The sequence below is a fragment of the Dialister invisus DSM 15470 genome (assembly GCF_000160055.1).
Taxonomy (GTDB): Bacteria; Bacillota; Negativicutes; order Veillonellales; family Dialisteraceae; genus Dialister; species Dialister invisus.
Map to the genome: position 1 here is coordinate 1,591,795 of NZ_GG698602.1, position 57,671 is coordinate 1,649,465.

General features: G+C 49.1%; 52 protein-coding genes (1 of these 52 running past the window's edge). 43 read left to right on the top strand and 9 right to left on the bottom strand.

Annotated features, from left to right (window positions below; all coding sequences use genetic code 11):
* The first annotated feature begins 184 nt into the window (after nt 1–184).
* Complete coding sequence (locus GCWU000321_RS07825; RefSeq protein WP_040381554.1) at nt 185–496, top strand: hypothetical protein; 312 nt, start codon at nt 185–187, stop codon at nt 494–496.
* A gap of 637 nt (nt 497–1,133) precedes the next feature.
* Here GCWU000321_RS07825 and GCWU000321_RS07830 read toward each other — a convergent pair.
* Complete coding sequence (locus tag GCWU000321_RS07830; RefSeq protein WP_007070662.1) at nt 1,134–2,858, bottom strand: carbon starvation CstA family protein; 1,725 nt, start codon at nt 2,856–2,858, stop codon at nt 1,134–1,136.
* 1 nt (nt 2,859) lies between these two features.
* Complete coding sequence (locus GCWU000321_RS07835) at nt 2,860–3,456, bottom strand: DUF8052 family protein (RefSeq protein ID WP_007070663.1); 597 nt, start codon at nt 3,454–3,456, stop codon at nt 2,860–2,862.
* Nucleotides 3,457–3,813: 357 nt separating this feature from the next.
* On the opposite strand from GCWU000321_RS07835, the gene GCWU000321_RS07840 reads away from it, so the two are divergent.
* Nucleotides 3,814–4,548 carry a hypothetical protein gene (locus GCWU000321_RS07840; protein WP_007070665.1) on the top strand — a complete coding sequence of 245 codons (735 nt, stop codon included), beginning with the start codon at nt 3,814–3,816 and terminating at the stop codon, nt 4,546–4,548.
* A 24-nt stretch (nt 4,549–4,572) separates the two neighbouring features.
* On the top strand, nt 4,573–5,196 hold the full coding sequence (locus tag GCWU000321_RS07845) for a 3'-5' exonuclease (protein WP_007070666.1): 624 nt from the start codon (nt 4,573–4,575) through the stop codon (nt 5,194–5,196).
* A 46-nt stretch (nt 5,197–5,242) separates the two neighbouring features.
* Here the strand turns inward: GCWU000321_RS07845 and GCWU000321_RS07850 are convergent, their stop codons facing one another.
* The 3 genes from GCWU000321_RS07850 to GCWU000321_RS07860 form a co-directional block, all read right to left on the bottom strand.
* Nucleotides 5,243–6,055, bottom strand: a complete 813-nt coding sequence (locus tag GCWU000321_RS07850; RefSeq protein ID WP_007070667.1) for an MBL fold metallo-hydrolase — start codon at nt 6,053–6,055, stop codon at nt 5,243–5,245.
* A gap of 111 nt (nt 6,056–6,166) precedes the next feature.
* Nucleotides 6,167–6,823, bottom strand: a complete 657-nt coding sequence (locus GCWU000321_RS07855) for a TetR/AcrR family transcriptional regulator (protein ID WP_007070668.1) — start codon at nt 6,821–6,823, stop codon at nt 6,167–6,169.
* Nucleotides 6,820–11,115, bottom strand: coding sequence for an acyl-CoA dehydratase activase (locus GCWU000321_RS07860; RefSeq protein WP_007070669.1), 4,296 nt, complete (start codon nt 11,113–11,115; stop codon nt 6,820–6,822). The genes GCWU000321_RS07855 and GCWU000321_RS07860 overlap by 4 nt, the downstream gene beginning before the upstream one ends.
* A 282-nt stretch (nt 11,116–11,397) precedes the next feature.
* Between GCWU000321_RS07860 and GCWU000321_RS09870 the strand changes: the two genes are divergently transcribed.
* Nucleotides 11,398–11,523, top strand: coding sequence for a hypothetical protein (locus GCWU000321_RS09870; RefSeq protein ID WP_007070670.1), 126 nt, complete (start codon nt 11,398–11,400; stop codon nt 11,521–11,523).
* A 12-nt stretch (nt 11,524–11,535) separates the two neighbouring features.
* Here GCWU000321_RS09870 and GCWU000321_RS07865 read toward each other — a convergent pair whose 3' ends face one another.
* On the bottom strand, nt 11,536–12,087 hold the full coding sequence (locus GCWU000321_RS07865; protein ID WP_040382058.1) for an LOG family protein: 552 nt from the start codon (nt 12,085–12,087) through the stop codon (nt 11,536–11,538).
* 409 nt (nt 12,088–12,496) lie between these two features.
* Here GCWU000321_RS07865 and GCWU000321_RS07875 point away from each other — a divergent pair, with 409 nt between their 5' ends.
* From GCWU000321_RS07875 to GCWU000321_RS07910, 8 genes are all read left to right on the top strand, one after another.
* Nucleotides 12,497–12,748 (top strand): L7Ae/L30e/S12e/Gadd45 family ribosomal protein, encoded by a 252-nt coding sequence (locus tag GCWU000321_RS07875; RefSeq protein WP_040381560.1) that lies wholly within the window; start codon nt 12,497–12,499, stop codon nt 12,746–12,748.
* A 106-nt stretch (nt 12,749–12,854) separates the two neighbouring features.
* A complete protein-coding gene (gene rpsL / locus GCWU000321_RS07880; RefSeq protein WP_007070674.1) occupies nt 12,855–13,235 on the top strand; it encodes a 30S ribosomal protein S12 in 381 nt (126 codons plus the stop codon).
* Nucleotides 13,236–13,285: 50 nt separating this feature from the next.
* Entirely contained in the window at nt 13,286–13,756 is a 471-nt protein-coding gene (gene rpsG / locus GCWU000321_RS07885; RefSeq protein WP_007070675.1) for a 30S ribosomal protein S7, read from the top strand.
* Nucleotides 13,757–13,775: 19 nt separating this feature from the next.
* Nucleotides 13,776–15,857 (top strand): elongation factor G, encoded by a 2,082-nt coding sequence (gene fusA, locus GCWU000321_RS07890; protein ID WP_007070676.1) that lies wholly within the window; start codon nt 13,776–13,778, stop codon nt 15,855–15,857.
* Between the two features lie 20 nt (nt 15,858–15,877).
* Nucleotides 15,878–17,065: an elongation factor Tu gene (gene tuf / locus GCWU000321_RS07895; RefSeq protein WP_007070677.1), complete on the top strand. Its 1,188-nt coding sequence runs from the start codon at nt 15,878–15,880 to the stop codon at nt 17,063–17,065.
* A 200-nt stretch (nt 17,066–17,265) separates the two neighbouring features.
* Nucleotides 17,266–18,294, top strand: a complete 1,029-nt coding sequence (locus GCWU000321_RS07900; protein WP_007070679.1) for an ABC transporter substrate-binding protein — start codon at nt 17,266–17,268, stop codon at nt 18,292–18,294.
* Nucleotides 18,295–19,350 carry a FecCD family ABC transporter permease gene (locus tag GCWU000321_RS07905; protein ID WP_007070680.1) on the top strand — a complete coding sequence of 352 codons (1,056 nt, stop codon included), beginning with the start codon at nt 18,295–18,297 and terminating at the stop codon, nt 19,348–19,350.
* A complete protein-coding gene (locus GCWU000321_RS07910; RefSeq protein WP_007070681.1) occupies nt 19,350–20,147 on the top strand; it encodes an ABC transporter ATP-binding protein in 798 nt (265 codons plus the stop codon). Before GCWU000321_RS07905 ends, GCWU000321_RS07910 begins: the two co-directional genes overlap by 1 nt.
* Before the next feature lie 600 nt (nt 20,148–20,747).
* On the opposite strand, the gene GCWU000321_RS07915 is transcribed toward GCWU000321_RS07910, so the two are convergent.
* Nucleotides 20,748–21,233, bottom strand: coding sequence for a hypothetical protein (locus GCWU000321_RS07915; RefSeq protein WP_007070682.1), 486 nt, complete (start codon nt 21,231–21,233; stop codon nt 20,748–20,750).
* 199 nt (nt 21,234–21,432) lie between these two features.
* On the opposite strand from GCWU000321_RS07915, the gene GCWU000321_RS07920 reads away from it, so the two are divergent.
* From GCWU000321_RS07920 to GCWU000321_RS07975, 12 genes are all read left to right on the top strand, one after another.
* Nucleotides 21,433–23,094 (top strand): ribonuclease J, encoded by a 1,662-nt coding sequence (locus GCWU000321_RS07920; protein WP_007070683.1) that lies wholly within the window; start codon nt 21,433–21,435, stop codon nt 23,092–23,094.
* A 128-nt stretch (nt 23,095–23,222) separates the two neighbouring features.
* Entirely contained in the window at nt 23,223–24,179 is a 957-nt protein-coding gene (locus GCWU000321_RS07925; protein WP_040381562.1) for a YybS family protein, read from the top strand.
* Nucleotides 24,180–24,278: 99 nt separating this feature from the next.
* Nucleotides 24,279–26,261, top strand: a complete 1,983-nt coding sequence (locus GCWU000321_RS07930) for a DHH family phosphoesterase (protein WP_007070685.1) — start codon at nt 24,279–24,281, stop codon at nt 26,259–26,261.
* A complete protein-coding gene (rplI, locus tag GCWU000321_RS07935) occupies nt 26,258–26,704 on the top strand; it encodes a 50S ribosomal protein L9 (protein WP_007070686.1) in 447 nt (148 codons plus the stop codon). The genes GCWU000321_RS07930 and rplI overlap by 4 nt, the downstream gene beginning before the upstream one ends.
* Nucleotides 26,705–26,932: 228 nt before the next feature.
* Nucleotides 26,933–27,703, top strand: a complete 771-nt coding sequence (locus GCWU000321_RS07940) for a 6-carboxyhexanoate--CoA ligase (RefSeq protein WP_040382060.1) — start codon at nt 26,933–26,935, stop codon at nt 27,701–27,703.
* Nucleotides 27,700–28,863: an 8-amino-7-oxononanoate synthase gene (gene bioF / locus GCWU000321_RS07945; RefSeq protein ID WP_007070689.1), complete on the top strand. Its 1,164-nt coding sequence runs from the start codon at nt 27,700–27,702 to the stop codon at nt 28,861–28,863. Before GCWU000321_RS07940 ends, bioF begins: the two co-directional genes overlap by 4 nt.
* Nucleotides 28,860–29,381: a hypothetical protein gene (locus GCWU000321_RS07950; protein WP_007070690.1), complete on the top strand. Its 522-nt coding sequence runs from the start codon at nt 28,860–28,862 to the stop codon at nt 29,379–29,381. Before bioF ends, GCWU000321_RS07950 begins: the two co-directional genes overlap by 4 nt.
* A 790-nt stretch (nt 29,382–30,171) precedes the next feature.
* Complete coding sequence (lonC, locus tag GCWU000321_RS07955; RefSeq protein ID WP_007070692.1) at nt 30,172–32,088, top strand: Lon family ATP-dependent protease; 1,917 nt, start codon at nt 30,172–30,174, stop codon at nt 32,086–32,088.
* A 12-nt stretch (nt 32,089–32,100) separates the two neighbouring features.
* Nucleotides 32,101–33,528 (top strand): replicative DNA helicase, encoded by a 1,428-nt coding sequence (gene dnaB / locus GCWU000321_RS07960; protein WP_007070693.1) that lies wholly within the window; start codon nt 32,101–32,103, stop codon nt 33,526–33,528.
* Nucleotides 33,529–33,559: 31 nt separating this feature from the next.
* The gene (locus GCWU000321_RS07965; RefSeq protein ID WP_007070694.1) at nt 33,560–34,306 is read left to right on the top strand and encodes a uracil-DNA glycosylase; all 747 of its coding nucleotides are present in this window, start codon (nt 33,560–33,562) and stop codon (nt 34,304–34,306) included.
* Nucleotides 34,307–34,333: 27 nt separating this feature from the next.
* Nucleotides 34,334–34,744, top strand: a complete 411-nt coding sequence (locus GCWU000321_RS07970; RefSeq protein ID WP_022027597.1) for a VOC family protein — start codon at nt 34,334–34,336, stop codon at nt 34,742–34,744.
* Nucleotides 34,722–35,183 (top strand): hypothetical protein, encoded by a 462-nt coding sequence (locus tag GCWU000321_RS07975; RefSeq protein WP_007070696.1) that lies wholly within the window; start codon nt 34,722–34,724, stop codon nt 35,181–35,183. The genes GCWU000321_RS07970 and GCWU000321_RS07975 overlap by 23 nt, the downstream gene beginning before the upstream one ends.
* 87 nt (nt 35,184–35,270) lie before the next feature.
* Here the strand turns inward: GCWU000321_RS07975 and GCWU000321_RS07980 are convergent, their stop codons facing one another.
* Nucleotides 35,271–35,789 (bottom strand): nitroreductase family protein, encoded by a 519-nt coding sequence (locus GCWU000321_RS07980; protein ID WP_040382068.1) that lies wholly within the window; start codon nt 35,787–35,789, stop codon nt 35,271–35,273.
* 167 nt (nt 35,790–35,956) lie between these two features.
* The gene (locus GCWU000321_RS07985; RefSeq protein ID WP_007070698.1) at nt 35,957–37,258 is read right to left on the bottom strand and encodes an ArsB/NhaD family transporter; all 1,302 of its coding nucleotides are present in this window, start codon (nt 37,256–37,258) and stop codon (nt 35,957–35,959) included.
* A gap of 373 nt (nt 37,259–37,631) precedes the next feature.
* On the opposite strand from GCWU000321_RS07985, the gene GCWU000321_RS07990 reads away from it, so the two are divergent.
* The 19 genes from GCWU000321_RS07990 to GCWU000321_RS08085 all read left to right on the top strand — a co-directional run.
* On the top strand, nt 37,632–37,886 hold the full coding sequence (locus GCWU000321_RS07990) for a hypothetical protein (RefSeq protein ID WP_007070700.1): 255 nt from the start codon (nt 37,632–37,634) through the stop codon (nt 37,884–37,886).
* 59 nt (nt 37,887–37,945) lie between these two features.
* Nucleotides 37,946–38,620 (top strand): Pr6Pr family membrane protein, encoded by a 675-nt coding sequence (locus GCWU000321_RS07995; protein ID WP_007070701.1) that lies wholly within the window; start codon nt 37,946–37,948, stop codon nt 38,618–38,620.
* 167 nt (nt 38,621–38,787) lie between these two features.
* On the top strand, nt 38,788–39,492 hold the full coding sequence (locus GCWU000321_RS08000) for a hypothetical protein (protein WP_007070702.1): 705 nt from the start codon (nt 38,788–38,790) through the stop codon (nt 39,490–39,492).
* 804 nt (nt 39,493–40,296) lie between these two features.
* The gene (locus GCWU000321_RS08010) at nt 40,297–41,586 is read left to right on the top strand and encodes an SLC13 family permease (RefSeq protein WP_007070705.1); all 1,290 of its coding nucleotides are present in this window, start codon (nt 40,297–40,299) and stop codon (nt 41,584–41,586) included.
* Between the two features lie 148 nt (nt 41,587–41,734).
* Complete coding sequence (locus tag GCWU000321_RS09895; protein ID WP_040381564.1) at nt 41,735–41,860, top strand: OadG family protein; 126 nt, start codon at nt 41,735–41,737, stop codon at nt 41,858–41,860.
* Nucleotides 41,861–41,899: 39 nt separating this feature from the next.
* The gene (locus GCWU000321_RS08020; protein ID WP_007070707.1) at nt 41,900–43,024 is read left to right on the top strand and encodes a sodium ion-translocating decarboxylase subunit beta; all 1,125 of its coding nucleotides are present in this window, start codon (nt 41,900–41,902) and stop codon (nt 43,022–43,024) included.
* A gap of 879 nt (nt 43,025–43,903) precedes the next feature.
* Nucleotides 43,904–45,193 carry an SLC13 family permease gene (locus GCWU000321_RS08025; protein ID WP_040381566.1) on the top strand — a complete coding sequence of 430 codons (1,290 nt, stop codon included), beginning with the start codon at nt 43,904–43,906 and terminating at the stop codon, nt 45,191–45,193.
* A gap of 97 nt (nt 45,194–45,290) precedes the next feature.
* Nucleotides 45,291–45,416 carry an OadG family protein gene (locus tag GCWU000321_RS08030; protein WP_007070710.1) on the top strand — a complete coding sequence of 42 codons (126 nt, stop codon included), beginning with the start codon at nt 45,291–45,293 and terminating at the stop codon, nt 45,414–45,416.
* A gap of 46 nt (nt 45,417–45,462) precedes the next feature.
* Nucleotides 45,463–46,587 (top strand): sodium ion-translocating decarboxylase subunit beta, encoded by a 1,125-nt coding sequence (locus GCWU000321_RS08035; protein WP_007070711.1) that lies wholly within the window; start codon nt 45,463–45,465, stop codon nt 46,585–46,587.
* A 756-nt stretch (nt 46,588–47,343) separates the two neighbouring features.
* Nucleotides 47,344–48,645, top strand: coding sequence for an SLC13 family permease (locus tag GCWU000321_RS08040; protein ID WP_007070714.1), 1,302 nt, complete (start codon nt 47,344–47,346; stop codon nt 48,643–48,645).
* Nucleotides 48,646–48,744: 99 nt separating this feature from the next.
* Nucleotides 48,745–48,870 carry an OadG family protein gene (locus GCWU000321_RS08045; protein ID WP_040381569.1) on the top strand — a complete coding sequence of 42 codons (126 nt, stop codon included), beginning with the start codon at nt 48,745–48,747 and terminating at the stop codon, nt 48,868–48,870.
* Between the two features lie 39 nt (nt 48,871–48,909).
* Nucleotides 48,910–50,034 carry a sodium ion-translocating decarboxylase subunit beta gene (locus tag GCWU000321_RS08050; protein WP_007070716.1) on the top strand — a complete coding sequence of 375 codons (1,125 nt, stop codon included), beginning with the start codon at nt 48,910–48,912 and terminating at the stop codon, nt 50,032–50,034.
* A 1,065-nt stretch (nt 50,035–51,099) separates the two neighbouring features.
* Nucleotides 51,100–51,813: a thiol-disulfide oxidoreductase-associated membrane protein CcdA2 gene (ccdA2, locus tag GCWU000321_RS08055; RefSeq protein WP_007070719.1), complete on the top strand. Its 714-nt coding sequence runs from the start codon at nt 51,100–51,102 to the stop codon at nt 51,811–51,813.
* Between the two features lie 34 nt (nt 51,814–51,847).
* Nucleotides 51,848–52,435 carry a redoxin family protein gene (locus GCWU000321_RS08060; RefSeq protein WP_007070720.1) on the top strand — a complete coding sequence of 196 codons (588 nt, stop codon included), beginning with the start codon at nt 51,848–51,850 and terminating at the stop codon, nt 52,433–52,435.
* A gap of 9 nt (nt 52,436–52,444) precedes the next feature.
* Nucleotides 52,445–53,554 (top strand): peptide-methionine (R)-S-oxide reductase MsrB, encoded by a 1,110-nt coding sequence (gene msrB / locus GCWU000321_RS08065; RefSeq protein WP_007070721.1) that lies wholly within the window; start codon nt 52,445–52,447, stop codon nt 53,552–53,554.
* A gap of 88 nt (nt 53,555–53,642) precedes the next feature.
* Complete coding sequence (locus tag GCWU000321_RS08070; RefSeq protein ID WP_007070722.1) at nt 53,643–53,954, top strand: hypothetical protein; 312 nt, start codon at nt 53,643–53,645, stop codon at nt 53,952–53,954.
* Between the two features lie 124 nt (nt 53,955–54,078).
* Nucleotides 54,079–55,230, top strand: a complete 1,152-nt coding sequence (locus GCWU000321_RS08075; RefSeq protein WP_007070723.1) for a sodium ion-translocating decarboxylase subunit beta — start codon at nt 54,079–54,081, stop codon at nt 55,228–55,230.
* A 225-nt stretch (nt 55,231–55,455) separates the two neighbouring features.
* Nucleotides 55,456–56,829: an aminopeptidase gene (locus tag GCWU000321_RS08080; protein ID WP_007070725.1), complete on the top strand. Its 1,374-nt coding sequence runs from the start codon at nt 55,456–55,458 to the stop codon at nt 56,827–56,829.
* Between the two features lie 214 nt (nt 56,830–57,043).
* Nucleotides 57,044–57,671, top strand: the 5' end (the start) of a protein-coding gene (locus GCWU000321_RS08085; RefSeq protein ID WP_007070726.1) for a TRAP transporter permease. Its footprint extends 1,352 nt past the window's final position; only the first 628 of its 1,980 coding nucleotides appear in the window; it begins with the start codon at nt 57,044–57,046; the stop codon falls past the right edge of the window.

Sequence of the window (57,671 nt, forward strand, 5' to 3'; positions counted from 1 at the left end):
AAAAACGGAATAAATCAGAGGAAAAACAAGCAACATATAACAGATAGGAATAACTTGCAAAAAATAGTAGATATTTAAAGATATCCGCTCTATAATCAAAACAGAAGGAAGAAAATAATCCTTCGTGACCGGTCAATTACAAAGGAACAGAAGTGTATCGAAAGATACAGAAAGGAGAAAGGCCATGAATACCATGTATGATGCAGTTATGAAAATGGAACAGCTCTTGGGCGTGTATGAAAGACTGATTGACGATCTTGCCGGCTACATGAAGGAAAACGGCATTGATTACACCAATGATGATTCCGTACATCCGGCCATCATGCTCTACTCCGAGGCGGGACGCATTTATTCCAGGCTCCTGCGGACGAGAAAGATGGAAGATCTTCTCCGTATGGAAGGGGAATACAACCTGATGAACGGCATGGTAAATGAAATGAAAGCGGGCGCCTGGGCAAATCTCTCGGGTGAGGATGTTTCCCGCAAGGTTATGTAACATGAAACCTCAGAGGCGTATGTCTGAAAAAAGGACATACGCTTTTTGAGTGCCGGAAAAATAGAAATTCCATCAAAAAAGCGCTTTCCCTTACCGCCGCAGGGCGATGGGCGAAAGCACTTTTTGCTGTGTGCAGTTTTGGGTGATAGAACATAACACGTTTTATCCTTGTAAGTCCCATTCTTGCCTCTGTTCAGAATGACGGCGGACGGCAAGGCGCCATCAGCGTAATAGATTTTTTACTCTATCTTACCGTCCCGTTTCCCATTTTTGCCACTGCGTTTAATGATAGGGAACGGTAAAACGTCATCCTGAACGGATGTGAAGGATCTGCTGTTGTGGTGAGGAAATCGGTAAGATGTCATCAGCGTAATAGATTCTTCACTCCGTGTCACTGTCTCGTTTACCAAGTTTCCCACAAGGCATTCTTGCCTCTGTTCAGAATGACGGCGGACAGCAAGGCGTCATCTGGAAGCGAATGTGAAGGATCTGCACCCGTGATGAGGCAAGCCCTTTTTTCAAGAAGGCATTGTTGATTTCTGAAAACCGGAATCCGGCCTGCGCCGGCTGAAAACATCTTGGCAGCAAAAAAGAGTACCTGATGTCTGAACCCACAGGTACCCTTTTTTGATTAAATTCAATGGTTTATTTCCGTTTCTTTTCTCGGATGGGCGATAGTCCGGTAGCCTTCTACGGCAAGAATCAGGGCGAGGATGACGAGGAGCGAACCAATGATGACCTGTGCGTAGGGCCCCCAGCCGGCGGCGCCTGCCATGATGATGCCAATCTGGTTTTTCACGATAAGGGAAAGAGAGCAGATGGTGACGAGGAGCATGAAACTCATGGGGAAGAGGAACATTTTATTGTTCTTTCCTGCGTTGCCGAGCCATGCGGCAACAGCAAGGAGGCCGATGGCGGCAAGAAGCTGGTTGGCCGCGCCGAAGAGTCCCCAAATCTTGGCAAATCCGCCCATGCCGAGGGATATGCCGAGGATAACGGTGAGGATCGTTGCAAAATACGGATTTACCATGAGTTTGCGGAATCCGTCTTTGACATCTTTCGGATTTTCACCCGGTTCGAGCCAGAATTCCTGGAACATGAAGCGTGCCAGTCTGGTGGCGGTATCAAGAGAAGTTAAACAGAAAGCGGAGTAGGTGAGGACAAGAAGGGTGTACATGATGTTTTCCAGTCCTTCAAATCCCGGAATAGCGGCGACCATAGCAGCGATCCCGCCGGCAAAGATATCTGTCGCGCCGTTGGTATGGCCTGTGACGCGGGCATAGCCGATTGCGCAGAGGGTAATGATGGCGAGTACGCATTCCAGGAGCATGCCGCCATAAGCGATAGGCTTTGCATCCGATTCTTTATCAAGCTGTTTGGACGTCGTCCCCGAAGAAACAAGGGAATGGAAGCCGGAAATAGCGCCGCATGCAACGGTAGTGAACAAAATCGGGAAAAGGAACTGCGTTCCGTTTGCGTTGTTGATGGTGAAGCCCGCAAAAGCGGGGAAGACCTTTTCATCAATGGTCGGATGCGCGCCGACGATGCCGATGACGGCGACGATGAGCATCGCGTAGAGAAGGAACGAACTGAGGTAGTCACGAGGCTGGAGAAGGATCCAGACAGGGGTGACCGAAGCGATGGTGATATAAATGCCGACAAGGATCATCCATGTATTCATGGAGAAATAGAACGGATGGAAATTCATGCCGACGGCCATGCACAGGACGATCGCCCCGACGCCGAGGATGGAAGAAATGACTATCGGCGTGTGGCGGCGGTATACGGCAAAACCGAAAATGATAGCGATGAGGATAAACATGATGGAAACCATGGCGACAGATGCTTTTGTCGCGCTGGCAGCCATGTCGAGAACGCCGTCCTTATAAGTCGCGCCGAAGGTGGAAGCCACGATAGCAGCAAAAGCGGCCACTACAAGGATCAGTGTGAGGTATGAGAAGATGATGAAGAGCTGTTTTGCTCTTTTGGACATATTCAGGGAGATGATTTCACCGATGGATTTACCCTGATGGCGGATAGAAGCGAAAAGTGCGCCGAAGTCATGGACACCGCCGAAGAAAATACCGCCCACCAGTACCCAGAGGGTAACCGGCAGCCAGCCGAACATGGCAGCACCGATCGGCCCTGTGATTGGTCCCGCGCCGGCGATGGATGAGAAATGATGACCCATGAGGATGGGCGCTTTGGCAGGAACATAATCGACGCCGTCTTCCATGGTGTGGGCAGGTGTGGGACGGTTCCCTTCGTTTACCCCCCACTGTCTGGCGATCCAGCTGCCGTAAAAAACGTAGCCGCAGAACAGAACGGCGATACTGATCAGTAAAAGTACAAGTGTGTTCATGCTACTCCCCCTTTGTAATTAATTCCTGAAAAATGTTTTTTAGATTCTTTTCCATGCATCGTCCGCTTTTATTGAAATAGAGCGAACGTTTTTCCATATCCAGGCAGCCTGTGTGAAATTCCAGCCAGCCGTGAAGTGAGAAACGAAATGTTTTATAGATGCGGCAGCTTTCTACCGCTTTTCGCGCTGCATCGTCCACCTTGCCACAGATAAAGACAGGTGAGACATAGGTGTACATATGACCCGAACCGATATGGGCCATTTCCATGCCGGCATTGTAAGCGTAATCGCGGCACCTTTCAAAAAAATCCGCAGTCAGATGATCGGCGGTGAAAAGAAATATGAACTCTTCCTGATTGGCGGACCAGATTTCATTGGATTTGAGAAATAAGTGCTGGCCTGTTTTTTCATAATATTCGCAGACAGCGGCGAGACCGTTTCTTTCATCTTCCCGGAAAGGAGAGAGCTTTACCGCTTCTCTGAGATTCCGGCCTTCCTCCAATGGCGGTGAGATGCCTCCGTCAAAACGCGTAATATTATAAAAACGCCGGTAGCTTTTCAGCAGCCGTTCCACAGCATTTTCTTTTTTGTTTTCCATAGAACAGCCTCAAATGAATAATTCCTATGAAGTAAACATATACAATAATAATCAAAAAAGATATTAAATATATAGTAATACGTCTTGTAAAAGATTTCAACCATTATTGGACATTAAATTACTATAAAAATATTTTAAAGAACTGAACGGGTGAATAATAGTACCTTTATATTATATAGAGAAAGAATAATGGCTGTCTTTAAAAAGGAAAGGAGCTCTGTGGAAAGAGTGTCTTCCGGAAGGAAGATTTCTTTTATGGGAGAAATATTTCCGGGGCGCTGCCTGAGGAATACTATATTTGTCAATTCAGCTTTTTTGTAATACACTGGAATTCATAAAGAAAGAGAGGATATTCTAATGAAAATAAGAGTTGCGCCATCCTTATTTGACCGGATCCCCGGGCTTTGTATCGGAATCGTCGCTGTCCGCGCGGCAGATAACGCGGCAGCAAATATGGAAGCAGAAGCTTTTCGCCGCCGCTGCTGCACGGAAGCCAATTTGCTGCTGAAAATGGATCCCGCCCTGGCGGAAAAGGAACTGGAAGATTACAGGGAGATTCTTTCTGCTGCCGGTGTTAAAGAAGGCAGGACGGCTGTAGAAAAAGTATTTGCCGAGTACAGAAAACTTCTCGGTGTTTCTGCTGCGGAGGGCGTGCCCGAAGATCCGGAGATCCTTTTGCAGCCGAAGAAAGCGACCTTTGATGAGCTGGCGGGCTCCGACGCGCTCCCGCCGGTCAATCCGATTATGGATATCATTCGGGGCGGCATGCTGAAATTTCATGTAGAAATTCATGCTTATGATATGGGAAACAGGAAGACTCCTTTGGAGATACAGAAAGCAGGCCGTACGTTTTCCGTCAATTTGGGAGATAAAGTCTGCACGGCCGACTGGCTCTGCCGTGATGAAGAAGCAGGGGCGGTTACGGAAGATACGGAAAATATTCTTGTCCTCATCACAGGAATGAAAGGGAACCGCAGAAAAGTGGCGGCTGCGAGAAATGAACTGGCACGGCGCATGAAATCCGCTTTTGACAGGGCGGTGGAAGTGGGCTGGCTGGAAGGAAAGGAGACGGAATTTACTACGGAAATTTAAATTCGAGATATTCCGTGAAGAATTATGAAATACGCTGCTATCGATTTTGAAACGGCTTACTGGGGGCCGGGGAGCGCCTGCTCGCTCGGTATTTCCGTGAGCGACGGCAATGAAATTACGGAAGAATGGTATCGTCTGATCAGACCGTACCGCATGAATTTCGATCCCATCTGTATGCGGGTGAATGGAATTTATCCTGATGACGTGGAAAAGGAACCGGCTTTTCCGGCGTTTTGGAAAGAGGTGGCAGAGCGGCTGGAAGGAAGTATCGTTTTCGCCCACAATGCCCGTTTCGATATGGGCGTCCTTGCGTCAGTGCTGGATGTATATGATTTGCCGGATATTCATTTCCTGTATGGAGATACGGTGGCGGTTTCCAGAATGCTTTGGAAAGAACTGCCGAATCATAAATTGGATACCGTAGCCGGCAGTCTTGGCTATGATTTCAATCACCATCAGGCGCTGGATGATGCACGCGCCTGCGAAATGATCGTGCGGAAAGCAGTAGAAAAGACGGAGGCAGTGACAATAAAAGAAATGATGGCACGTCTGAAGCTGCCGCTGAAAAAGTTCGCAGTGAAGAGGACGCATGTGCCCGGCAGTACAGGGCTCACTGCACCGGTGCTGTGGCGCAGGAAGGCAAGATAAAAACCGATGCGTACGAAGGAAATAAGTACACATCGGTTTTTCTTTTTTAAAATTCTATGGAGAGCCCCACTTTGAGCTGTTCCGCCATGGATCCCAGTTTTCCTTTCAGGAGGGCGAAAGCGCGGTCACCTGTGCAGTGGCCTGTATAGACGGATTCTATGCCTGTTTCTCTGATTTGTTCTGCCAGCCTGAGGATTTCTTCATCAGTTTTGTTGAACAGGTGGAAGCCGCCGATCAGGGAGAAAACCTTTTTTCCGGGGAAGGTTTCTGAAACTTCCCGGATGATGTCCGCCGCGCCGGCGTGGGAACAGGAACTGAAGATGACGAGTCCTTTTTCCGTCTCAAAGACAAGACTTTGCTCATGGTCAAAGTTATCGGGAAGGAAGCCGCCGTTTTTCTTCTGATACATCTGCTCCCGCTCACCGATTTTTTCCCGGTTTTTCCGCTTATGGGCGACTGCATATACGCCGTCACACAGGGCGGCATCGCCGTCTGCATAAATCAGTCTGTCCTGATAGGCGGTAAGAAGATCTTTGGGGATGCCGATGTATCTGAAACGGCCCTCTTCATAGGCGTAGCAGTTTTCTGCGCATGATTTCTGCAGATAAAATTTGGCATGCCTGTTTCTTTTAAAGAAATATTCCATGCCGTTGGCGTGGTCATAGTGCGCATGGGAAAGAATGCCGAAGTCTATATTTTCCAACGGGATATCCATGGCTTTCGCGTTTTCCACAAAAAGAGCCGATGCACCGGTATCAAGTAAAATCTTTTTATTTTCATACTCAATATAGATTGACAGGCCCCATTCACCTGCCAGCGGACCTTCTCCGATATTGTCCGCGAGGACGGTGGCTTTCATAGCAGCTGCTCCTTTCGTATATGAATTTCTTTTCCCCGCCGAAAATCAATTATAAACAAACGATGGAATAGAAAAGATGCTGCACGAAGTGCAGCCGGATCTTATGGAAAATTATTTGGCGCCGTGCAGGATTTCTTTCAGGTATTCGTTATTTTTTTCCTGCGGACGGGATGCATTGTCCAGGAGGATGTCCACATACCGTTCCAGTGTGGCCGCATCGGTATAGCGGGTAATAAAAGAATTTTTACTGTTGCTTTCCAAAATGATAGGGAATTCCACAGCAGAGAAAATCTGCATACATTTCAATTCCAGATCGCGGCGGTCCGTATATCCTGTGATGGCCGCCATATTTTCGATGACTTTCTCCCAGCTCTGGTCGTGGAGAAGATTCAGATAAATGAAATAGGTTTCCCGCGCGTCAGTGCTGGAGGGACTGGAGATGGAACGGAAAAGAGCGGGATGCCTGCGGGCGAGGGCAAAGTATCCGAGGATGTACTTTTTCATCCGCTCTGTCGGCGAAAGCCGGGAATCATCAAGAACGGAAACGACATTTTCCAAGGCGCTCATCATATACTCTAAAGCGGCGCCGATGAGTTCTTCTTTAGAACCGAAGTAGTAACGCACAGCGGCGATATTTACATTTGCTTCTTTCGCGATGGTTCGCACGGTGGCTGCCTTGAATCCTTTTTCACGGAGGATGCGGGCGGTTATGGCGACCATCTTTTCTTTCATCTGCTCACCTTTGCCGGTGAGTTTTTTTTGAGTCATAATACTTTTCCTTTCCTGGCGCTGATTGTATTTCTGATAAAGGGAAGAGTTTTCTCATGAGTCTCTTTTTCTGTAAGGGAGTTCATCATCAGTTTCAGCCGGTTTTCCTGATTGGCTTCGCTGGCGCTGGCGTCGCAGTCCAGCGGAAGGAATACGGCTTCCGGATAAGCCATATGGAGCTTGTGGATCATGCCTTCTCCCGTGATGTGGTTCGGCAGGCAGCCGAAGGGCTGGAGGCAGATGATGCCGCGGCATCCATGATGGAGAAGATCCGTCATGTCAGCGGTGAGGAACCATCCTTCGCCGGCGCGGTTGCCGAGAGAGAGGAACCGGGCGGCTCGTTTGGCCAGCCGCGTGATATTGGTAATCTCGTGGAAACGTTTGGAAATTTTGACTGCTTTTTCCAGAGGGCGGCGGTACCATTCCAAAAGATAGCGGCCAAAGGTATCTTTCAAGTTGTCGCTGAATGTGCCGTCCAGGTGCTTCCATTGAAAATGGCTGTCTAAAAGCCCATAGAGGAAGAAATCCAGCATGCCGCTTGTTTCCGCTTCACCGCCGTTGGCTTCGATGGAGCGGACGATATCATTGGAAGCGATGGGGCTGAATTTGACGTATATTTCTCCCACGATGCCGATCCGGGGCCGCCGTTCCATTTTATTTAACGGGAGGCGGTCAAAGTCTTTGACAAGATGGGAAATGTTTTGTGCAAAGCGATGGAAGGAGCATCCTTTTATCAGTGATTTACAGCAGATATCCTGCCATTTCCGGTAGAGCGTTTCCGCGCTGCCCGGGGATTTTTCATAAGGCCGTGTCCGGTAAAGGCATTGCTGGAGGGCGTCTCCATAAATAGCGGCTTTGATGAGGCGGCGGATCAGCGTAAAGGTGAGCCTGAATCCGCTTTGCGGCTCCAGATTCCGGGTGTTGAGGGAAATGACGGGGATCCGGGAAAGTCCGGCGTCATCCAGTGCTTTATGGAGAAAGCCGATATAGTTGGATGCCCGGCACGCGCCGCCCGTCTGGGAAAGTATGACGGCTGTCCTGCTTAGGTCATATGTTCCGGAAAGCAGGGCGCGCATCAGGGAACCGATGGTGATGATGGCCGGATAGCAGGCGTCATTATTTACAAAAGAGAGTCCGGTGTCGATATCCGCCCTGACCGGCGGAAGCACTTCTACATTATACCCTGCGGAACGGACAGCGTCACGGATAAGCGGAAAGTGGATGGGGGACATTTCCGGCGCCAGAATAGTGAATGTGCCCCGCATTTCAGGGGTAAATTCCGCTTTCGGATACAGGATGGGCGCCACAGATCCTTTTTCCTGCATCCGTTCTCCGATGGCGGCCTTGAGCGAGCGCAGGCGGATGCGGACCGCACCGAGGTTCATGCTTTGATCGATTTTCAGGGAGGTGTAGAGCCGGTTTCTTTTAGACATGATCTCCTGCACCTGGTCGGTGACAACTGCATCGAGGCCGCAGCCGAAGGAATTGAGTTCCACCAGTTCCAGATCGGCATGGCGGGTGACATAGTCGGCGGAGCGGTAGAGACGGCTGTGCCAGGTCCATTGGTTCAGTACGCGGAGAGGGGGAAACTTGCTGCCCTGCATCATGGCAATGCCGTCTTCGGAAAGGACGGCCATTCCCAGCTGGTTGATCAGATCAGGGATGCTGTGGTTGATCGCAGGGTCTGCATGGTAGGGACGGCCGGCCAGCACGATCCCGATAAGTTTCTTCTCTTCGATTTCCTGCAGGATACGTTGCGTTTCCAGATACAGCTGCATCTTGTATTCTTCTCTCGCGGCTTCTGCTTTACGCTGGGCGGCGGCAATTTCACTGCCGGATATTTTGAAGGGTCTGAAAATCCGTTTCAATATTTTATACAGTTTTGCAGGATGATGGAGCGGCAGGAAGGGATGGAGAAAGCGGGTGCCGTATTTCGTGAAGATTTCATCCATATTGGCCTGGATGGTTTCCGGGTAGGATGTGACCATGGGGCAGTGGAAGGAGTTGGCTCCGCCTTCATCGGGGCCTTTGTCGACGCAGGGGTACCAGATGAAATCCGGTTTTCTCCCGGCCAGGTCATAGATGTGGGCATGGGACAATTTGACGGGGAAGCATTCGGAGTAGGAAGGGATGGTTTCCATGGCTTCGGTGGGGATGCCGCGGATCTGTCCGGAAGAAGTGATGACACGGTAGCCGAGACCGGTGAAAAAAGCATGCCAATAAGGGAAATCCTCGTACATATTCATCGTCCTGGGGATACCCACGGTTCCTCTTGCGGCTTCCTTGGGGGACAGGCTCTTCCGGTTGAAAATTTTGTCATATTTCCAGCGGTATATATTGGGCAGGGAGGAATGGGGCGCTGTCTTTCCGGTGAGCATGATGGAGGCGCCTCTTTCGCAGCGGTTGCCCGTGACAAATGACCGGCCATCATGGAAGCGGATGATCGTGACCATGCAGTGATTGCCACAGCCGGGGCAGCGTTTCGCCTCTTTTGAAAAAGAAAGGGAGGCAAGGCCATCCGGTGCGATAAGGGTCGTGGCGTGGCCGGCAGGGCAGCGGTCCCTTGTGATGAGAGCAATTCCGTAAGCGCCCATGAGTCCTGCCACTTCAGGGCGGACGACTGTGCAGCCAAGAAGTTTTTCCAGCGCGCGGAGAACGGCGTCATTATAAAAAGTGCCGCCCTGCACTACGATTTTTTTACCCAATTCGGAAGCATCGCGGAGACGGATGACCTTGTACAGCGCGTTTTTGATGACGGAGTAGGAAAGTCCGGCGGAAATGTCGGCGATAGAAACGCCGTTTTTCTGTGCTTCCCGTACACGGGAATTCATGAATACCGTACAGCGGGAGCCAAGATCGGCAGGGTGGCCGGCGGTAAGAGCCAGTTTTGAAAATTCCCTGATGTCCATCCCCAATGATTGTGCGAATGTATCGAGGAAAGATCCGCAGCCGGACGAACAGGCTTCATTCAGCAGAATTTCATCAACAGCGCCATCCTTGATGCGGCAGCATTTCATATCCTGCCCGCCGATATCCAAAATGGTGGTGACATCCGGAAGGAAGTGGCGGGCGCCGCGGTAGTGCGCCATGGTTTCTACTTCTCCTGTATCCGCCCGGATAGCTTGACGGATGAGTTCCTCTCCATAGCCGGTGACGCCGGCACCGCAGATATAAGCAGCGGGGGGAAGTTTATCATATAAGTCATGAAGAATCTTTTTGGCGCTGTCCAGAGGGGTGCCCTTGTTTCCTGCGTAATATTCATAAAGAATGCGGTTGTCTTCATCAAGAAGAATGGCTTTGATCGTTGTGGAACCGGCATCTATGCCGAGCCAGCAGGGTCCCTTCGCGTCCGCGATATTTCCCCTCGGCGCATGGAAACGGGCGTGGCGCTCCGTGAAGCGGCGGTACTCCTCTTCATCAGCAAAAAGGGGATCCATGGTTTTAGATGATCCCAGATCCACATCGGTTTTCTTTCGTACATCGGAAAGCCAGCGCTCCAGGTCCAGCGGACGGTCGTGCATGGCAGAAACAGCGGCGCCGATGGCGACATATAGTTCACCGTGTTCAGGGATGATCATATCTTCATCTGCGATGGACAGGGTCTCTTGGAAACGGTCACGGAGGGCGGAAATGAAAGTCAGAGGCCCGCCGAGAAAAGCGACTTTCCCGCGGATAGGCCGCCCGCAGGCGAGACTGGAAATCGTTTGGTTGACCACGGACTGGAAAACGGAAGCGGCGATATCTTCGCGGGCGGCACCTTCATTTAAAAGGGTCTGGATATCTGTTTTAGCAAAGACGCCGCAGCGGGAGGCGATGGGGTAGATCCGTCGGAAATTTTTTGCAAGTGCGCCCAAACCTGCCGCATCGACTGAAAGCAGGGATGCCATGCGGTCAATAAAAGCACCCGTGCCGCCGGCACAGGCGCCGTTCATCCGCTGATCTACACTGCCGCGGAGATATGTGATTTTTTCATCTTCTCCGCCGAGCTCGATGATGATATCCGTTTCGGGATGGAATGTGCGGATGGCTTTTGTTTCCGCCAGAATTTCCTGGCAGAAAGGAAGTCCCATCAGTTGGGACAGCCCCATGCCGCCGCTTCCGGAGACAGAGGCTGTGATGCGGTATCCGGGGAATGTCTGCTGAAGTTCGGAAAGCAGTGCCTCCGTAGCGTGCCGGATATCCGACATATGCCGTGCATATCGCCCGAAAACCAGCTTGAGGTATGGAGATAGGGCGGCTACTTTGACAGTAGTGGAGCCGATATCGATACCTACATGGAGAACAGGTTTCATAAATAGCCTCCCAAAGAATCCCGAAGTTGCGAAAAGAAGTAAAGGAATGGGCGGGAACAGGTCATAATACAATTTCCGCCGTATGTTTATAAATTCCGGCGCTCCCTGCAGGAATGGCAGAGACGGGAAACGCGTGACAATAACTTATGATAGATTCGCATATGCGAAACCGGTTAACTTAATTATAACAGAGCGGAAGGGTATATAGAACGCTATTATCCGTTTTTACAAGGTATTGTCTGAGAAAATATAAATAATAGTAAAAAGAAGCAGGCGTATAAAATGAAAAATAAGTCTCTGGAACAGAAAAATGTACAGAATGAAAACAAAATGAGAGGGAATGTTTGGAAATTCCTGTGGACACCGAAATTCGGACAAATAAAAATGCCTGCCGCAAGACAGGCGTAAGGATTTTCCTTTTCAGGGAAGAAGAGGAAGAAGCTCTTTGATGGAATTGATGAAATGGATATTTTCCCATTCATTGGCAGTGATAAATTCTGCAGATTTCCAGTTTTCAAAAAGTGCGCGGAGAGGATCATAAATTCCTTCAATATTCGCGATGATAATGGGCGGGCGATTTGTTTCTTCCGTGTAAATATGGTAATGGACAGCGGTGTCTGCAAATTCTTCCAGTGTCCCGAATCCTCCGGGAAGGATAAGGAAAGCATCGCCGGCTTCAATCATTTTCCGTTTTCTTGCCATCAGATCAGGCACCTCGATGAGTTCCGTAATGAGGCGGTGCGCCTGTTCAGCGGCAATGAATACTTCGGGGATGATTCCTACGACTTTTCCGCCGGCTGCCAGGGCGGCATCTGCAGCGATACCCATGAGGCCCACACTTCCTCCTCCGTAAATCATGGTATAACCATTTTTTGCCAAAAGCTCTCCTGCCATTCCGGCAAAGGCTGTGTGGGCAGGATTGATTCCGTAACGCGAACCGCAGTAGACGGATACGTTTTTTCCTTTTTCCATATAAAATCCTTTCTTTATCATTGAAATGCTTTCTTTCTATCCTACTGGAGTGAGATAAACTTTGCAACTTGCAGCGGATACGGAAAGAATACGAATATTTTGCAAAGCAATTTATATGCGTATATAAAAAATATCGATAATAAATTTTGATGCGGTCTTCTTTGTTTTTTAAAATTTTTTTACATTTACTTAAATACGGAAGACGTGGAGAAAAATCGGGAGGGACGGTTTCTATTACTCTTTTCAGGATAGAAAGGGATAAACACATAAATGATACGCCCGAGACCGTTGTAAAAGAGTTCGGCATGAATACAGGAGAAATGCACCGTCATTTTGTTGACACTGCATAATCGTGATGATATAATTCCAATGTTGCGTGAAATTTGAAAGCAACAGGAGAGGTAAGTTCATGACATTAGATGAATTAAAGGCATCCGCTTTCGTAGTGGGGCTGAAAGAAACAGAGCGGGCCATTGACAGAGGCGAGGCAGGCCATGTTTTCATCGCGTTGGACTGTGATGACCGTATTTCACTGCCCCTTCGCAATGTCTGCGCGAAAGCGGGAATTTCCGTGACAGATGATTTCACGAAAAAAGAAATCGGCAGAGCCTGCGGTATCAAGGTAAAAGCCGCATCCGCCGCCGTACTTGCATCCCGGTAACATCTGCGGAGAAAGGCAATCCTGTCAGAGGACGGATCCGTTTTCCAAGAGATAATATCTCGGCAGATCAATTATAAATATCCCTTTATGGAAAGGAGGTGCCCCATTGCCGACAATTAATCAGCTCGTTCGCAAAGGTCGCGAAGTTTTGGCAACCAAAGCGAAGACACCGGCTCTGAAACAGTCCCCGCAGAAACGCGGTGTCTGCACAAGAGTTTACACAGCTACACCGAAGAAGCCGAATTCCGCTCTTCGTAAAGTAGCCCGTGTGCGCCTGACCAACGGAATCGAAGTTTCCGCTTATATTCCGGGCGAAGGCCATAACCTGCAGGAACATAGCGTCGTCCTCATCAGAGGCGGCCGTGTTAAGGATCTTCCAGGTGTTCGTTATCACATCATCCGCGGCGCGCTTGATACAGTAGGTGTATCCGGCCGTCAGCAGGCCCGTTCCAAGTACGGAGCCAAACGTGAAAAAGCAAAGAAGTAATCTCTGCCATTTAATGTGATTAACAAACGATTATAAGGAGGAAATTAACAATGCCGAGAAAAGGTGCTGTTCCGAAGCGTGACGTACTGCCGGATCCAGTGTATGGAAATAAGACAGTTACACGTTTCATCAATAAAGTTATGCTTGACGGCAAAAAGGGCGTTGCAGAATCTATCGTATATGGAGCCCTTGATATTTGCCGCAGCAAATTAGACAAAGAACCGATCGAAATTTTCGAACAGGCTCTCAATAATGTAATGCCGGTATTGGAAGTACGTGCCCGCCGTGTCGGCGGTGCCAACTACCAGGTGCCGGTTGAAGTTCGCGCAGAACGCCGTCTGACCCTCGGTATCCGCTGGATGGTCAACTATTCCCGTCTGCGCAGCGAACGTACCATGGAGGAACGTCTGGCAGGAGAACTGATGGATGCTTTCAACAATACGGGCGCAGCAGTAAAGAAGAAAGAAGATACACATAAAATGGCTGAAGCCAATAAGGCTTTTGCCCATTATCGCTGGTAATTGATAAGGAGCAAATATCGTGGGCAGAGAATATCCGCTTGAAAAAACAAGAAATATCGGCATCATGGCTCATATTGATGCCGGCAAAACAACCACCACGGAACGTATCCTGTTTTATACCGGCGTAAACCATAAGATCGGCGAAGTTCATGACGGCGCGGCCACCATGGACTGGATGGAGCAGGAGCAGGAACGCGGCATCACGATCACTTCCGCTGCTACGACCTGCCATTGGAAAGGATATCGTGTCAATATCATCGATACCCCCGGGCACGTAGATTTCACAGTAGAAGTAGAACGTTCCCTCCGCGTACTTGACGGATCTGTCGCTGTATTCAGTGCGAAAGACGGTGTGCAGACCCAGTCTGAAACCGTTTGGAGACAGGCTGACCATTACCATGTACCGCGTATCGCGTTCATCAACAAGATGGATACGGTCGGCGCAGATTTCCTGCATGCGGTAAAGACCATGGAAGACCGTCTTCATGCCAATGCGCTGGCTATGCAGCTGCCGATCGGTAAACAGGATACTTTCACAGGTATTATCGATCTTCTCGAAAGAAAGGCTGAGGTCTACCTTTCCGACGACGGCACACAGTACGAAGTACGTGAGGTTCCGGAAGATATGAAAGACCTTGTGGAAGAATACCGTGACAAAATCATTGAAAAGGCTGCAGAAGGCGACGACGCCCTGATGGAAAAATACCTTGAAGGCGTTGAACCGAGTATTGAAGAAGTTAAAGCTTCTATCCGCAGGCAGACTCTTAACTGTGACCTGTTCCCCGTATTCTGCGGTTCCGCATACAAGAACAAAGGCATCCAGATGCTTTTGGATGCGGTATTGGATTACCTGCCGGCACCGACCGATGTTCCCGCTGTTAAAGGGACAGACCCGAAGACCGGTGAAGAAATAACCCGTGAATCCAGTGACGAGGCACCGATGGCGGCTCTCGCATTCAAAATCATGGCTGACCCGTTTGTCGGCAAACTGGCATTCTTCCGTGTATACTCCGGGATCATGAAGCAGGGAACTTACATCCTGAATTCCACAAAAGGAAAGAAGGAACGTGTAGGCCGTATCCTCCAGATGCATGCGAACAACCGCAAGGAAATCGAATGTGCCTACTCCGGTGATATCGCCGCTGCGGTAGGGTTTAAGGATGTTACCACAGGGGATTCCCTCTGCGATGAAAACCATCCGATTATTCTGGAAAAAATGGAATTTCCGGAACCGGTTATTTCTGTTGCCGTTGAACCGAAGACAAAAGCTGACCAGGAAAAGATGGGCACCGCCCTTCAACGTCTGGCGGAAGAAGATCCGACATTCAAAGTGCATACGGATCCGGAAACCAACCAGACCATTATTTCCGGTATGGGTGAACTTCATCTGGACATCATCGTTGACCGCATGAGACGTGAATTCAAAGTAGAATGTACTGTAGGCAAACCGCAGGTCGCTTACCGTGAAACCATCCGTAAAACGGTGGAAGCGGAAGGCAAGTTTATCCGCCAGACCGGCGGACACGGCCAGTACGGCCACTGCTGGCTCCGCCTTGAACCGATGGAAGCGGGCAAAGGATTTGAATTTGCCAATGAAGTCGTCGGCGGTGTCATTCCGAAAGAGTTTATCAACCCGATCCAGGCCGGCGTAGAAGCGGCTATGGAAGACGGTGTCGTTGCAGGCTATCCGATGGTCGATATCAAAGTTACCGTTTATGACGGTTCCTACCATGATGTCGACTCCTCTGAAATGGCATTTAAGGTGGCAGGCTCCATGGCGTTCAAGGAAGGCGCGAAGAAGGCGGATGCCGTTCTTCTCGAACCGTACATGAGCGTAGAAGTAGATGTTCCCGAAGAATACATGGGAGACGTTATCGGCGGCCTCAATTCCCGCCGCGGACGTATCGAAGGCATGGAATCTGAAAACGGTGAATCCAGAATCAAAGGGTTCGTTCCGCTTTCCGAAATGTTCGGTTATGCGACCGGACTCCGCAGCGCTACACAGGGGCGCGGCACCTTCACAATGACATTTGATCACTATGAAGAAGTTCCGAAGGCAATTTCTCAGCAGATTACTGAAGAACGTCTGGGTAAGAAATAATTTAAAAGGAGAATTTAAAAATGGCAAAAGCACATTATGAAAGAACCAAACCGCATGTAAACATCGGTACCATTGGACACGTCGATCACGGTAAAACCACCCTGACCGCGGCCATCACCAAAGTACTGTCTGAAGAAGGCAATGCAAACTTCCTGGACTACGCGTCCATCGATAAAGCGCCGGAAGAAAGAGCGCGCGGTATCACCATCAATACATCTACTGTAGAATATGAAACCGCAACCCGCCATTACGCACACGTAGACTGCCCCGGGCACGCCGACTATGTAAAGAACATGATCACCGGCGCGGCACAGATGGACGGCGCGATCCTGGTCGTATCCGCGGCAGACGGCCCGATGCCCCAGACCCGTGAACACATCCTCCTTGCCAAGCAGGTAGGCGTACCGGCCATCGTCGTATTCCTGAACAAAGCAGACCAGGTAGACGATCCGGAACTGATCGACCTCGTAGAAATGGAAATCCGCGACCTGCTGTCCTCCTATGACTTCCCCGGCGATGAAGTGCCGATCATCGTAGGATCCGCACTGGGAGCGCTGAACGGGAACGCGGAAGACGAACAGAAAATCCGTGACCTGATGAAAGCCGTAGACGAATACGTACCAACACCGCAGCGTGACACCGACAAACCGTTCCTGATGCCTGTAGAAGACGTATTCACCATCACCGGACGCGGCACCGTAGCGACAGGCAGAGTAGAACGCGGCACCGTCAAAGTAGGGGACGCTGCAGAAATCGTAGGACTGCAGGACGAACCGACCCAGACCGTAATCACCGGCGTAGAAATGTTCAGGAAGACCCTTGACCAGGCCATGGCAGGGGACAACATCGGAGCCCTGCTCCGCGGGATCGACCGTACGGACATTGAAAGAGGACAAGTACTGGCAAAACCGGGAACCGTACACCCGCATACAGAATTCACGGCGCAGGTATACGTCCTGACCAAAGACGAAGGCGGCCGCCATACGCCGTTCTTCAATGGATACCGTCCGCAGTTCTTCTTCAGAACGACAGACGTAACAGGCGACATCAACCTGCCGGAAGGAGTAGAGATGTGCATGCCTGGGGACAACATTGAAATGAGCGTAAAACTCATTACCCCGATAGCGATGGAAGAAGGGCAGCGTTTCGCAATCCGTGAAGGCGGCAGAACCGTGGGCGCAGGCGTTGTTGCCAAGATTACAAAATAATCTGCTTAATCAGCGCATAGCATAAATATGAAAAGAATCTCGCTTTGGAAACAGAGTGGGATTCTTTTTTTGCGTACCGTTTTATTTATTGGAGAATGAATATAATATATCACGGCTTATATTATGATATAATTAGCGAGGATAAAATGTTTTTGATTAAGATTGAAATATAAACAGTTTAAATAATATTGGAGAGAATAATGGTGAAATGGCTGCCGGTTATAGCGGCGGGTTTGATTTTTCTTTCAGGCTGCGCGCCGGTTGTGAAAGAAAATGGGAAAACAATGCCCCGTATCGACGGAGAAGCGAAAATAGAATGGAACAGGGAAAAATATCCTCTTGCTGTGGAGATACTGAACTCTCATGGGGAGAAGGAGCGGCAGGTGTTCTATTCTCCGCCAAAGAGAGTGGCGGCGGTCTGGCAGAACTCCATAGAAACACTGCTGGCTCTTGGGGTAGGGGATCGTATCATTGCAGGAATGGGCGTCCCTGACAGGAAGTATATCCGTGAGGAGTATCAGGCAGGTTATGAAGCGATTCCTTATAAAAGCCTGGAAAACCTTGATCCGGAAACAATCATGATGATGAGGCCTGACTTCATTGCAGGCTGGAGTTCCACCTTTACCGACAAGGTTCTCCGCAGTACGGAATTTTGGAATGAACGCGGCGTGCATACCTATATTTCCCAAAACTCCGATCCGGCAAACAGGAACCGCACCATTGAAAATGAGTATGCCGATATTTTAAATCTGGGGAAAATATTTGACAGGGAAGAAAAAGCGGAAAGCCTTGTCAAAGAAATGAAAGATGAAATCTCCCACACCGCCGGGCAGGCAACTCTTACAGGAAAACATCCCCGCGGACTTATTATCGAATTTATGGGATCGGATATCAGTGTCTACGGGGAGGAAACCCTTGCAGGCGATATCCTCAGAAGAATGAACGGCGAACTGCTTGCATCCGGACAGCAGCAAATCAGCAAGGAACAAATCATAGAAATGGATCCGGATGCCATATTCGTCATCCTTATCGAAGGGGATTATGATCATCCAAAGCAGAAACTGGATATGCTCTATCATGAACAAGCGCTCCGGGATGTATGCTGTATTCGTGAGAAACGGGTTTATCCGCTGCCCCTGTATTCTGTCTACTCATCGGGGATAAGGACTCTTGACGGCATACGATATATAGGAAAAGGTTTGTATCCCGATTTATATAAGGAGCAATAAATGAAATTTTTAAAAACACTGGGGTTTACCATGATTCTTATTGCGCTTGCTTTCCTCCTCGCGGCAGCGCTCTTTTGGGGGCTCAGCATCGGCACGGTTAAACTGCCGCTTGATCAGATCTACAATTCTGTTTTGGAGCAGCTTATGGGGGATCTGCCCATTGAGGCTGTGGGCCGTGGGCCGGTTCATGATATTGTATGGCTTCTCCGTCTGCCCCGCCTTGTCCTTGCAGCGCTTATTGGCTGCGGACTCGCTGTCTGCGGCGTCATTATGCAGGCTATCGTAAAAAACCCTCTGGCGGACCCCTACATTTTAGGCATATCCTCCGGCGCGTCCCTTGGAGCCACCTCTGCCATCCTTTTGGGGATCGGGGCGTCTCTGGGACCGAACTTCGTGGGAATCAGTGCATTTATCGGCGCTTTTGTTCTGTCGCTGGCAGTCCTCTTCATATCCAACCTTGGGGGGCGGTCAAATTCCATGAAACTCCTTCTGGCAGGCATGGCACTCTCGGCGGTATGCAGCGCTTTTTCCAGCTTCATCGTGTACTTTGCCAATAATAAGGAGGGCATGCAGAGCATTGCTTACTGGCTGATGGGAAGTCTGGCAGGGGCGAAATGGAACGAACTTGCCGTCATCGCGCCCGTAATCATCGTGTCTGTCCTTTTTTTCTGGACACAGAGCCGTGTGCTGAACCTTATGCTCCTCGGCGATGAAACGGCAATCACGATGGGGACGGATCTCCACCTTTACCGTCAGTGGTATCTTCTCATCAGCTCCCTCATTGTGGGATTCGCCGTTTACGCGGCGGGGATGATCGGTTTCGTCGGACTTATTATTCCCCACGTCATGCGTATGTTCCTGGGACCTGACCACAAGAAACTCATTCCTGCCAGCGCCCTTGTAGGGGCTATATTTCTTGTCATATGCGACGGCCTCTGCCGTATCATCATCCCCCATACGGAACTGCCCATCGGCATCCTGATTTCCATGATCGGCGCGCCGTGCTTTATTTATCTCATGATTAAACGAACCTATGGATTCGGAGGGAATGACTGATGGAAATACTTGCGGAAGCAGTCCGGTTTTTTGCCGGCGGCAGACAGATACTCCAGGGGATTGACCTGGAATTGCGGCCAAAGGAATTTTTAGGTATTATCGGTCCGAACGGCAGCGGGAAGAGCACCTTCCTGAAATGCGTCTACCGCGTACAGAAACCGACAACGGGAAAAATTTATTTCAATGGAAAAAAATTAGATGAATTTTCCTATCGTGAATCGGCGCTGAAACTGGCCGTCGTGGCGCAGCACAATTTTTACAATTTTGATTTCTCCGTCTTGGACGTGGTCCTCATGGGATGCTCACCCCATAAGAAAATGATGGAGCGGGACAATGCGGAAGACTATAAAATTGCGCGGGACGCCTTGCGTGTCGTAGGACTGGAAGAATTTGGCGAAAGAAACTTTTCCACTCTTTCCGGCGGAGAACAGCAGCGCGTCATACTTGCCAGAGCGCTCACGCAGCAGACGGAATGCCTTGTCCTTGATGAACCGACAAACCATCTGGATATCAAGTACCAGCTTGAAATCATGGATATCGTGAAAGGTTTGGGTGTGACAGTCATAGCCGCCGTTCACGATCTGAACATCGCCGCCATGTACTGTGACCGCCTCATTGCCATCAGCGGGGGAAAAGTAGCAGGTATCGGTACTCCCAGGGAACTTCTGACGGCAGAATTTATCAAAAAGCTGTATGGCGTGGACAGCCGTGTAGATATAGAAGAATCTACGGGCCGGATGAATATTGTATACCTTCCGCGCCATTGGAAAGAGAAAACGCCGCAGGTTTCAACTTAATAAATCCGGATAAAGCAAAACTCCGGCAATTACGTTTTCAGCAGCGTGTATTGCCGGAGTTTTTTTGCTGCGAGTTTGGATAGTGTGTTTTTGCCGGATGGTGAGCAACATGTTCATAAACCTTAATTTATGACAAGGAAACAAAAAGCTTTATCCTGCTGTTTATGGGGATAAAGCTTTTTTAGTTAAATCGAGATTATCCGGCTCATGCTGGTGATTTTTGCGGTGAAGTTTGAAAAGTGTGTCTTCTGTATTTTTCCTCTTCATCATGGCAGATCATTCACTGATGCTGCAGATGACACCTTACTGTATTCCTCACCACGGGTATAGATCCTTCACATTCGTTCAGGATGACGCCTTGCCGTCCCTCATCATTCTGAATGGGGACAAGAATACCTTGTAAGAAGGGCGGTAAATGAAACAATGACAATGAGTGAAGAATCTATTCCCCTGATGACATCTTACCGTTCTCCTCACAACGGCAGGAGATCCTTCGCTATGACGTCTGATGTTCCTCGTTATTCAGCTCAAGTTTATAATGCTGTTTTAAGGAGAAATAGAATATCTTTTACGATAGGACGGATCATACTGTTTTTGATGTTACAGTTCGAAGCCGTCAGAAGCGTCGCCGGGTTTGGAGAGGCGCCGTGCGATGTCTTCATAATTGTCTTTCAAATGGAAGATGATGAGGTTGAGAGAGGTGCGGATTACTTCCGGATCGAAACTTTCCGGCCTTGTGGTGACGCAGATATCCAGAAATGTGTTGTCGTCTTCGGCAATGCTGTACTTGAAAATGGAATGGGCGGCGTTCAGCTGCTCTAGGAAACGGATGAAAGTTTTACGGGCTGGGCCTGCAGGCGCGACGCCCAGATGGATGCGGAGCAGGGTATACATGCTGTTGTCCGTGATGACGGCAGCTACAAGGCGGTGGCTGCCCGCCGGAATGGCGGTGATGAAAGCTACGGAATCCTTTTCATCATGGGTATCTCTGCGCTGGAAGAAATTCAGGTCATTGTCCTTCATGTATTTTTCGAAGATGCCGGCTTTTACGTTTTTGCCGGGATTGAAATTAATTACTTTTGCCATGGCGCCTCCTGTGCGGGATTTCATATTTCATTCATTATACTATGGGTGCACATAAAAATGAAAAAATATATTATTTCTTTAATAAGGGAACAAATCCTTTCCGTCCCATGGTATAATAACAAAAGCGACTATGGTACGGCAATTTTTATATTTTTGTAATAAATGAAATGTACGGCTACAATTGAATAGGAGGTTAATCTTGGCAAAATCCAGATTACAGATCATTCCCCTGGGAGGCCTGGGGGAAGTCGGGAAGAACATGACTGTATTCCGTTACGGCGACGAAATTATCGTAATAGATGCAGGAATGGCTTTTCCTGATGAAACAATGCCGGGGGTGGATATCGTTATCCCCGACTTCAGTTACCTGATTGAAAACAGGGACAAGATCAAGGCCATTCTCATTACTCACGGACACGAAGACCATATCGGTTCGCTGGCTTATTTACTGCGTGATGTTTCCGCTCCGGTCTATGCGACGCGGCTGACCTGCGGCCTGATTGAAGGCAAGCTGAAGGAACAGAAAATCGGAAAGTACAATTTGAATGTAGTAAAGACAGGCGATGAATTCAGACGCGGTTCTTTCAGGTTCGGTTTCTTCCATGTATGTCATTCCATTCCGGATTCCTGCGGTGTTTATGTCCGTACGCCGGTAGGAACTGTGGTGCATACAGGTGATTTTAAATTTGATCATTCCCCTGTGGACGGAGAACAGACGGATATGCATAAGCTCGCCGAGCTTGGCCGCAACGGTGTGCTTGTCCTCTGCGCCGATTCCACGAATGCCCAGAATCCGGGATATACTTTGTCGGAAGCAGTGGTTTCCAAGTCGCTTAGAGATGCTTTCCACGAAGTCAGGGGACGTATCATTCTTGCCACATTCGCGTCCAATGTGTCCCGCGTACAGATGGCGATTGATGCGGCTGTTGAAAATAAAAGAAAAGTTTGTGTCTTCGGCCGTTCCATGGTCAATGTGGTGGGTATCGCGCTTGAAATGGGTTACCTTAAGGCTCCGGAAGGCACATTTATTGAACCGGAGGAGCTCAATCATTATCGCGATGACAGAATCTGCATCCTCACGACGGGGAGCCAGGGCGAACCTATGGCAGGACTGTCCCGTATGGCGGACGGAAGCCACCGGCAGGTGCAGATCCATGCCGGAGATACGGTCATTATTTCCGCATCGCCGATTCCGGGAAATGAAACGAGCGTCGGCAGGACGATTGATAATCTTATGCGTCTGGGAGCAAAGGTAATTACGTCCCGGACGAGCCGCGTCCATGTGTCGGGCCACGGTTCCCAGGAGGATTTGAAAACGATGCTCTCTCTTGTCCGTCCGAAGTTTTTTGTGCCGGTTCACGGAGAATACAGAATGCTCCGCTCTCATGCGGAATTGGCGGAAAGTTTGGGCGTGCCGAAGCAGAATATTCTTATCGGCGACAACGGGACCGTTTTCGAATTTACGAACCGCAGCGGGAAGATCAATGGCAAGGTGCAGTCCGGCGCTGTCTTTGTAGACGGCCTCGGGGTAGGCGATGTGGGAAATATCGTTATCCGCGACCGCCAGCAGCTGGCGCAGGACGGTGTGTTCATCGTGGTTATCGCTCTTGAAAAGGGGAGCAACCAGGTCGCGGCAGGTCCCGATATCGTATCACGGGGATTCGTTTATGTCCGTGACAGCGAGGAGCTTATGTCCGGCGCAAGAAGCCGTATCGAAAATGTGCTGGAACGGTGCAACACGGGGAATGTGACGGAATGGAACGCTATCAAGACGCAGATCCGCGATGCCCTGGGCAGGTATTTCTTTGAAAAGACGAAGCGCAGGCCGATGATTCTTCCTATTATCCAGGAAGTCAGATAAGCCTCGCGCGGACATAATGAACTGTGATTTCTTTTATGGGGTCGCAGTTTTTTATTGGCCGCGTTTATTGTTTCTGTATGGTAAAATATAGAATAATACTGAACATATTTGACAGGACAGGAGTAGTTATGGACGAATACAGAGCAGGAGAAACAAACGCCGTCGTTTTGGCGGGAATGTGTACCGCCCTGGCGGTGGTGCTTTCCGTCATCGGATTTTACATGCCCCTGATTTCCCTGGTGGTGTTTTTGCTGATCCCTCTTCCTATCGCGTACCTGGGAATGAAGGAGGGGACTTCGTGGTCGATTATTGTCACGGCAGGCATCATGATTTTGGATTCCGTCTTTTTCGGATTCATTTCCGCCGCTTTCCTTTGCGCCATCTTCGGCGTGCTTGGCGTGATACTGGGGATTTGTTACAGAAATAAGGTTTCTGCGACAGTGACGCTTGCCGCGGGAGCGGTCGTAGTGCTTGCCGCTTTGATCGGGCAGGCATTTGCGGCGATGTATATTTTGAATGTGCCGCCCATGATTTTTGGCGGTGAAGCGATGGATAGCATGGAGCAGCAGATGATGGGGCAGATGGCGCAACTTTATTCCGGCGAACTGCTCACGCAGGCGCAGGAGAATGTAAAGCAGATGATGGATTCTATAAGAAAATCCATCCCTGCCGCTACGTTGGGCGCCGCATTTTTCTATACCTGGGCGTCTATGACGCTGGGGAAAAAGATTTTTACCCGTCTCGGCATAAAGGATATCCCCGGAATGCCTTCTTTGGAACGATGGGAACTGCCCCGTTTCTTTCTGGGACTTTATGTTCTGGCATTTGCCATGCAGTACATCACGAATGGAAATGCAACGCTCGAAATGATCCAGTACAATTTGGGACTTGCCTGTGTTCTCGTTTTCTGGCTTCAGGGGCTGGCGGCGCTTTGGTGGATGCCCCGTAAATATCCCTTTGTGAGGCCGCTCCGCTGGATCATCGCAATTCTTTCCGTTATCATCGGAATGGTGCAGATGATCGTCGTTCTCCTGGGGTTGTCCGATATGGTGCTTCAATACAGGAAGAAGAGAAATTACGAATAGCAGCCTGTTTGCAATAAGAACTGCCATAGGGTACGATTACATATAAAGCATCGGTTTCCGGAACCGGGTTGCGTTGGATGAAAAAATGAAAGGAGCACTATGCTCAGCAATATTTGGGTATATAAGAAAACTTCAAAAGTCATGATAAGCCTCCTTTTGGCGGCGGTCCTGGTGCTTGCCACACAGAACTGGCTCCTCGGGCTTTTAATGTTTATCGTGACCGCGGCGGCTGTCGTCTGGGTGAAACGCTCCGACCTTATGCAGGAGCGGCTTCTCATGCGGTATCTTGATGATTTATCATCAGGTGTTTCGGTTGGTACGGTCTATGCGGTGCGGAATCTTCCGCTGGGAATTGCCGTTGTGGACGAGAAGAAAAAGCTCGTCTGGGCAAACGGCGTATTTCGTTCATGGATTGCCGGTACGGAAGAGGGAACGCCTCTCCGGGATATTATCCAGGGACAGAAAGTAGCCAAGCTCTGGGGGAAGGCGGGGTGGTTTGACTGCCATGCGGGAGGAACGTTTTTCCGTGTATTCCATAAATGGGTTCCTTCTGATGAGCCGGACGGAGCATCTTTCATGGTGCTTTACTTCATGGACAGGAGCGATGTGGAGAAATCTTTGAAAGAGTCGGAAGAGGCACGCCCTGTCTTTTGTCTGATCCGCATAGACAATATACAGGAAGTGACGGCGGAGATGAGTGATGTGGAGCGGTCCGCCCTGCTCTCTGATGTGACGGAGAAAGTGCTTGCTACGTTCAACAGCCATGATGGATTTATCAAGCAGTACAATGCGTCTGATTTTGTGGCCTGTATTTCGTCAAAGGCCCTGCAGGATATGATGGATTCTAATTTTGAAATACTTGACCGGGTGCGGGAAATCCATACGGTGAACCGTATTCCCGTGACCTTGTCCATCGGCATCGTAAAAAGTGACGAATCTTTTAACCGCCAGTATGAAGAAGCCCAGGTGGCGCTTGATCTGGCTCTTGGCCGCGGCGGGGATCAGGCCATCGTCCGTCTCGGGGAAGATGTAAAAGCCTTTGGCGGCAAAGCGCCTGCTTCGGTGAGCAGTACCCGTGTCCGCGTCCGTGTGGTGGCGCAGGCGCTCCGTGAGATCATTAACGAAGCGGATATGGTTCTCATTATGGGGCACGCCCATGAAGATTTTGACGCGCTTGGGGCCGCGGTAGGTGTTTCCCACCTGGCGAGAGTGTCCAAGGTGGAAGCGCACATCGTCATTTCCAAACAGGATGATACGTCCAGGAAAATGATCCAGGCTATACAATCCAGCGGCTTGGCGGAAGGGCTTCTTATTGATGAGGGCAAGGCGAAAAGCCTCGTGACGGATAAGACGGTGGCTATTGTCGTGGACACGCATATCCCCGAACTGGTGGCGGCGCCGGAACTGCTGAGGAAAGTGCAGAAGAAAGTCGTTATCGATCATCACCGCCGTGCGGCAAGCATTATCGACAGTCCGCTTCTGACGTACATGGAACCGTCGGCATCTTCCGCTTCGGAACTGGTGACGGAACTGATCCAGTACTATGGCAGCGAAGAAGAAATGAATGCACTGGAAGCATCCTGCCTTTATGCGGGGATGGTGGTGGACACGAAGAGCTTTACCGTCCAGACAAGTGTCCGTACGTTCGACGCGGCAAGTTATCTCAGGCGGTGCGGCGCAGACACCGCTTTGGTTAAAAGGCTCTTTTCGATGGACCTGGCGTCCATCAAGATTAAATCCATGATTTTGGCCGATATGAAACAGGTGGATGAATACATGGCCTTTGCCGTATGTCCGGAGGGCACGGCGGATTCCCAGATTATCGCAGGACAGGTGGCGGATTTCCTTGTCACCGTGCAGAAGATACGGTGCAGCTTCCTTTTCTACTATACGGAGAACGGACTCTGCCTTTCCGCGCGCTCCGACGGGTCTGTTAATGTGCAGATTGTCATGGAACAGCTTGGCGGCGGCGGCCATCAGACAGTGGCGGGAGCGCAGTTCGGCACTGACGGCAATATAGAAGATATAACAAAGGCGGTTGTTGCCAATGTTCGTAAACAAACGGAGGAGGAAAAAGAATGAAAGTAGTATTGCTTCAGGATGTAAAGAAATTGGGGAAAAGAGGCGATGTTGTCGAAGTAGCGGACAGCTATGGCCGTAATGTCCTCATTCGCCGCGGACTTGGCGCGGAAGGAACGAAAGCCAATCTGAATACGGCAGAACAGCGCCGTGAATCTAAAGAATTTAAATCCAAAGTGGCTGCGGACGAAGCGGTCATCATGGCATCCCAGCTGAAGAAAGTAAAAGCGGTCATCAAAGTGCAGTCCGGTGAGGACGGACGGGTTTTCGGCAGTGTCACGGCAAAAGATATTTGTGATGCCGTTAAAGAGCAGTATGGGTTTGAACTGGATAAGAAAAATATCAGGCTGAAAAATCCGATCAGGACCACAGGAGAATATGATGTGGAAGTCTGGGTACACCAGCAGGTCACCAGCGAAGTACATATTTCCGTAGTTGCGGAATAAAAATTTCTTGTTCCTGCGGGGGATTCTTTAGCAGCAGAAAATAAAAGCGGCAGTTAAAAAATAATCTTCTTCCCTTAACCGGGGGAGGAGATTTTTATTTTGAAAAAATTTCTTGCTCCTATTGTAAACTTTATTAAAAATTATAATTGACAAAAATAAAAACGGTTACTACACTTAGAAAAGATGTTGGCTGCCCGGAAACGGGCGGAAAATAAAGGGGGAAGTATTATGGGAGAAGAAAAGGTATTGTACAGCGTGAAAATGCGTTCCAGTCTTGGCGGTGCCCACGGCGTGGGCGGACAGCATATTTCCGGAGCGGAGAGGATTGTAACAAAGAACAGCGTGGAACAGGAGATGATTTCCATGCTGCACCGTGCCTGGGAACATGACCGCGGCGCGGCGGATTTTATCCAGTTCAAGGTGGAAGCGCTCAGGCATGAGGGAATCACCTGCTGCCCGCTTTTGCCTTTATACCAGATTGACACGGCAACAAAGGAGGAAGGACGGGCGGCGGCGAAAAAAGAACTGCTCCGTTCCGGAGTCAGTGAAACTGCTATGGGGAAAGGATTTGCCATTTTGGAATCGCTGACAGACAGTATGCGCGGCGCGGCAGTCGTTGATGCGGAAACAGGAGAGCGCCTGGACGGACTTGGTATGCGTGGCGTGCGGTGCAGCTGTATGGATTGCGAAGATACGTGCGCATACGAAGCACAGATGGGGGCGAAGGGCCTGGGCGGAGAACATCCGAGGGAAGCGCTCATTCTGGCATCGAAAGTGGCGGCGGCGCCGGGGACGGTGGCGGAGCTTTGCTGGTCGGATGATCCCTTTTATGTGACAGGCTATGTGGGTTCGCCGAAGTTTGGCTACGGACGGATTACGGTGATGAAAGAGAAAGGGGATCCTATCGGCGGCCGCGTATTTTTTGTAAAGCACGGTACGGATATGGACAGGTATGTGGAGTATATGCAGCATCAGACAGTGCTGGTGAGGGTCAAATGAAGCCGGAAAATATTTTCTCCGCTCTTTCCGCGCTGCGGCAGGAAGGGCGGCTCAGGCAGGTGCAGGATCTGCGCATGGAAACGGCGTCTCTCGGTGTAGATCGTGAAGGAAAGCGGTATATCGTTTTCAATTCCAATGATTACCTGGGCATGACCCATGCGAAGGAAGTACAGGAGGCGGCGGCGAAAGCGGTTCGTTTCGGTACGGGAAGCGGCGGGGCGCGTCTTACCTCGGGGGCGGCTTTTGAGTTATCCAATTTGGAAAAGGAAATAGCCGATTTCAAACATACCGAAGACGCAGTCATCTTCAATACAGGATACATGGCGAATCTGGGAGTGCTGTATGCGCTTGCCGGAAAGGGAGATGTCATTTTCAGTGATGAACTGAATCATGCGAGTATTGTCGACGGATGCCGTATATCAAAAGCCGAAACGACAGTCTACAGGCACAGCGATATGGCGGATCTGGAAAGACTGCTGCAGACCGTTCCCTGCGAAGGGCAGCGCTTCATTGTGACGGACGGCGTATTCAGCATGGATGGGGATATTTGTCCGCTGCCCGCTCTGGCGGCACTGAAGAAGGACTACAGGGCCTGTCTCATCGTGGATGACGCCCATGCATCGGGTGTCATTGGCAGAACCGGCCGGGGAACGGCGGAGTACTTCCGTATGGCAGGGATCGACGTGCAGGTGGGGACCTTGTCGAAAGCTTTCGGTGCGGAAGGGGGATACATCGCGGCAAGCCGGGAAATTTGCGACTATCTGCGGAATACATCGCGGCCTTTTATTTTCTCCACAGCCATTTCCGCGGTCACGGGAGCGGCGGCCTTAGCGGCTCTTCGCTTGTTAAAAGCGGCCCCGGAGAAATATCTGGGCCGTCTTCGTGAGAACACGGCTTATATGCGAAATCTCCTGACAGAAACAGGAGTGGGCATTGCTGCAGGGGATACGCCCATCATTCCGGTGGCGGTGGGAGATGAAAAAGAGGCGCTCGCAACGGCGGAAGCATGCAGGAAAGAAGGAATCCTGCTGTCCGCCATCCGTCCGCCATCCGTACCCGTGGGAACAAGCCGCATCCGATTGACGGTAACGGCGATGCATACAAAAGAAGAAATGAAAAAAGCAGCAGCTATTTTAATCAGACATTGGAGGTCAAAATGAACGGAGAATTGGAAACAGGAGCGTACAAGCCGGAAGCGGCAGGCAGCAGGGAAGTCATTGTCGATGTTTGCGAAACAGCGCTTTTGGCGGCGCTTATCGGAGTGAGCGGTTCTTTTAAGATCCCCGGATTAGTACCGGGGACGGAGTTTCAATTATCGGCGCCTATCGCCGTTGCCATTTGCGGCGTCTTTGGTTTTAAGAAATACATCATTGCAGGGGTGTTGGCGTCTCTATTGAGTCTGGCGCTGGGAACGCACACGATTTTGAATGTGACGATCTCCATGTCATTCCGGCTGGCTGTAGGTGCGGTATGGCTCCTGCTCGGTTCGTCCCGATTGTTTTATATCATTTCCGGACCGATAGGGACAACCGCGGCAAGGGGAGCAATGACGCTTCTTCTGGGAAAAGGATTTTATGCCATGGTGGCGGCGGCTCTGCCGGGCATGGCGTTCACGGCGGCTACGGCCTGGTTCGTTGCGGGGGTGTTGAAGCGTGTCCGGTCGATAAGGAAAAGATAGGCAGGAGGACAGAAGCCATTACCTATCGGTTGGCAGTCGCTTGCTGTAAGCAATCGGAGGTGAGACAGAATTCGGGAAGCGGGGACTGGAAGATGAGCTGTTGGCCGCTAAACGTCATCCGAGTAATAGATTCTTCGCTCCGTTTCATCGTTCCGTTTCCAGGTTTTCCCACAAGGCATTCTTGCATCCGTTCAGAATGACGGCGGACGGGAAATCGTCATCCAGGGCGTGATTAAAGGATCTGTTGCCGTGGTGAGAGGGGCGGTAAGACGTTATACGAAGCGGCAGCGAATGATCTGCTAATGTGTTGCGGAAAGCAGTAAGACGTCATCCAGAGCGGCAGCGAAGGGTCTATTATCGTGGTGAGGAAAGCGGTAAGATGTCATTCGAGTAATAGATTCTTCACTCCGTTTCATTGTTCTGTTTCCTGGTTTCCTTCAAAGCATTCTCGATTCCGTTCAGAATGATTGGGGACGGCAAGGCGTCATCCGGGACGTGAGTAAAGAATCTGCTATAGTGATGACGCGAAAGATTAGAATAAAAGTTTTTTCTGTCAGCAGGATTCTGTCGTCCGTAAGCTGACAGTTTTTGTTTGCTGATAAAAGCAGAATTGCCTGTTCTTTGTCATATGGCCGTTTCCTGTTATTTCTGCAAAGTATTTTTGCACTTATTCTGAATGGTGGGAGACAGCAAGACATTTTCCGTTGTCCTTATCATTTGCCGTTCTATGTTGTAAAATATAAATATGTCATTATCTTTTCAATGGAATGGTTGTGAATAAGGATCTTAGATGGAAGATATAAAGGATTTAATGGATCGTTTGAAGAAACGCATTATCAGCGGCGGCGCAGCGGATAAACCGGAACTGAAAAGGCGTCTGGATGTGATTTATGAAATCTATGCCGGCGCTGTTGGTCCGGAAGAACTGATTGTCCGCGCAAGCCGCTATGGCGCATTGAAATATATTCATCATGAAAATCTGAAGAAACGCCTTTTGGGGATTGAGCGGCTGGTTTTTGAGAGCAGGGAGTATACCGAAGAACCGCAGGAGGGAGAAATTCCTGCTATTCTTGACCGGCTGGAAGATCGTTTGGCGGAACTCCTGGCACGCCGGGCGGTGGAGGAGCGTCTGGAGAGGAAGATTTCTGAACGCCTGGAAGAAAAGCATAAAGAATATGTGGATGAAGTGAAGCGCGAACTTTTGGAAGAAGACGAAGACGATGTGGAAACAGCACAGAGCCGGCATAAAATGGAAAAGCTGGAAGCTTTGGATAAAATCAGTTTGACGAAAACGGTCATGAATGTGGTAAAGCCGGGCACCCTGTCGGAAATTGTCGGGCAAAATGACGCAGTGAAAGCATTGGCATCCAAAATCGCTTCTCCCTATCCCCAGCATTTAATTCTTTACGGACCGCCCGGTGTGGGGAAGACGACGGCCGCCCGTCTTGTCCTTGAGGAAGCAAAGAAAACGGCCTGGTCAGCATTCGGAGAGAATGCGCCTTTTGTGGAATGCGACGGTACGACGCTCCGCTGGGACAGCCGTGATATTACGAATCCTCTTATTGGTTCCGTCCATGATCCTATTTACCAAGGCGCGCAGAGGGAATTGGCAGATGACGGTATTCCCGAACCGAAGCCGGGGCTTGTGACGGATGCCCACGGGGGCATTCTGTTTATTGATGAAATAGGGGAATTGGATCCTATCCTTCTGAATAAGCTTCTTAAGGTGCTGGAAGATAAAAGGGTGCCTTTCGAATCGGCATACTATGATGAAGAAAATCCCTATGTGCCGGCGTATATCAAAAAATTATTCCGCGACGGCGCACCTGCTGATTTCATTCTCATTGGTGCGACTACACGGGAGCCGCAGGAAATCAATCCCGCTATCCGTTCGCGGTGCGCGGAAGTATTCTTTGAACCGCTTCGGCCGGAAGATGTAGAAACCATCGTAAAAAATGCGGCGGAGAAATTGAAAGTGTCTTTGGAAGACGGTGTGGCGGAAATGATCAGTGAATACACCATGGAAGGCAGAAAAGCGGTAAATCTTCTTGCCGATGCGTACAGTCTGGTAGTATATGAAGCGGGCGGGGCGGGGAAAAATTTTATTTCCCGAGAAATCATGCGCCGCACGGCAAGGGGAAGCCGCCTTACCGTATCGCATCATAAAATGGCATCGGACGTGCCGGAAGTGGGGCATGTTTTCGGACTGGGCGTTTCGGGATTTTCAGGAAGCACTATTGAGATTGAAGCGGCGGCATATCCTGCCAAAGAAGCGGGGAAGGGGACGCTCCATTTTAATAATACAGCAGGATCTATGGCAAAAGATTCCGTGGCAACGGCGGCATCGGTGGTACGCAGGCTTACCGATAAAAATCTGGGCGATTACGATCTCCATGTGAATGTGATCGGCGGAGGGAATGTTGACGGTCCTTCGGCAGGGTGCGCTGTCACGGCAGCCATTATTTCCGCGGTGGAACAAAAACCGCTTCGCCAGGATTGGGCTGTAACGGGGGAAATTTCTTTGTCCGGAGAAATCAAACCGGTAGGCGGCGTTTATGAAAAGGCGTTTGGCGCTCATCAGGCGGGGATGAAAGGACTTATTATTCCGGCGGAAAATAAGGAAGATATCGGGGAAACTCATTTCGGCATGGAAGTGGCGGCAGTACGGACAATTGATGATGTATTGGATAAAATACTTGTGAAATAACAGGAGAAGATTATGGCTGCAACAGAACGCGGAGGCAAAAACCGGGGCAAACAGAAAAATGATACCGAAACGCTCATATTGGGACGGATGCCTCCACAGAATATAGAAGCGGAAATGGCAGTTCTCGGCGCGATGCTTCTGGACAAAGATGCCATTGAAGTGGCGGAAAACATGCTGCATCCCGAGGATTTCTACCGTGAGCAGGATGCGATCATTTATCAGGCGGTTCTGAATTTGTCCCGCGCAGGGAAAAGCGCAGATATCCTGACGGTCACGGAAGAGCTGCGCCGCATGGGGCGCCTTGATGATGTGGGCGGCATTATGTATGTCAATGAGCTGCCGGAGCACGTAATTACCACGAAGGGGATTGAACGCCATGTGGATATCGTGTCGGGAAAAGCGAAGCTCCGCCGTCTGATCGATACGGCGGGGGATATTGCGGAAGCTGCGTATACCGAAGAGAATACGGTGGAAGAAATTGTAGATGATGCGGAACGCGCTATTCTCCAGGTTGCCAGGGAGCAAAATGTGAAGGGTTTTACTCCTGTGGGAGAAGCGGTTCAGCATACATTGGAAGATATTACAAGAAAGTACCAGAATCATGAGCTGATCACGGGACTGGCGACGGGATTTGCCAAATTGGACGCGTTTACAAACGGGTTCCAAAAAGGAAATTTGATTATCGTGGCAGCGCGCCCGTCCATGGGGAAGACGGCGATCGTTCTTAATATGGCAAAGAATATGAGCCTTTCTTCCGCGCGGAAAACAGTGGCGTTTTTCTCTCTTGAAATGGGGCGTGATGAACTGGTCCAGCGTCTTTTGAGTTCCACCGCGCTGATTGAGGGCCAGCGGCTCAAGACGGGCCGCATCAATACGGAGCAGGAATGGAAAAACCTTTCTTCCGCAGTGAGCGTATTTATGGAAGCGCCGCTGTACATAGATGATACTCCGGCCGTGACAGTGGCGCAGATCCGCGCCAGATGCCGGCGCCTGAAAGCGGAACATGGCTTGGATGCGGTCATGATTGACTATCTCCAGCTCATGACGAGCCGGAATGTAAGGAATAATGACAGCCGCCAGCAGGAAATTTCAGAGATTTCCCGCTCTTTAAAGAGCCTGGCAAGAGAACTGGAAGTGCCTGTTATCGCCTTGTCCCAGCTTTCCCGTGGACCTGACGCAAGACCGAACCACCGTCCCTTGCTCTCCGATCTGCGCGAATCCGGCTCTATCGAACAGGATGCGGATCTGGTCTGCTTTCTCTATCGCGAGGCTTACTATAACAAGGAAATTGAAGAAGGAGATCCCCGGCAGAATGAAACGGAACTCATTTTGGCTAAAAACAGAAACGGTCCTGTGGGAATTATCAAAATGTTTTTTGCCGGGCAGTATACACTTTTCTATGAGGCGACGAATCAGGAAGCGCCGCCGGATGTGGAATAAAGCGCCGGCATAGCCGGGAAAGGAGGGGGCAATGGATCTTTGGGGGAATGAAGACGAAGACGAATACAGAGCGCGGAAACGGGCGGAAATATTCAGTTCGTCTTATCATTTCGAGAATTACGGAATGTTGGAAAACGCCATCCACCGGTGCCGGCTCTGCCCTCTTTGCAATGAGGGCGGCCGCGGTCCCGTGCTGTCTACCGGTCCGGTTGACGCGCCTTTGATGATCGTTGGAGAAGGCCCCGGCGGTGTGGAAGATGAGTACGGCGGGCCGTTGGTCGGGCCGTCAGGACAGCTGCTGGATAAAGCTCTTTTGTCGGTAGGGATTACGCGTGACCATGTATATGTCACAAATATCGTAAAATGCCGCCCCAGGGGAAACCGCACGCCTACTATTGCAGAGGGAAATGAATGCGGCAGACGGTGGCTGGCGGAAGAAATACGCCTCCTGCAGCCGAAAGTTATCATCGCTCTCGGAAAAGTGGCGCTCCGTTTCTTTCTGGGGCATGATGCGGGTATTATCCGTTCCCGCGGCCATTGGATTGATTACAAGGGCATCCCCGTCATGCCGACTTTCCATCCGGCATACCTGCTCCGCCAGACGGGAGAGGGATTGAAAGAAGCGAAATGGCAGGTCTACTATGACCTGAAAGCGGCAAAAGACAGGGCTGCGGAAGCCGTGCCCGGCTGGGTGTGGAAAAGCGATACGCCTCCTGATCTGCTGGAAGAATTAAAAGAGGTCCGGGAGAAAAGGATGGGCATATCTTCTGCTTTTTGAAAAAGGAATTTGTAAAGGTGATGGATCATGCGTATTTCAAAGCTGGACCATCTGGTGCTGGTGACAAGCGATTTATCCCGGTGTGTTTCCTTTTATCGGGATCTGCTTCATATGGAAGTGGAAGAAAAAGACGGCCGGTTTGCTCTTCGGTTCGGCACATCAAAAATCAATATCCATACCTGTCCCGGAGAATTCCAGCCGGCGGCGGAAAGGCCTGTGCCGGGGAGTCTGGATATCTGTTTCGTGACGGAGGAACCATTGGAAAGGCTTCTGGATGAGCTGAAAGAAGAAAAGGCGCCGCTGGTGACGGATATCGTGGAAAGGCATGGCGCCCTGGGGAAAATGAGGAGCCTGTATCTGCGTGATCCGGATGGAAATCTGGTGGAAATTGCGGAATACAGAAAAGGAGGTCAGCATGCTTACCATCAATCAGGCTGATCTGTTTTATGCCGCGGAATATGCATTGGCGGCGCTCCTTTTGCTTCTCTGCACGTGGCAGCGGGGGACGCTTGATATCCGGCGGCAGATAGGACGAAAGGTTTTCTTCCGCCGTCTGCTGCTGGTGCTGTTTGTGTCCGTTCTGGGCATCGCGCTTATGACGGGAATATATTTTATCCGGCTTGAACCGGAGGTCCGTTTCGCTGCTGTTGGTGCAGTTCAATTCTTTATGACAGTATGCAACAGCGTCATTCTCGGGTCTTCCTTTTTCCAGCGGTACCGCGTCTATCCCCGCGGGTCAGCGCTGGCGGCGGTACTTATCCTCATGTATGGGGTATCGGATTTCTTTATGCCCCGCGAAGTGAAGTACGCTGTTCTGGCGGCGTCGGTGATCGGCGGATTCCTGCTTCCTGAAACTTGGGGAAATAAACAGGTATGAGCAAAATAAAAGGCAGGATTTCCTGCCGGGATTTTTATAACAAAACCTTCTGAACCGGAATGGAGCAGGAGGTCTTTTGCTGTCGTTTTATTTCTTGCGTGATCCGTAGAGGTCATTATAAATGATCCGTTCATTATAACGGTTCATGCGGACAGGTTTCCGCTCCGCGTAACCGATGGCGATGATACAGAACGGTTCCATTTCCGCGGGGATATCAAGAATATTTAAAAGATGTGCTTTGCGGTCAGCATAGGGATATACCTGGAGCCAGATTGATCCGAGACCCAGATGTTCCGCTTCGATGAGAATGTTTTCCGCGGCGGCGGCGCAGTCAAAGGACCATTCTTCGGGAAAAGAGATATTTTCCTTTTTGCCGACGATGACGATGGCGGCACTTGCTTTACGGGCAGGGCCCGCTACAAGGCTGTTGTGGGAAATCGCTTTTACCAGGTCATCTCTTGTGACGATGATGAATTCGCGGGCTTCCTGGTTGCCGCAGGCACGAGCCTGCATACCTGCTTTTACAAGGGTCAGCAGGTCTTCTTTAGCAACGGGAGTCAGTTCCTTGAAGTGGCGGCAGGTGCCTCTTTTGAAAATTTCATCCATATTCACTCCTCCTTCTGCAAACGGATGCGCCAAAAGAGGGGAATATCCCCTTGACGCGGTGCGGATCATTTCTTTTCCGCCTGTTATTATTTGTATCCATTATAGCATAGACGGCGGGCAGTACGGGAAATAAAAAAGACCCCGCCGTGAAGCGGAGCCTTTGCTGGTTACGGAGTGCCGAATAGGAAGTACCTGACATAAAGATAAATGGTGGATGTGAGAAGAGTTACGAGCATCATGGGGAAACATTTCAACATGAAGTGGCCGAAAGTAATATTGTACCCTTCTTTTGCCGCAAGAGCGGCGACGATGACGTTCGGGGAAGCGCCAATGATGGTGCCGTTGCCGCCGTAGCACGCGCCGATAGAAAGCGCCCACCACATATAGTCCGCGTGGGCCAAACCTAAAAGATCCTGCATATTGTGGATTAGGGGGATCATGGTAGCCGTGAAAGGGATATTATCGATGAATGCGGAAGCGATGCCGGAAAGCCAGAGAATGGTGAAAGTAAGGGCTTCCGGGTCACCGCCGACCGCACTGATGCCTGCCTGGGCGAGGGCGTTGATAACGCCTGTCGTTTCAAGGCCGCCTACGACAATGAAGAGACCGATAAAGAAGAAGAGAGAATCCCAGTCCACATCACGGAATATTTCATGAGGATCCACACTGCAGGCAAGGATGGCAAGCACACCGCCTGTGAGGGCGATCGTTGCCGATTCGATACCGATAAGATTGTGGACGATGAAGCCGAAAATGGTCAAAGCCAGAATGGTGACGGATTTCTTGAGAATGGAATAGTCCGTAATGACGGAAGAAATACTGATCTTCCCCAGTTCTTCCGCGGTCATTTCTGTTTTCGGGAGCTCCTTGCCGTAAATGATTTCCAGATAAATAATGCATGCTGCTACGTTAAGCAGGGCGATGGGACCGGTATTCATGGCAAAATCATTAAATACGAGATGTGTCGCGGAACCGATCATGACATTTGGCGGATCGCCGACCATCGTGCCGGAACCGCCAATATTGGAAAGAAGGATTTCTGCGATCAAAGTGGGGATCGGGGTGACATGGATACGGCGGCAGAGGGAAATCGTCATGGGAGTGATGAGGAGTACAGCAGTGACGGCATCCATGAAAGAGGCGCAGAAGCCGGTAATCAAGCCGAGGATAATCAGGAGTTCTTTCGGGCGGCCTTTCGAAATCTTTACGGACCAAAGCGCCATCGCCTCAAAGAAGCCTGATTTCTTTACGACGCCGATTAAGATCATCATGCCTGCCAGGAGACCGATGGTGTTGAAATCGATGAAATGCCGGAGCGCCATCTCCTGTGTGACCAATCCGCTGTATACGACCAGCCCCGCACCGAGAAGAGCGCAGAGAGAACGGGGAATCCTTTCGGACATGATCCCCGCATAGGTCAATAGAAAAATAAAAATGGAAAAATAAAAACTGCTGTTAAACTCCATCATCCCATCTCCCCATTATAGACAACCAAAGAACGATGTATTTATTTTCAAATCCATAGATTACAATTTATGAATAAAACAATTATTATCTACAAGTATATACGATGAAAATGAAACGTTCAATAACTTTAAGGAATTTAATTTATATACCATGGCATAATTTTTTTTTATAGGGGAGATTATTTAAACGGCAATGGAAAGTATATTTCATGGAGGCAGAAAAAATTTTTATAAGTTTTCTGTTTCCATAATAAAAGAAATGAAATACATAGCCGGAAAGAAGGGGCAGGGGCAATTTATTGATTGCTATTGGATAGGTTTCAGTATAAAATAGCAGTGATGTACTTTTATTTTACAGGATAAAGGAGGCACAGCAATGTCCCGTGCACAAAGCCTTTTATTTGGTGTTGCCGTCGTTTTTACCGGCTGGAATATTTTGAACAATGGACTCAGCGTGCGGTCGGGAGCGATTGCGCTGCTGATCATAATCTGCCTGGTCATCAATATTTACAATAATAATCAGAAAAAGGCGCAGCAGGAAGAAGCCATGGCGAAAATCAGGGAAAAAGAAGAGATTCGCCGTATCCGTGCGGAAGCCCGGCGGAAGCAGGGGAAAAAACATAAAAAATAACGGGTAAGGCGGACAGGATGAGTTCCTTTTGAAAGTCCCTGCCGCTTTGGGAGATTTTGATGGAAATAGCGCTGATTTACCGGTGGGCCGTTTTTATCCTGCTGGTGTTAGGACTTATATTGCTCATGAAGCACGGGGTGCTTACGCCTTTCGTGTTTTGGTCGCGGATACAGTATTATACGTTTTCCACGTTCACGCTTTTCTTTATTTGGCTGGGCGCCACGCTTTTCAAAGCTGACATCCCGTTTCTTTACACGGCGGACTGCCGCTATATCGTGGCTGCCGGACTGGTGACATTGTCGGTCATGTATCACATCATCGTCCGCCCCGGTGCGATACGTACCCATAGGCTGAATGACATAAGCTATGAGCATTTTTCTTTCTATAACTATATATTTCACTATTTCATTCCCGTGCTGATGACGGCAGACTACTTATTCTTTGTGGATAAGACGGAACTTCACTGGCATATTATGATTTCCTGGATGATATATCCCGCGCTTTATGTGGTATTCGTTTACTGGCGGGCATGGATGACCATCGTGACACACGGGACGTCCCATTTATATCCTTATACATTTATGGATCCCCGTATGAATGATGTTTTTTCCATTACGAAGGGATGCCTGAAAGTGGGATTCCAGTTTTTCCTTATCGGCATCTGTGTTTATGCAGCGGGGAAAGGCCTTTATCTCCTGGATATACCGCCGGCTGCATGGACTTATAACGGATAAATATTTATTTAGCAAGGAGTTTTTTCTTTTATGGCACAGACAAAAAAACGAAGGCCGGTGAAAAGGATTTTTCAGCATCTTCCACACCGAGTAGGAAATATCTGATCGCGGCATACATAGGCGGTTTAGCACTTGCAGGGTATGCTGTCCGCCTGGCATGGGTCTACATGACGTACCATGTACTTCCTCTCCAGGGGATTATTCTTTTTATCATCGCGGCCTGTTTCCTTTTAAATGTAGTCACGGCGAAATGCACCTATACTTTGGGAGAGGAAGGCCTTACACTCCAAAAAAAGAGTCTATTCCAAAACAGAACGATCTATGTGGCATATAAAGATATCTTCGGTGTTCACCATTTTAAGAACCAGCTCATGAAACCGGCGACTTACCGTTATACCCGCCATATGTACAGCCAGCTGGATAACAGGGAAATATGGTCGCTTCTTTATGATATCGGTGAAGTGGAGAAAATCGGCCGCATTATGATGACCGGGTCTGCCGCTTTTTGGCATGAATTTTCGCTCCGCCTTCCTGATCGGGTGGCAATTCCGCAGGAAGAGGTAATTGCTTATGTATACCAGGGGATGAGAGAAAAACTGATCGCTTCAGGGAAAGTGCCTCCGGAGCTGTTGCAGAAGCTGAAAGAAGCGGAGGCGGCTGATGCAGAAGATGACATGACTTTTGAAGAAGGGATCGAACAGCTCCGTCAGGAAGGAACCGATATGGGCGGCAGCGATTACGAAGTGACATTGGAAGACATCAAAGAAAAAGAAGGCTTCAACGAAGAAGAGTATAATGCGGCAAAGCATGACCGCGCGGAAACGGAAGCGGCAGAGAAAAAGACTGAAGCTGAAACGAATACGAAAAAATAGTAAAAGACAGGATCTCCGCTTATGGATGAATATTCATGGGCGGAGATTTTATATTGTCTGTTTTTGAATTTTTCAGTTTTTATAGAAAAAGATCTCGTACTTACAAGCAGAGAAAATTCTAATGAACTTTTTAACAACTAAATAATTCCATTATGGAATACTTGATGGTTGATAAAAAGCAAGCTGCAGATTCTTACGGCTTATTGAAAATGGAAATCAATGAATGGATTTCTACTTGAGGAAAAGAGAGAAAATTATAAGTCGGAAAAGGAGAATGGCAGAGGAGGTAAAGCCTATATATAAGCGTTTTACAGATAGATATATAAAATACTATGTATTCAAGCAATATACATTGATTGCAATTTATGCATATCCGCGGGTTTTTATGATGAGGAGGATGATATCGTTGATTTCAGAATCATAAATTATATCTTGAAGATAAAAATAATAAACAAAGAAGTTTATATATATTAAGAAGGAAGATAAAATACATAGTATTCTGTTTGTATATTTACAGCACGGTAAGTACAATATGTAAGGGTGTTAATGCAAATAGTATGCAATTGCGTATATATTGCATGCGATGTATTTCTTGAAGGTCCGCTCCCGGGGCTGTTTTGGAAGGAGGTCGTGGAAGTAAGAGGGAGTTGTTATTTGTTCCCGTTTAGATAATTTCATAAAGCAGACTGCAATATTCTTTTTTTATTAAATGCAAATTGTCTTCCGGGGAAGTTCTGCGATCCGATTTGAATAGGCACCTGACTCAAATCAGACCGTGGAAGATTTATAAGGAAGGTGAAACTTATGGATCCAGCCATTATTACGCTGTGCGTCCTTGCTGTTGCGGCATTTCTGTTTATTACAGAATTGATCCCGCTGGCAGTCACAGCCATGGCAGCTTGTACTGCCTTAGGTATTTTGGGCGTCCTGCCGTCAAAGCAGGTTTATGCCGGTTTGTCCAATTCTACCGTAGTTCTCTTCGGCGGTATGTTCGTTATCGGCGCCGCTATGTTTAAAACAGGTCTTGCGGAAGCGATCGGCATCGCCGTAGTCAAGAAAGCGGGCACCAACCAGGTTCCGCTCATGGCGGCAATCATGCTCGTTACCATTGCCCTTTCTGCCGTATCTTCCAATACGGGAACGGTAGCCTGCCTCATGCCAGTTATTATCGGTATCTGCCAGGCGGCGAATATTTCTCCGTCGAAAGAGCTGATGCCTCTGGCAATCGCTGCCAACGTAGGCGGCACCATCACCATGATCGGTACCCCGCCAAACGTTATCGTTACAGGCGCTCTGACCGCAGCAGGCCTGCCGACTTTTGGATTCTTCGAATTTGCTTATATCGGCATTCCGCTGTCTATCATCATTGTGCTCTACACACTGTTCATCGGCCGTCATTTTGTGCCTGATAAGCAGGCCGGCGCAATGGATGAAGAAGCGGTAAAGGCTGCAGCCGAAGAAGCAGGTGCTTCCGGCGACAGTGCTCCGAAGAGCAAAACAAAGATGTGGATTTCCGGGATCATCCTTCTGGGCGTAGTAGCCTGCATGGCCCTCGGTCTGAAGACGCTGCCGCTGCACACCGCGGCGGTAACCGGTGCCATTCTCTGTGTAGTTACAGGCTGCCTGAAAGAAAAAGAAGCCTATGCGGGGATTGACTGGGTAACCATTTTCCTCTTCGCCGGCATGCTTTCCGTAGCAAGCGCTATGGAAAAGACAGGCGCAGGCAAGATGATCGCGGATACTGTTGTAAATATGATGGGGGAAAATCCGAACCCCTATGTATTGACAGCAGTACTGTTCCTTATCTCTAACGTACTGACCCAGTTCATGTCCAACACGGCGTCGGCAGCGCTCCTGGCACCGATTGGTATTTCCATTGCCCAGTCTATCGGCGCAGATCCGAAACCGGTTCTGATGGCACTTGGTATCGCGGCTTCCATGGCATTTGCCACACCGATGGCAACGCCTCCGAACACCCTCGTACTGGGACCGGGCGGATTCTCCTTCAATGACTATGTCAAGGTCGGCGTTCCGATGTGCCTGATTTCCCTGGTGGCTTCTGTAATCATTATTCCGATTTTCTGGCCATTCTAAGATTTGGCAATCATGGTTCGGCAGCTCGGGTGTTCTGTCCGTCCCCGTACTTTTGTTGGGGATAGCAGAACCGATTGTGTATTGCGGAACGGTTCTGTTCCGCGCTGTGTCTGAAGGACACTTATATTCAGAAAGGTGGATTTTATTCATGGATACTCCAGGCCCACTTTCCATTTGTCTTACTAACATGGTTATCGTATTTGGTGTTTTGATCTTTTTGGCTTTTGTCATCGAGCTGATTCATATCGTTGACCCGACAAAAAAGAAAAAATAAGCATAAGTTAAATATGATTAACCTATAGGAGGTACAATAATGGATGGTTTTATGAGAGCACTTGTTTCCGTATGGACAGATTCCGGATTTTCCAATCTGACATGGGAAAACTGTGTCATGATTTTAGTAGGACTTGTTTTACTTTATTTATCAATTGCGAAGGAATATGAACCTTTGCTGCTGCTCCCAATCGCGTTCGGCTGCATCATGGCCAACTTCCCGAATACCGGGTTCAATGATGAAATGGGCGTCATGATGGCCATTGGATTTGGGATCAAGTATGAAATTTTCCCGCCCCTTATTTTCATGGGGGTAGGTGCGATGACCGACTTCGGTCCGCTGTTGGCCAACCCAAAGACCATGCTTCTCGGCGCAGCTGCCCAGATCGGCGTATTCGTTGCGCTGGCAGGCGCTATGATGCTCGGCTTCAATGTGCAGCAGGCTTCTGCTATCGGCATCATCGGCGGTGCTGACGGTCCGACCGCGATTTATCTGGCGTCCAAGCTGGCACCTGATCTCTTAGGTGCTATTGCCGTGGCGGCATACAGCTATATGTCCCTGGTTCCGCTCATCCAGCCCCCGATTATGAAGCTGATGACGACCAAGGAACAGAGAAAGATCAAGATGGTCAACCTTCGTCCGGTAAGCCACTTTGAAAAGGTATTATTTCCGATCGTCGTAGCCATCGTCGTATCCCTGCTTCTGCCTCCGGTAGCGGCACTGATGGGCTGCCTGTGCATGGGGAACCTGTTCGAAGTATCCGGCGTAACGGCAAGACTGTCCGACACCGCGCAGAATGCGTTGATCAATATCGTCACTATCTTCCTGGCGACAGGCACAGGCTTGACGATGTCCGGTGACAAATTCCTCAGAATCCAGACGATTGAAATCATCTGCCTTGGTCTGATTGCCTTTGCGACAGGCACGGCAGGCGGCGTCCTCTTTGGACAGATCATGAGAATTGCATCAGGGAACAAGATCAACCCGCTCATCGGTTCGGCAGGCGTATCAGCTGTACCGATGGCAGCACGTGTATCCCAGGTGGTAGGATTGAAAGACAACCCGTCGAACTACTTGCTGATGCAGGCGATGGGTCCGAACGTAGCAGGGGTTATCGGCACTGCCGTAGCGGCAGGCACCATGCTGGCACAGTTCGGAGGCTGATTAGTAGCTGATTAGTCTGATTGAATCAAAATGAAAACGCTCCTTTGCGGGGCGTTTTTCTATTGAATCTTAATTAAATGCTGGGTATAAGAAAGGAGAGACATCCCCGATTTGTATTTTCACAAAGCAGGCAGGTAAAGCGGGCAAGAAATGTTTGCTTTCGTATAAAGATTTATTTTCTAACTAAACTTTTATAAAAGAAATAAATGGATAAGACAGACGATGTATATCTAATCTGTTAAATATGAAGATTGGAAGAAACGGATAGTAATGATATGCAGTCACATAATTTAAGTATTTGGACATGACTGGACGGAAAGAAAAAACAGTAAAATTATTTACATAGTGTACTATTGTAAATAATATGCATTTGCCGCAGCCGGGAATAGATAAAGTACTATGTATTATCAGATATATTCATTGTATGCTATGCAATAAAAATGCAGAAAGTGAAAATTAAATTTGTATGGTTTATCAGACGATAAATTCCCTTTGTAATAAACTAAAAATAAAATATATAAAGTAAAAATGTCTAAGATATAAATAATGCAAAATATTTCCATCTCCTAAATCGTTGAAAGTTAAGAGGATAAAAGATACAATACAGGCAAGGTGTTGATGCAAACAGTATGCAATGGCATATACATTGTATACTATGCATTTTGTGTAAGTCCTGTCCCGGGGCTGTTTTGAAAGGAGGCCTGTGGAGTAAAAGGGAGGCTGTTATTTATTTTTTCGTAAGGCAAATTCATAAAGTAAACAGCATTCATTTTTTTAACAATTAAATATGAATTGTCTTCCGGAAAATATTCATGATTTGATTTGAATATACACCTGTTTCAAATCAGATTATGGGAGGTTTATAAGGAAGGTGAAATTATGGATCCAGCCGTTATCACGCTGTGTGTTCTCGCTGTTGCGGCATTTCTGTTCGTTACCGAACTGATCCCGCTGGCAGTTACAGCTATGGCAGCTTGTACTGCATTAGGTATTTTGGGTGTCCTGCCGTCAAAGCAGGTTTATGCCGGTTTGTCCAACTCCACCGTAGTTCTCTTCGGCGGTATGTTTGTCATCGGCGCTGCCATGTTTAAAACAGGCCTTGCGGAAGCGATCGGTGTTGCCGTAGTTAAGAAAGCGGGCACCAACCAGGTTCCGCTCATGGCGGCAATCATGCTTGTTACCATCGTTCTTTCTTCTGTATCGTCCAATACGGGTACAGTAGCCTGCCTCATGCCGGTTATTATCGGTATCTGCCAGGCAGCTAAAATTTCTCCATCGAAAGAACTCATGCCTCTGGCAATCGCTGCCAACGTAGGCGGCACCATCACCATGATCGGTACCCCGCCAAACGTTATTGTCACAGGTGCTCTGTCCGCAGCAGGTCTGCCGACTTTCGGATTCTTCGAATTTGCTTATATCGGCATTCCGCTGTCTATTATCATTCTTGTATACACACTGTTTATCGGCCGTCATTTCATTCCTGATAAGCAGGCCGGTGAAATGGATGAAGAAGCGGTAAAGGCTGCAGCTGAAGAAGCAGGTGCTTCCGGCGACAGTGCTCCGAAGAGCAAAACAAAGATGTGGATTTCCGGCATCATCCTTCTGGGCGTAGTAGCCTGCATGGCTCTGGGGCTGAAGAATCTGCCGCTGCACACCGCGGCGGTAACCGGCGCTATCCTCTGCGTCATTACAGGCTGCCTGAAAGAAAAAGAAGCCTATGCGGGGATTGACTGGGTAACCATTTTCCTCTTCGCCGGCATGCTCTCCGTAGCTACTGCTATGGAAAAGACAGGCGCAGGGAAAATGATTGCTGACGCTGTTGTAAGTATGATGGGTGACAATCCGAACCCCTATGTGCTGACAGCGGTGCTGTTCCTCATTTCCAACGTACTGACCCAGTTCATGTCCAACACAGCATCGGCAGCGCTCCTGGCACCGATCGGTATTTCCATCGCCCAGTCTGTAGGCGCTGATCCGAAACCGGTTCTGATGGCGCTTGGTATCGCGGCTTCCATGGCATTTGCCACACCGATGGCAACGCCTCCGAACACCCTCGTACTGGGACCGGGCGGATTCTCCTTCAATGACTATGTCAAGGTCGGCGTTCCGATGTGCCTGATTTCCTTGGTAGCCTGCGTTATCATTATTCCGATTTTCTGGCCGTTCTAAAATTACGGTCACAAATCAATAGGTTTTACAGGGGAGTGTTCTCTTCGGGTGAACCGGGGAGGACACATCTTCCTATTTAGAAAGGTGGATTTTATTCATGGATACTCCAGGCCCACTTTCCATTTGTATCACTAACATGGTTATCGTATTTGGTGTTCTTATTTTTCTGGCTTTTGTCATCGAACTGATCCACGTGGTGGATCCGACCAAGAAAAAGAAATAAGAAGTAAGAGCTTAGTGAATACAAATACCGTATAGGAGGTACAATAATGGATGGTTTTATGAGAGCACTTGTTTCCGTATGGACAGATTCCGGCTTTGCCGCACTGACCTGGGAAAACTGTGTCATGATTTTAGTAGGACTTGTTTTACTTTATTTATCAATTGCGAAGGAATATGAACCTTTGCTGCTTCTCCCGATTGCGTTCGGCTGCATCATGGCCAACTTCCCGAATACCGGGTTTGAAGATGAAATGGGTGTCATGATGGCCATCGGATTTGGGATCAAGTATGAAATTTTCCCGCCCCTTATTTTCATGGGGGTAGGCGCGATGACCGACTTCGGTCCCCTTATCGCAAACCCGAAGACCATGCTTCTCGGCGCAGCTGCCCAGATCGGCGTATTCGTTGCGCTGGCAGGCGCTATGATGCTCGGCTTCAATGTGCAGGAAGCGGCATCCATCGGCATCATCGGCGGTGCTGACGGCCCGACCGCGATTTACCTGACATCCAAGCTGGCACCGCATCTCTTAGGCGCTATTGCCGTGGCGGCATACAGTTACATGTCCCTGGTTCCGCTCATCCAGCCCCCGATTATGAAGCTGATGACGACCAAGGAACAGAGAAAGATCAAGATGGTCAACCTTCGTCCGGTAAGCCACTTTGAAAAGGTGGTATTCCCGATTGTCGTAGCCATCGTCGTATCCCTGCTTCTGCCTCCGGTAGCGGCACTGATGGGCTGCCTGTGCATGGGGAACCTGTTCGAAGTATCCGGAGTAACGGCAAGACTTTCCGACACTGCGCAGAATGCGCTGATCAATATCGTCACCATCTTCCTGGCGACAGGCACAGGCTTGACGATGTCCGGCGACAAATTCCTCCGTCTGGAAACGATTGAAATCATCTGCCTCGGGTTGGTTGCCTTTGCGGCAGGCACAGCAGGCGGCGTGGTTTTTGGCCAGATCATGAGAATTGCATCGGGGAACAAGATTAACCCGCTCATCGGATCGGCAGGCGTATCGGCCGTACCGATGGCAGCGCGTGTATCCCAGGTGGTAGGATTGAAAGACAATCCGTCCAACTACTTGCTGATGCAGGCCATGGGCCCGAACGTAGCAGGCGTAATCGGCACTGCCGTAGCAGCAGGCACCATGCTGGCACAGTTCGGAGGCTGATCAGTATAACTGATTCGTCTGGTTGAATTAAAACGAAAACGCTCCTTTATGGGGCGTTTTTCTATTGCGGGGTATTTTCTTCCGATAAGAAACGGAAAGTATCTTCCGAAGCATGAAGTTTTATTTCTAATCAAAATTTTATAAAAGAAATATTTGCAGTAAAGAGGCAGAAGTATATTTAAAAAGATAAATATAAAAGGTGGCAAACTTAAATGGGAATGCTAAGCAATACTACTGGACATAATTTATGTTCCACTTACATTAAAATACATAGATGACTATATATTATGGGAGGGATAACCGTAGTACATATTGTGCATTTCCGGAAAAAATATAATTCCTGTTTAAAAGCGGAATGACAGATATTCCAAGATACTCTATGTAAAATATAAATAAAATATATAAATCAAATATATTGAGATGATAAACATTGCGAAACGATTCCAACTGTAGACTCATTGAAAATTTATATTTGACTGATTACAATAGTCACAGGTGCTTTTACATAGAATGCGATGTATTTGCGGCTATGTATGAATGCGAGTCCTGCCCCGGGACTGTCCAGAAAGGAGGTCATGAGAAGTAGGAGGGGATACAGTTCGTTTTCCGGCAGAAGGAATTCATGGAGAAAACCGCATTAATTTTATTTACAATCATTATGAATTCCGAGGTTTCCGGGAAATGCCCATACTCTGATTTGTGTCAGGCACCTGAATCCGATCAGGCTGTGGGATATTTTTAAGGAAGGTGAATTTTATGGATCCAGCCGTTGTCACACTGTGCGTCCTAGCAGTAGCGTGCTTCTTGTTCGTAACCGAACTGATTCCCTTAGCAGTCACAGCCATGGCAGCTTGTACTGCATTAGGTATTTTGGGCGTCCTGCCGTCAAAACAGGTTTATGCCGGTTTGTCCAACTCCACCGTGGTACTCTTTGGCGGTATGTTTGTTATCGGCGCTGCTATGTTCAGAACTGGTCTTGCTCAGGCGATTGGTCTTGGTGTAGTCAAAAAAGCGGGTACTAAAGAAGTGCCACTCATGGGCGCAGTTATGCTCGTTACCATCATTTTGTCTTCTGTATCTTCCAATACGGGTACAGTAGCCTGTCTTATGCCCGTAGTTATTGGTATCTGCCAGGCAGCCAAAATTTCTCAGTCTCGTCAGCTGATGCCTCTGGCGATTGCTGCCAACGTAGGCGGTACCATCACCATGATCGGTACCCCGCCAAACGTTATCGTCACAGGCGCTCTGTCTGCGGCAGGCCTGCCGACCTTCGGATTCTTTGAATTTGCTTATATCGGCATTCCGCTGTCTATTATTGTCTTCTTCTTTACCCTGTTTATCGGCCGTCACCTGCTTCCTGCAAATGCTGCCGGAGAAATGGATGAAGAAGCTATCAGGGCTGCTGCTGAAGAAGCGGGCGCTTCTGGCGAAGACAGCGAACCGAAGAGCACCACAAAGATGTGGATTTCAGGACTGATCATGATTGGTGTAGTTATTTGCATGGCTCTGGATTTGAAGACTTTGCCACTGCAGACCGCGGCGGTAACCGGGGCTATCCTCTGCGTTATCACAGGCTGCCTGAAAGAAAAAGAAGCCTATGCGGGCATTGACTGGGTAACGATCTTTCTGTTTGCTGGTATGCTCTCCGTAGCCACTGCTATGGAAAAAACTGGAGCAGGAAAATTGATTGCCGATACGGTTGTTGGTTCAATGGGTGAACATCCGAATGCGGTCGTTTTGTGCGCAGTGTTGTACCTAATTTCCAATGTGTTGACCCAGTTCATGTCCAACACAGCTGCGGCAGCTCTTTTGGCACCGATCGGTATTTCCATTGCCCAGTCCATCGGTGCTGACCCAAAACCGGTTCTGATGGCTATCGGTATCGCAGCGTCTATGGCATTTGCCACACCGATGGCAACGCCTCCGAATACTCTTGTACTGGGACCGGGCGGTTTTACGTTTAATGACTATGTGAAGGTCGGTCTTCCGCTCTGCATTGTTACTTTCATTGCGTCGGTTATCATTATTCCAATCTTCTGGCCGTTTTTCCCAGAATAATCTTATTGTCCGTCTACATACTGAAAGTAGAAATTTGATTAATTTTATCTATTTGTATTCGTATAAACGGATATGAGAAGAGAAAGGTGGATTTTATTCATGGATACTCCAGGCCCACTTTCCATTTGTATCACTAACATGGTTATCGTATTTGCCGTTCTTATTTTTCTGGCTTTCGTTATTGAATTGATCCATGTCGTTGACCCGACAAAAAAGAAAAAATAAGAATAAATTAAATATGATTAACCTAATAGGAGGTATAAAATGGATGGTTTTATGAGAGCACTTGTTTCCGTATGGACAGATTCCGGCTTTGCCGCGCTGACCTGGGAAAACTGTGTCATGATTTTAGTAGGACTTGTTTTACTTTATTTATCAATTGCGAAGGAATATGAACCTTTGCTGCTGCTTCCAATCGCGTTCGGCTGCATCATGGCCAACTTCCCGAATACCGGGTTCAATGATGAAATGGGCGTCATGATGGCCATTGGATTTGGGATCAAGTATGAAATTTTCCCGCCCCTTATTTTCATGGGGGTAGGTGCGATGACCGACTTTGGTCCCCTTATCGCAAACCCAAAGACCATGCTTCTCGGCGCAGCTGCCCAGATCGGCGTATTCGTTGCACTGGCAGGCGCTATGCTCCTCGGCTTCAATGTGCAGGAAGCAGCATCCATCGGCATCATCGGCGGTGCTGACGGCCCGACCGCGATTTATCTGACATCCAAACTGGCACCGCATCTTTTAGGCGCTATTGCCGTGGCGGCATACAGCTACATGTCCCTGGTTCCGCTCATCCAGCCGCCAATCATGAAAATGTGCACGACCAAGGAACAGAGAAAGATCAAGATGGTCAACCTTCGTCCGGTAAGCCACTTTGAAAAGGTGGTATTCCCGATTGTCGTAGCCATCGTCGTATCCCTGCTTCTGCCTCCGGTAGCGGCGCTGATGGGATGTCTGTGTCTCGGTAATCTTTTCGAAGTGTCCGGTGTAACGGCAAGATTGTCCGATACCGCGCAGAATGCGCTGATCAATATCGTCACCATCTTCCTGGCGACAGGCACAGGCTTGACAATGTCCGGCGACAAATTCCTCCGTCTGGAAACGATTGAAATCATCGTGCTCGGTCTGATTGCCTTTGCGGCAGGCACGGCAGGCGGCGTACTTTTTGGCCAGATCATGAGAATTGCATCGGGCAACAAGATCAACCCGCTCATCGGATCGGCAGGCGTATCGGCTGTACCGATGGCAGCGCGTGTATCCCAGATAGTCGGTCTGAAAGACAACCCGTCCAACTACCTGCTGATGCAGGCCATGGGGCCGAACGTAGCAGGGGTTATCGGCACTGCCGTAGCAGCAGGCACCATGCTGGCACAGTTCGGAGGCTGATTAGTATAGCTGATGAGTCTGATTGAATTAAAACGAAAACGCTCCTTTACGGGGGCGTTTTTTGCTGTGTAAATTGTGTAAATTTTGAAAAGGAATTGGGGGAATGGGACGGTTGGAGTGACGGGGCGCCGATCCTTTCGTCCTCAAAGCTTTAGCGTGATAGCTCCTTTGCTGACGCTTTGGATGATTGGCGGAAGCCGGAAATCAGCTAATAAAAAAACAGAAAAGATTCACTTTTCCGTAAAATGTCATTTAGGGTGGAGGTAAGAATGCTGTGTGGGAAAGACGGGAAACGGGACAGTGGCACGAAGCGAAGAATCTATGCCTCTGATGATATTTTACTGGCTTTCCTCACCACGGTAACAGATCCTTCACATTCGTTCAGGATGACGCCTTACCAATTTTCCTCACCACAGGTATAGATCCTTAGCATTCGCTTTGGATGACGCCTTTCGTTCTCCGTCATCATGACGTTTTCCGTTCCCCATCGTTAGTGACGTGCTTTCCCAAAATCGTCATTCAGAACGGAGGTAAGAATGCTGTGTGGGAAAGATGGGAAACGGGACAGTGGCACGAAGTGAAGAATCTATGCCTCTGGTGACAAGCTTACGGCTTCCCTCACCACGGTAACAGATCCTTCGCTGCCACTCTTAGCTTCTAGCTGCTAGCTGCTAATTGCTAGCTGCTAATAGCGATTGACTATCTGAATTCGATAAATCGACTGCCTATACGGAACAGTTATTCCTGCTTTGCTTTTGCAAGGATGACAGGCAAGGCGAGGGTCATAAATACAGATCTGTCTTCTGCATAGCCCTGATGACACTAAGCGGTATACCCGTCGGGAACGATATTCAAGGCGGTCGGTGATTAACCGATATTTTGCCGGGGATTCCGTTTTTGATTATTAAATCGATTTTTATTCATATAAAAATATCATATAAGTGTCATGAAGGCGTATAGATAAAATATTGCAATTTGAAGAAAGATAAAATATCATATAGATAAAAGTAAATATGATATAGATTCTCATATTTACTTTTATCTATTAATGAAAGGATGTGCTTTATGCAGGAAGGAATCAATAATTTATTTGCAGGGGCTGTTTTTCTGGCCGGTGTGCTGTCCTTCTTTTCGCCCTGTGTATTTCCCCTTCTGCCGGTTTACTTGGGAAAGCTGGCGGAGGATCCCGGGACGAGGTCGTTTTCTTTTTTCGGACTGAAGGTATATGTATCTCCGCTGGTAAAAACTGTTTTCTTTATCACGGGACTGTCGACGGTATTTTTCAGTCTCGGGTTTGGGACCGGTTTTTTCAGCCACATTTTTTATTATCCCTATACGCCGTATGTCATGGGTGGTATTGTCATACTTCTCGGGCTGCATCAGATGGAGCTGATTAATATTAATTTTCTCCAGCGGCAGAAGAAGATCGAGCTGGACGGGAAGCGTCAAGGCGGTATTCTCGGCGCGTTTCTTCTGGGGCTGACTTTCAGCTTCGGCTGGACGCCCTGTGTGGGACCTGTGCTGGGGGCGGTGCTTGCTGTGGTGGCTTCTGAAAATGGAAGCGCTCTGTATGGCGGTCTTTTGATGGCGGTGTACGCTGCGGGGATGGCGGTCCCTTTCCTGATTCTGGCAGTGGCATCTTCCTGGCTTTTGAAGTACAGCAGTCACGTGAAGCGCCATATGGTCTTGCTGAAAAAGATTGGCGGCGTGTTGATCATTCTTATGGGGATCCTGCTTATGCTTGGCAAGCTGGATATGCTGGCGGCAGTTATTTCTTGAAATATTTCACAGATTTGTAAACAGGAGGTTTATCATGATGAAAATTTCTTATAAAAAGTTTGGAGCGTTTGCGGCAACAGCCGTTTTGGCAGGGATTCTGGCGGGATGCGGATCCGGTATGAATGCGGATGCAAATGACATGGCCCGCCCCGCGGCGATGCAGCAGGAAAAGGCAGCCGGCCGCACACAGAATTTTATGGATGCAAAGGATGCGGATTTCATGCTGACCGATGTAAATGGAAAGGAACACAGACTTTCCGATTACAGGGGGAAAAAGGTGTATATCAAGTTCTGGGCTTCCTGGTGTTCTGTATGTATGGCTACGCTGGCTGATACGGATATGCTGGCGGGAAGTGACGATAAGGATTTTGTCGTTCTTTCCGTTGTGGCGCCCGGATTTGGCGGTGAAATGAAAAAAGAGGATTTCGTAAAATGGTATAAAGGTCTCGGCTATAATAATCTCCCCGTGCTTCTTGACGAAGGCGGCGCGGTGACGAAGAAATACGGTATTCGTTTCTATCCGTCGGCGGTTCTGATTGATACAGAAGGAAATGTGAAGATGCTCCGTCCGGGGCATATGAGCAAAGAATCGCTTGCTATGGAGATGAAGGGGATTTCGTAAAGGAGGATTATGATGAGAACGGCAGGAATTTTAGGAAGTCTTGCGATCATTGCGGCAGCCGGTTTCGGCTGGTATTCGATGGCAATGACTCCATCTTCAGGCAGCGGGGAAAAAGCGCCTGTGGGGGTAAGCCTTGAAGAAAGTATGAAGAAAGAAATGGCGGTGAAAACAGTGAATAAGGAAAATTTACGGGATATGTACCTGGCGGGAGGCTGTTTCTGGGGACTGGAGGAATATTTTTCCCGTGTGGACGGCGTAGTGGACGTGGTTTCCGGTTATGCCAACGGGAAAACGGACAAGACGGATTACGAACATATAGGGCAGACAGATCACGCGGAAACGGTTCATATTTCTTATGATGCTTCCAAAGTTTCCTACAGGGATCTGCTGCTTTACTACCTCCGGGTGGTGGATCCTACAAGTGTGAACCGTCAGGGAAATGACCGCGGGCGCCAGTATCGGACGGGCATTTATTACACCACTGATGAAGAAGGGGCGGTGGCTCGGGAAGTACTTGATGAAAAGCAGAAATCCCTTTCCGGTAAAATCGCTATCGAGGTGGAACCGCTCCGTCATTTTGTGCCGGCGGAAGAGTACCATCAGGATTATTTAAAGAAGAACCCCGGCGGTTACTGCCATATCGATGTAAGCAGGGCGGCGGATCCCGTGATTGACGGCTCCCTGTATCCGAAGCCTGACGAGGAAACCCTCCGCAGCCTTTTAACGGCAGATCAATATGCTGTCACGCAGGAAGGCATGACGGAAAGAGCTTTTTCCAATGAATATTTCGATAAATTTGACCGCGGCATTTATGTAGATGTGGCGACGGGAGAGCCGCTCTTTTCCTCCCGTGACAAGTTCGAGTCGGGCTGCGGCTGGCCGAGTTTCACGAAACCGATTTCTGCCGATGTGGTGAATTACAAAGAAGACCTGAGCTATAATATGCGGCGTACAGAAGTGCGGAGCCGTATGGGAGAATCCCATTTGGGGCATGTGTTTGATGACGGTCCCCGGGACAGAGGCGGTCTCCGGTACTGCATCAACAGCTTGGCGATCCGGTTCATTCCCGAAGCGGATATGGAAAAAGAAGGCTACGGTTATTTGTCCGGCGTTTTATAATTTTAAGAAATATTTTTGACTAAACCGTGCCTTGCGGTATAATATATAAATTGGTAAAGCAGTTATACTTAAAAGGCAGGGTAAAAATATGCAGATGATTGATTTGTCCGGCGTCAAGGACTTCAATGCCGCTCGTTTCCTCATTTATTGGCTGGTAGCAACAGTCATTGCCATTCTCGTGGCATACAATATCGACCCTCAGAAAAAGCTGGTCTGGTTCAGACAGCGCAGTGACAACGGGTTCATGGTCCGCCGCGGCTGGTTTGGGAATTTCAGCCTGCTCGGCGTCCCCCGTTCCAAGATGGGCTTTGCCATTACGGCAGGTATTTTCATCGGGGCGGGTATTGTGTGGGCGCTGCTTATCTTTATGATTCTTCCGGTACTCGGCTATCATGTGTAAGCCTTGTTTTTCCTTATTAAGTAAATATGTTTTCTGCGTATGGCACAGGGGCAGGAAATAGTATCGGACCTGGTATTTTCCGGGTCCGTTTTTTGTAAGGCTGTTTATTTGCGGGGAGAGATTTATGACAAGCACGGAAACAATTTTTAAGGAACTTTTTGCAGGGGTTATGGAGATGTCGGATCCCGCTGTCTGGACTATGTTCGCCATCGGCGGGATTCTGATCTGGCTCGGAGTGAAAAAGGATTATGAGCCGGTGCTTCTCTTTCCTATGGGAGTGGGCTGTATATTGGCAAATATACCGGGGCATTTTGCCGTTATCCCGGTGGGAGGCGGGGAGCCGGGCTTTTTGCAGGTTCTTTATGAAGCGGGAATTGCCAATGAGCTGTTTCCTGTCCTGATTTTTGTGGCGGTAGGCGCGATGTGTGATTTTACGCCGCTTATCCGACAGCCTTATGTCATGCTTTTTGCGGCAGCGGCCCATTTAGGTATTTTTGCAGCGGCGCTTCTGGCATCAGCTTTTGGATTTCCTTTCAACCAGGCGGCGGCGATTGGCATCATCGGCGCGGCGGACGGTCCGACGACGATTTTTGTGGCGCAGAAATTTGCTACAGAACTTCTGGCGCCCCTCACGGTGACGGCATTCTGCTATATGTCCCTTGTCCCGATTATCCAGCCGCCTATTATCAGACTGCTGACGACAAAGCGTGAAAGACGTATCCGTATGGCATATAAAGAAGAAAAGCCCGTGTCCTGGACAGCACGTTTCCTTTTCCCTTTCATGGTGGTGCTTTTTGCAGGTATTCTGGCTCCTATTTCCGTACCGCTCATTGGCGCGCTCATGTTCGGCAATATGCTGAAAGTATCGGGCGTTGTGGATTCTCTGGCAAGTACGGCACAGAATGAAGTCGCCAATCTGGTGACGCTCTTTCTCGGCATTACGGTAGGCGCTACGATGACGGCGGAAAATATCCTTACCCTTGATGTCCTGAAGATCCTTATCCTCGGTGCGGCGGCGTTTATTTTCGATACGGTGGGCGGCGTGCTTTTTGCAAAGCTGGCAAATCTCTTCCTCAAGCAAAAACTGAATCCTATGATCGGCGCCTGTGGTATTTCCGCGTTCCCCATGTCGGGGCGCATTGTTGCCAAGATGGCTTTGAAAGAAGATCCTTCCAATTTCATTATCCAGCACGCCATGGGCGTCAATGTGGCGGGACAGGTCGCTTCCGTCGTCGCCGGCGGCCTTGTGCTTGCTCTTATTCCCGTTTTGTCATAAAGGAGGAACTATGTCAAGTTTGGACGCTTCCGTTTATCTTCTGGTTATCGCATATCCCCTGCTTTTCGTGGTGATGGCTGTTTTTATGGGGCTGACCTATCTTTTGCGAAGAGTATTTCCTGGAGACTGAAGAAGCGGGATTTCCTTCCGGCCGCGGTTTGCGGGGAGGGAGAAAAAGTTTTATACTGTACCTATGTGAAAATAATTCTCTTTTAGGAGGCAGAAATGAAAGAAACATACAGCAGAAGCAAATCCGTCTGGCAGCGGATGAATGCCCGTGAGCGCAAGGCCGCCATGGCATACGGTGAAAAATACAAGGCGTTCCTTGATACGGCACGCACGGAAAGACTGGCGGCAGCGGAAATTATCCGCCGTGCGGAAGAAAAGGGATTTAAACCTGTCTATACCATGAAGTCGATCAAAGCGGGAGACAAGGTATATTGGAACCAGAAAGATAAATCCGTTATTTTGGCGGTGATTGGGAAAGAACCTGTCCATGAAGGCATCAAAATCGTGGGATCCCATATTGATTCGCCCCGTCTGGATCTGAAAGCCAATCCGGTTCATGAACAGGACGGCATTGTGTACTTCCGTACCCACTACTACGGCGGGATTAAGAAATACCAGTGGACCTGCATTCCGCTGGCGCTCATCGGAGTGGTATTCACAAAAGACGGTAAAAAAGTGGATATCAATATCGGACTGAAAGACAGCGATCCCGTTTTCTATGTATCCGACCTGCTTATCCACATGGCGCAGGACCAGATGAAGAAGACTCTGGCAGAAGGGATTACGGGAGAACAGCTCCAGGCTGTCGCGGGCACCCATTCTGAAGAAGGGCAGACGCCGAAAGATGCCATCATGGCGCTTTTGAAAAAGGAATACGGGATTGAAGAGGAAGACTTCGCCGCCGCCGAATTGGAACTTGTTCCCGCCACAAAGAGCCGCGACGTCGGATTCGACCGTTCCCTCATTGCTTCTTACGGACAGGATGACCGCGTATGTTCCTACGCGAATCTGGAAGCCATCCTGGACGCGAAACCCGGTGTGAAGACCCAGGCCGCTCTTCTTACGGATAAGGAAGAAATTGGATCTTATGGAAATACGGGAATGGAGTCTTCCTATTTTGTGAAATTTGTGATGAAACTCCTTGCGCTGCAGGGACAGGGAAGTCTTCTTGATTTCTATGAAACCATGGAAAACAGCGAGATGCTTTCTGCCGATGTCAATTCCTGTCTTGATCCCATGTTCCCGGAAGTTTCTGAAAAAGACAACGCTTCTTTCCTGGGATACGGGGTTAACCTGACCAAGTACGGCGGTTCCCGCGGCAAGGCGGGCAGCAATGATGCCAATGCGGAATTTTTGCAGAAGGTCAGAAAAATCTTTAATGATGCCGGTGTATGCTGGCAAATCGGCGAACTGGGAAAAGTCGACCAGGGCGGCGGCGGAACAATTGCTTTCATGATGGCGAACTGGGGCGCGGAAGTGGTAGACTGCGGCACGTCCATGCTGTCCATGCACGCTCCCTGCGACCTGCTGTCCAAGGCGGACGCTTACGAAACGTACCTGGCGTACAAGGCATTCTTTGAAAGCAGGTAAGGAAAAGAGGAAATCATCGTCTCGGAAGGGGCGGTGATTTTTTTCGTGGGAAAATCCCGCTTATCTGTTTCATAAGAGCCGCATGTATCCCTCACATGGAAGAAGAGTATTTCCGTTGTTGACTACCGTCCTGCGCTGCGTTAAGATATCTGACAAGACAATCATGGCAGGATGTTGCAGGAACAGGAAGGATAGCAGTGCAGGAGGAATCAGAATGGATGAACATCAGTCCGGCGTAAAGCTGGAAGAAGCGTTGGAAGCAAAAAAAGAACTTGATGCAAAAGCGCAGAAAATACTTGAGGAGAAGGAAGCGGACTCCCGTATGAGGACATATACGGGACCGTTAGGCAGGGCGGTAGCCGTACTGCTGTGCGTGTGGACGGCATTCCAGCTGTATTTCACGACCATCGGAGCAATCAGTGCCGTCAATCTGCGGGCGATCCACTGTATCTTTCTTCTTGTTTTTACATTTTTATTATTTCCGACGTTTAAAAAAGAAACGCGGAAAAGAAAGCTTCCGCCCCTTTGGGACGTGGCATTTATCCTTTGTTCCGCAGGCAGTCTCCTTTATCTCATTTTGAATTATACCCGTATCGCCCGGACGGGAGGACGTATTTCCGATATGGAGGCAGCCATTGCCTTAGTCGCGGTGGTTTGTGTTTTTGAAGCGGCCCGGCGGGCATCGGGAAATCTGGCGGTACTTGCGGGAATTTTTCTTGCGTATAATTGGTTCGGCGCGTACCTGCCCGGCTATCTCGGTCATAACGGTTTCACTTTGAAGCGCGTGCTGATTACCCAATTCTGGGGAACGCAGGGCATTCTCGGCACGGGCATCGGCGTTT

Excerpts from the sequence above, each read along its gene's own strand:
- rplI (WP_007070686.1), top strand. The coding sequence starts at position 26,258 with ATGAAAGTAGTATTGCTTCAGGATGTAAAGAAATTGGGGAAAAGAGGC.
- GCWU000321_RS07990 (WP_007070700.1), top strand. The coding sequence starts at position 37,632 with ATGTCCCGTGCACAAAGCCTTTTATTTGGTGTTGCCGTCGTTTTTACC.
- ccdA2 (WP_007070719.1), top strand. The coding sequence starts at position 51,100 with ATGCAGGAAGGAATCAATAATTTATTTGCAGGGGCTGTTTTTCTGGCC.
- GCWU000321_RS07980 (WP_040382068.1), bottom strand. The coding sequence starts at position 35,789 with ATGGATGAAATTTTCAAAAGAGGCACCTGCCGCCACTTCAAGGAACTG.
- GCWU000321_RS08040 (WP_007070714.1), top strand. The coding sequence starts at position 47,344 with ATGGATCCAGCCGTTGTCACACTGTGCGTCCTAGCAGTAGCGTGCTTC.
- GCWU000321_RS09895 (WP_040381564.1), top strand. The coding sequence starts at position 41,735 with ATGGATACTCCAGGCCCACTTTCCATTTGTCTTACTAACATGGTTATC.
- GCWU000321_RS07975 (WP_007070696.1), top strand. The coding sequence starts at position 34,722 with ATGCTTACCATCAATCAGGCTGATCTGTTTTATGCCGCGGAATATGCA.
- GCWU000321_RS07845 (WP_007070666.1), top strand. The coding sequence starts at position 4,573 with ATGAAATACGCTGCTATCGATTTTGAAACGGCTTACTGGGGGCCGGGG.
- GCWU000321_RS08050 (WP_007070716.1), top strand. The coding sequence starts at position 48,910 with ATGGATGGTTTTATGAGAGCACTTGTTTCCGTATGGACAGATTCCGGC.
- GCWU000321_RS08080 (WP_007070725.1), top strand. The coding sequence starts at position 55,456 with ATGAAAGAAACATACAGCAGAAGCAAATCCGTCTGGCAGCGGATGAAT.
- GCWU000321_RS07860 (WP_007070669.1), bottom strand. The coding sequence starts at position 11,115 with ATGAAACCTGTTCTCCATGTAGGTATCGATATCGGCTCCACTACTGTC.
- GCWU000321_RS07940 (WP_040382060.1), top strand. The coding sequence starts at position 26,933 with ATGGGAGAAGAAAAGGTATTGTACAGCGTGAAAATGCGTTCCAGTCTT.
- GCWU000321_RS07825 (WP_040381554.1), top strand. The coding sequence starts at position 185 with ATGAATACCATGTATGATGCAGTTATGAAAATGGAACAGCTCTTGGGC.
- GCWU000321_RS07840 (WP_007070665.1), top strand. The coding sequence starts at position 3,814 with ATGAAAATAAGAGTTGCGCCATCCTTATTTGACCGGATCCCCGGGCTT.
- GCWU000321_RS07855 (WP_007070668.1), bottom strand. The coding sequence starts at position 6,823 with ATGACTCAAAAAAAACTCACCGGCAAAGGTGAGCAGATGAAAGAAAAG.
- rpsG (WP_007070675.1), top strand. The coding sequence starts at position 13,286 with ATGCCGAGAAAAGGTGCTGTTCCGAAGCGTGACGTACTGCCGGATCCA.
- GCWU000321_RS07925 (WP_040381562.1), top strand. The coding sequence starts at position 23,223 with ATGGACGAATACAGAGCAGGAGAAACAAACGCCGTCGTTTTGGCGGGA.
- lonC (WP_007070692.1), top strand. The coding sequence starts at position 30,172 with ATGGAAGATATAAAGGATTTAATGGATCGTTTGAAGAAACGCATTATC.
- GCWU000321_RS08045 (WP_040381569.1), top strand. The coding sequence starts at position 48,745 with ATGGATACTCCAGGCCCACTTTCCATTTGTATCACTAACATGGTTATC.
- GCWU000321_RS08060 (WP_007070720.1), top strand. The coding sequence starts at position 51,848 with ATGATGAAAATTTCTTATAAAAAGTTTGGAGCGTTTGCGGCAACAGCC.
- GCWU000321_RS07910 (WP_007070681.1), top strand. The coding sequence starts at position 19,350 with ATGGAAATACTTGCGGAAGCAGTCCGGTTTTTTGCCGGCGGCAGACAG.
- GCWU000321_RS07850 (WP_007070667.1), bottom strand. The coding sequence starts at position 6,055 with ATGAAAGCCACCGTCCTCGCGGACAATATCGGAGAAGGTCCGCTGGCA.
- GCWU000321_RS08075 (WP_007070723.1), top strand. The coding sequence starts at position 54,079 with ATGACAAGCACGGAAACAATTTTTAAGGAACTTTTTGCAGGGGTTATG.
- GCWU000321_RS07985 (WP_007070698.1), bottom strand. The coding sequence starts at position 37,258 with ATGATGGAGTTTAACAGCAGTTTTTATTTTTCCATTTTTATTTTTCTA.
- GCWU000321_RS08000 (WP_007070702.1), top strand. The coding sequence starts at position 38,788 with ATGACGTACCATGTACTTCCTCTCCAGGGGATTATTCTTTTTATCATC.
- GCWU000321_RS07965 (WP_007070694.1), top strand. The coding sequence starts at position 33,560 with ATGGATCTTTGGGGGAATGAAGACGAAGACGAATACAGAGCGCGGAAA.
- bioF (WP_007070689.1), top strand. The coding sequence starts at position 27,700 with ATGAAGCCGGAAAATATTTTCTCCGCTCTTTCCGCGCTGCGGCAGGAA.
- GCWU000321_RS07830 (WP_007070662.1), bottom strand. The coding sequence starts at position 2,858 with ATGAACACACTTGTACTTTTACTGATCAGTATCGCCGTTCTGTTCTGC.
- GCWU000321_RS08020 (WP_007070707.1), top strand. The coding sequence starts at position 41,900 with ATGGATGGTTTTATGAGAGCACTTGTTTCCGTATGGACAGATTCCGGA.
- GCWU000321_RS07875 (WP_040381560.1), top strand. The coding sequence starts at position 12,497 with ATGACATTAGATGAATTAAAGGCATCCGCTTTCGTAGTGGGGCTGAAA.
- GCWU000321_RS07835 (WP_007070663.1), bottom strand. The coding sequence starts at position 3,456 with ATGGAAAACAAAAAAGAAAATGCTGTGGAACGGCTGCTGAAAAGCTAC.
- dnaB (WP_007070693.1), top strand. The coding sequence starts at position 32,101 with ATGGCTGCAACAGAACGCGGAGGCAAAAACCGGGGCAAACAGAAAAAT.
- GCWU000321_RS07930 (WP_007070685.1), top strand. The coding sequence starts at position 24,279 with ATGCTCAGCAATATTTGGGTATATAAGAAAACTTCAAAAGTCATGATA.
- GCWU000321_RS07915 (WP_007070682.1), bottom strand. The coding sequence starts at position 21,233 with ATGGCAAAAGTAATTAATTTCAATCCCGGCAAAAACGTAAAAGCCGGC.
- tuf (WP_007070677.1), top strand. The coding sequence starts at position 15,878 with ATGGCAAAAGCACATTATGAAAGAACCAAACCGCATGTAAACATCGGT.
- GCWU000321_RS08035 (WP_007070711.1), top strand. The coding sequence starts at position 45,463 with ATGGATGGTTTTATGAGAGCACTTGTTTCCGTATGGACAGATTCCGGC.
- GCWU000321_RS08025 (WP_040381566.1), top strand. The coding sequence starts at position 43,904 with ATGGATCCAGCCGTTATCACGCTGTGTGTTCTCGCTGTTGCGGCATTT.
- GCWU000321_RS08070 (WP_007070722.1), top strand. The coding sequence starts at position 53,643 with ATGCAGATGATTGATTTGTCCGGCGTCAAGGACTTCAATGCCGCTCGT.
- GCWU000321_RS07970 (WP_022027597.1), top strand. The coding sequence starts at position 34,334 with ATGCGTATTTCAAAGCTGGACCATCTGGTGCTGGTGACAAGCGATTTA.
- GCWU000321_RS07865 (WP_040382058.1), bottom strand. The coding sequence starts at position 12,087 with ATGGAAAAAGGAAAAAACGTATCCGTCTACTGCGGTTCGCGTTACGGA.
- GCWU000321_RS09870 (WP_007070670.1), top strand. The coding sequence starts at position 11,398 with ATGAAAAATAAGTCTCTGGAACAGAAAAATGTACAGAATGAAAACAAA.
- GCWU000321_RS08010 (WP_007070705.1), top strand. The coding sequence starts at position 40,297 with ATGGATCCAGCCATTATTACGCTGTGCGTCCTTGCTGTTGCGGCATTT.
- GCWU000321_RS08030 (WP_007070710.1), top strand. The coding sequence starts at position 45,291 with ATGGATACTCCAGGCCCACTTTCCATTTGTATCACTAACATGGTTATC.
- GCWU000321_RS07905 (WP_007070680.1), top strand. The coding sequence starts at position 18,295 with ATGAAATTTTTAAAAACACTGGGGTTTACCATGATTCTTATTGCGCTT.
- GCWU000321_RS07900 (WP_007070679.1), top strand. The coding sequence starts at position 17,266 with ATGGTGAAATGGCTGCCGGTTATAGCGGCGGGTTTGATTTTTCTTTCA.
- GCWU000321_RS07995 (WP_007070701.1), top strand. The coding sequence starts at position 37,946 with ATGGAAATAGCGCTGATTTACCGGTGGGCCGTTTTTATCCTGCTGGTG.
- msrB (WP_007070721.1), top strand. The coding sequence starts at position 52,445 with ATGATGAGAACGGCAGGAATTTTAGGAAGTCTTGCGATCATTGCGGCA.
- GCWU000321_RS07950 (WP_007070690.1), top strand. The coding sequence starts at position 28,860 with ATGAACGGAGAATTGGAAACAGGAGCGTACAAGCCGGAAGCGGCAGGC.